This window comes from Rhizobium sp. CCGE 510 (genome assembly GCF_000292525.1).
GTDB lineage: Bacteria > Pseudomonadota > Alphaproteobacteria > Rhizobiales > Rhizobiaceae > Rhizobium.
Window position 1 is genome coordinate 226447 of record NZ_AEYF01000044.1, and the last position, 56355, is coordinate 282801.

51 protein-coding genes, 1 tRNA gene and 2 pseudogenes (2 of these 54 cut by a window edge) are annotated in these 56355 nt (G+C 60.2%); 25 read left to right on the forward strand and 29 right to left on the reverse strand.

Annotated features, from left to right (window positions below; all coding sequences use genetic code 11):
* Positions 1 to 201, reverse strand: the 5' portion of a protein-coding gene (locus tag RCCGE510_RS21185) for an STAS domain-containing protein (protein ID WP_007633356.1). Its footprint begins 96 nt before the window's first position; the window shows 201 of its 297 coding nt (coding positions 1–201); its start codon is at positions 199 to 201; its stop codon lies beyond the left edge, outside the window.
* 63 nt (positions 202 to 264) lie between these two features.
* The gene (locus RCCGE510_RS21190) at positions 265 to 1893 is read right to left on the reverse strand and encodes a globin-coupled sensor protein (protein WP_037079374.1); all 1629 of its coding nucleotides are present in this window, start codon (positions 1891 to 1893) and stop codon (positions 265 to 267) included.
* Between the two features lie 723 nt (positions 1894 to 2616).
* Between RCCGE510_RS21190 and RCCGE510_RS21195 the strand changes: the two genes are divergently transcribed.
* Positions 2617 to 4038 (forward strand): glycosyltransferase family 39 protein, encoded by a 1422-nt coding sequence (locus tag RCCGE510_RS21195; protein WP_007633361.1) that lies wholly within the window; start codon positions 2617 to 2619, stop codon positions 4036 to 4038.
* Positions 4039 to 4103: 65 nt separating this feature from the next.
* Here RCCGE510_RS21195 and RCCGE510_RS21200 read toward each other — a convergent pair whose 3' ends face one another.
* Complete coding sequence (locus RCCGE510_RS21200; protein ID WP_007633362.1) at positions 4104 to 4358, reverse strand: helix-turn-helix domain-containing protein; 255 nt, start codon at positions 4356 to 4358, stop codon at positions 4104 to 4106.
* Between the two features lie 79 nt (positions 4359 to 4437).
* On the opposite strand from RCCGE510_RS21200, the gene ybaL reads away from it, so the two are divergent.
* The 4 genes from ybaL to RCCGE510_RS21220 all read left to right on the forward strand — a co-directional run bounded on the left by ybaL (position 4438) and on the right by RCCGE510_RS21220 (position 10200).
* Entirely contained in the window at positions 4438 to 6255 is a 1818-nt protein-coding gene (gene ybaL / locus RCCGE510_RS21205; protein ID WP_007633363.1) for a YbaL family putative K(+) efflux transporter, read from the forward strand.
* Positions 6256 to 6309: 54 nt separating this feature from the next.
* Positions 6310 to 6690: a hypothetical protein gene (locus tag RCCGE510_RS21210; RefSeq protein WP_007633364.1), complete on the forward strand. Its 381-nt coding sequence runs from the start codon at positions 6310 to 6312 to the stop codon at positions 6688 to 6690.
* Between the two features lie 83 nt (positions 6691 to 6773).
* Positions 6774 to 9320 carry a protein translocase subunit SecD gene (secD, locus tag RCCGE510_RS21215; RefSeq protein WP_007633365.1) on the forward strand — a complete coding sequence of 849 codons (2547 nt, stop codon included), beginning with the start codon at positions 6774 to 6776 and terminating at the stop codon, positions 9318 to 9320.
* 169 nt (positions 9321 to 9489) lie between these two features.
* A complete protein-coding gene (locus RCCGE510_RS21220; protein WP_007633367.1) occupies positions 9490 to 10200 on the forward strand; it encodes an ATP-binding protein in 711 nt (236 codons plus the stop codon).
* Between the two features lie 19 nt (positions 10201 to 10219).
* Here RCCGE510_RS21220 and RCCGE510_RS21225 read toward each other — a convergent pair whose 3' ends face one another.
* The 3 genes from RCCGE510_RS21225 to RCCGE510_RS21235 form a co-directional block, all read right to left on the reverse strand.
* Entirely contained in the window at positions 10220 to 10657 is a 438-nt protein-coding gene (locus tag RCCGE510_RS21225; protein WP_007633368.1) for a response regulator, read from the reverse strand.
* 30 nt (positions 10658 to 10687) lie between these two features.
* Entirely contained in the window at positions 10688 to 11392 is a 705-nt protein-coding gene (locus RCCGE510_RS21230; protein ID WP_007633369.1) for a helix-turn-helix transcriptional regulator, read from the reverse strand.
* 479 nt (positions 11393 to 11871) lie between these two features.
* Positions 11872 to 12249 carry a response regulator gene (locus RCCGE510_RS21235; RefSeq protein WP_007633370.1) on the reverse strand — a complete coding sequence of 126 codons (378 nt, stop codon included), beginning with the start codon at positions 12247 to 12249 and terminating at the stop codon, positions 11872 to 11874.
* 194 nt (positions 12250 to 12443) lie between these two features.
* Between RCCGE510_RS21235 and RCCGE510_RS21240 the strand changes: the two genes are divergently transcribed.
* Genes RCCGE510_RS21240 through RCCGE510_RS21255 form a run of 4 tightly spaced genes read left to right on the forward strand, consistent with a single transcriptional unit; the run spans position 12444 to position 18238 of the window.
* Entirely contained in the window at positions 12444 to 14585 is a 2142-nt protein-coding gene (locus RCCGE510_RS21240) for a PAS domain-containing sensor histidine kinase (RefSeq protein WP_007633371.1), read from the forward strand.
* Positions 14572 to 14997 carry a response regulator gene (locus RCCGE510_RS21245; protein WP_007633372.1) on the forward strand — a complete coding sequence of 142 codons (426 nt, stop codon included), beginning with the start codon at positions 14572 to 14574 and terminating at the stop codon, positions 14995 to 14997. Before RCCGE510_RS21240 ends, RCCGE510_RS21245 begins: the two co-directional genes overlap by 14 nt.
* A 4-nt stretch (positions 14998 to 15001) precedes the next feature.
* Complete coding sequence (locus tag RCCGE510_RS21250) at positions 15002 to 16597, forward strand: response regulator (RefSeq protein ID WP_007633374.1); 1596 nt, start codon at positions 15002 to 15004, stop codon at positions 16595 to 16597.
* A gap of 21 nt (positions 16598 to 16618) precedes the next feature.
* Positions 16619 to 18238 carry a VOC family protein gene (locus RCCGE510_RS21255; protein ID WP_192815334.1) on the forward strand — a complete coding sequence of 540 codons (1620 nt, stop codon included), beginning with the start codon at positions 16619 to 16621 and terminating at the stop codon, positions 18236 to 18238.
* Between the two features lie 19 nt (positions 18239 to 18257).
* Here RCCGE510_RS21255 and RCCGE510_RS21260 read toward each other — a convergent pair.
* The 3 genes and pseudogenes from RCCGE510_RS21260 to RCCGE510_RS21270 all read right to left on the reverse strand — a co-directional run bounded on the left by RCCGE510_RS21260 (position 18258) and on the right by RCCGE510_RS21270 (position 21350).
* A pseudogene (locus RCCGE510_RS21260) lies at positions 18258 to 19159 on the reverse strand (DMT family transporter).
* Between the two features lie 113 nt (positions 19160 to 19272).
* The gene (locus tag RCCGE510_RS21265) at positions 19273 to 20709 is read right to left on the reverse strand and encodes an FAD/NAD(P)-binding protein (RefSeq protein WP_037079379.1); all 1437 of its coding nucleotides are present in this window, start codon (positions 20707 to 20709) and stop codon (positions 19273 to 19275) included.
* 212 nt (positions 20710 to 20921) lie between these two features.
* The gene (locus RCCGE510_RS21270; protein ID WP_007633380.1) at positions 20922 to 21350 is read right to left on the reverse strand and encodes an OsmC family protein; all 429 of its coding nucleotides are present in this window, start codon (positions 21348 to 21350) and stop codon (positions 20922 to 20924) included.
* 145 nt (positions 21351 to 21495) lie between these two features.
* Here RCCGE510_RS21270 and RCCGE510_RS21275 point away from each other — a divergent pair, with 145 nt between their 5' ends.
* From RCCGE510_RS21275 to RCCGE510_RS21285, 4 genes and pseudogenes are all read left to right on the forward strand, one after another.
* Complete coding sequence (locus RCCGE510_RS21275; RefSeq protein WP_007633382.1) at positions 21496 to 21756, forward strand: hypothetical protein; 261 nt, start codon at positions 21496 to 21498, stop codon at positions 21754 to 21756.
* Positions 21757 to 21828: 72 nt separating this feature from the next.
* A complete protein-coding gene (locus RCCGE510_RS21280) occupies positions 21829 to 22062 on the forward strand; it encodes a DUF2188 domain-containing protein (RefSeq protein ID WP_007633384.1) in 234 nt (77 codons plus the stop codon).
* A gap of 18 nt (positions 22063 to 22080) precedes the next feature.
* Positions 22081 to 22196 (forward strand): annotated as a pseudogene (locus tag RCCGE510_RS34845) (Ku protein); the annotation flags it as partial.
* Between the two features lie 390 nt (positions 22197 to 22586).
* Positions 22587 to 23921 (forward strand): O-antigen ligase family protein, encoded by a 1335-nt coding sequence (locus tag RCCGE510_RS21285; protein ID WP_037079381.1) that lies wholly within the window; start codon positions 22587 to 22589, stop codon positions 23919 to 23921.
* A 95-nt stretch (positions 23922 to 24016) separates the two neighbouring features.
* On the opposite strand, the gene RCCGE510_RS21290 is transcribed toward RCCGE510_RS21285, so the two are convergent.
* Both RCCGE510_RS21290 and RCCGE510_RS21295 read right to left on the reverse strand, forming a co-directional pair.
* On the reverse strand, positions 24017 to 25162 hold the full coding sequence (locus RCCGE510_RS21290; protein ID WP_007633388.1) for a right-handed parallel beta-helix repeat-containing protein: 1146 nt from the start codon (positions 25160 to 25162) through the stop codon (positions 24017 to 24019).
* A 100-nt stretch (positions 25163 to 25262) separates the two neighbouring features.
* Positions 25263 to 25913 (reverse strand): alpha/beta fold hydrolase, encoded by a 651-nt coding sequence (locus RCCGE510_RS21295; protein ID WP_007633390.1) that lies wholly within the window; start codon positions 25911 to 25913, stop codon positions 25263 to 25265.
* Positions 25914 to 26134: 221 nt separating this feature from the next.
* Between RCCGE510_RS21295 and RCCGE510_RS21300 the strand changes: the two genes are divergently transcribed.
* The gene (locus tag RCCGE510_RS21300; RefSeq protein WP_007633399.1) at positions 26135 to 27169 is read left to right on the forward strand and encodes a LacI family DNA-binding transcriptional regulator; all 1035 of its coding nucleotides are present in this window, start codon (positions 26135 to 26137) and stop codon (positions 27167 to 27169) included.
* Here RCCGE510_RS21300 and RCCGE510_RS21305 read toward each other — a convergent pair.
* From RCCGE510_RS21305 to RCCGE510_RS21360, 12 genes are all read right to left on the reverse strand, one after another.
* The gene (locus tag RCCGE510_RS21305) at positions 27153 to 28163 is read right to left on the reverse strand and encodes a zinc-dependent alcohol dehydrogenase family protein (protein WP_037079384.1); all 1011 of its coding nucleotides are present in this window, start codon (positions 28161 to 28163) and stop codon (positions 27153 to 27155) included. The genes RCCGE510_RS21300 and RCCGE510_RS21305 overlap by 17 nt on opposite strands.
* Positions 28164 to 28230: 67 nt before the next feature.
* Positions 28231 to 29019, reverse strand: a complete 789-nt coding sequence (locus tag RCCGE510_RS21310; RefSeq protein ID WP_007633402.1) for an L-iditol 2-dehydrogenase — start codon at positions 29017 to 29019, stop codon at positions 28231 to 28233.
* 130 nt (positions 29020 to 29149) lie between these two features.
* Entirely contained in the window at positions 29150 to 30202 is a 1053-nt protein-coding gene (locus RCCGE510_RS21315) for a carbohydrate kinase family protein (protein ID WP_007633403.1), read from the reverse strand.
* Positions 30202 to 30873: a D-lyxose/D-mannose family sugar isomerase gene (locus RCCGE510_RS21320; RefSeq protein ID WP_007633404.1), complete on the reverse strand. Its 672-nt coding sequence runs from the start codon at positions 30871 to 30873 to the stop codon at positions 30202 to 30204. Before RCCGE510_RS21320 ends, RCCGE510_RS21315 begins: the two co-directional genes overlap by 1 nt.
* A complete protein-coding gene (locus RCCGE510_RS21325; protein WP_007633405.1) occupies positions 30873 to 32027 on the reverse strand; it encodes a Gfo/Idh/MocA family oxidoreductase in 1155 nt (384 codons plus the stop codon). Before RCCGE510_RS21325 ends, RCCGE510_RS21320 begins: the two co-directional genes overlap by 1 nt.
* A gap of 21 nt (positions 32028 to 32048) precedes the next feature.
* Positions 32049 to 32873, reverse strand: a complete 825-nt coding sequence (locus RCCGE510_RS21330; RefSeq protein WP_007633406.1) for an aldolase — start codon at positions 32871 to 32873, stop codon at positions 32049 to 32051.
* A gap of 157 nt (positions 32874 to 33030) precedes the next feature.
* Complete coding sequence (locus RCCGE510_RS21335) at positions 33031 to 33804, reverse strand: SDR family oxidoreductase (RefSeq protein WP_007633413.1); 774 nt, start codon at positions 33802 to 33804, stop codon at positions 33031 to 33033.
* Between the two features lie 11 nt (positions 33805 to 33815).
* Positions 33816 to 34541, reverse strand: coding sequence for an SDR family oxidoreductase (locus RCCGE510_RS21340; RefSeq protein ID WP_007633414.1), 726 nt, complete (start codon positions 34539 to 34541; stop codon positions 33816 to 33818).
* A 29-nt stretch (positions 34542 to 34570) separates the two neighbouring features.
* The gene (locus RCCGE510_RS21345) at positions 34571 to 35848 is read right to left on the reverse strand and encodes a D-tagatose-bisphosphate aldolase, class II, non-catalytic subunit (RefSeq protein WP_007633415.1); all 1278 of its coding nucleotides are present in this window, start codon (positions 35846 to 35848) and stop codon (positions 34571 to 34573) included.
* On the reverse strand, positions 35848 to 36825 hold the full coding sequence (locus RCCGE510_RS21350; protein WP_007633416.1) for a sugar kinase: 978 nt from the start codon (positions 36823 to 36825) through the stop codon (positions 35848 to 35850). Before RCCGE510_RS21350 ends, RCCGE510_RS21345 begins: the two co-directional genes overlap by 1 nt.
* A 30-nt stretch (positions 36826 to 36855) precedes the next feature.
* Positions 36856 to 38070: an ROK family transcriptional regulator gene (locus tag RCCGE510_RS21355; RefSeq protein ID WP_007633417.1), complete on the reverse strand. Its 1215-nt coding sequence runs from the start codon at positions 38068 to 38070 to the stop codon at positions 36856 to 36858.
* A 61-nt stretch (positions 38071 to 38131) separates the two neighbouring features.
* Entirely contained in the window at positions 38132 to 39016 is an 885-nt protein-coding gene (locus RCCGE510_RS21360; RefSeq protein ID WP_007633418.1) for a sugar phosphate isomerase/epimerase, read from the reverse strand.
* Between the two features lie 296 nt (positions 39017 to 39312).
* Between RCCGE510_RS21360 and RCCGE510_RS21365 the strand changes: the two genes are divergently transcribed.
* The 6 genes from RCCGE510_RS21365 (at position 39313) to RCCGE510_RS21390 (ending at position 44626) form a co-directional block, all read left to right on the forward strand.
* A complete protein-coding gene (locus tag RCCGE510_RS21365) occupies positions 39313 to 40746 on the forward strand; it encodes an extracellular solute-binding protein (protein WP_007633419.1) in 1434 nt (477 codons plus the stop codon).
* A gap of 97 nt (positions 40747 to 40843) precedes the next feature.
* Positions 40844 to 41719 (forward strand): sugar ABC transporter permease, encoded by an 876-nt coding sequence (locus RCCGE510_RS21370; protein ID WP_007633420.1) that lies wholly within the window; start codon positions 40844 to 40846, stop codon positions 41717 to 41719.
* 4 nt (positions 41720 to 41723) lie between these two features.
* On the forward strand, positions 41724 to 42560 hold the full coding sequence (locus RCCGE510_RS21375) for a carbohydrate ABC transporter permease (RefSeq protein WP_007633431.1): 837 nt from the start codon (positions 41724 to 41726) through the stop codon (positions 42558 to 42560).
* A gap of 4 nt (positions 42561 to 42564) precedes the next feature.
* Positions 42565 to 42771, forward strand: a complete 207-nt coding sequence (locus tag RCCGE510_RS21380) for a DUF2160 family membrane protein (protein ID WP_007633432.1) — start codon at positions 42565 to 42567, stop codon at positions 42769 to 42771.
* Positions 42772 to 42827: 56 nt separating this feature from the next.
* A complete protein-coding gene (gene ugpC, locus RCCGE510_RS21385; RefSeq protein ID WP_007633433.1) occupies positions 42828 to 43889 on the forward strand; it encodes a sn-glycerol-3-phosphate ABC transporter ATP-binding protein UgpC in 1062 nt (353 codons plus the stop codon).
* Positions 43890 to 43900: 11 nt separating this feature from the next.
* Positions 43901 to 44626 carry an SDR family oxidoreductase gene (locus tag RCCGE510_RS21390; protein ID WP_007633434.1) on the forward strand — a complete coding sequence of 242 codons (726 nt, stop codon included), beginning with the start codon at positions 43901 to 43903 and terminating at the stop codon, positions 44624 to 44626.
* Positions 44627 to 44658: 32 nt separating this feature from the next.
* Here the strand turns inward: RCCGE510_RS21390 and RCCGE510_RS21395 are convergent, their stop codons facing one another.
* Entirely contained in the window at positions 44659 to 44859 is a 201-nt protein-coding gene (locus tag RCCGE510_RS21395; RefSeq protein ID WP_007633435.1) for a hypothetical protein, read from the reverse strand.
* Positions 44860 to 45577: 718 nt separating this feature from the next.
* Here RCCGE510_RS21395 and RCCGE510_RS21400 point away from each other — a divergent pair.
* On the forward strand, positions 45578 to 47545 hold the full coding sequence (locus tag RCCGE510_RS21400; RefSeq protein ID WP_240539676.1) for a diguanylate cyclase: 1968 nt from the start codon (positions 45578 to 45580) through the stop codon (positions 47543 to 47545).
* A 247-nt stretch (positions 47546 to 47792) separates the two neighbouring features.
* Here RCCGE510_RS21400 and RCCGE510_RS21405 read toward each other — a convergent pair whose 3' ends face one another.
* Both RCCGE510_RS21405 and RCCGE510_RS21410 read right to left on the reverse strand, forming a co-directional pair.
* The gene (locus tag RCCGE510_RS21405) at positions 47793 to 48530 is read right to left on the reverse strand and encodes a response regulator transcription factor (RefSeq protein ID WP_037079389.1); all 738 of its coding nucleotides are present in this window, start codon (positions 48528 to 48530) and stop codon (positions 47793 to 47795) included.
* Between the two features lie 907 nt (positions 48531 to 49437).
* On the reverse strand, positions 49438 to 50526 hold the full coding sequence (locus RCCGE510_RS21410) for a hypothetical protein (RefSeq protein WP_037079392.1): 1089 nt from the start codon (positions 50524 to 50526) through the stop codon (positions 49438 to 49440).
* Between the two features lie 597 nt (positions 50527 to 51123).
* On the opposite strand from RCCGE510_RS21410, the gene RCCGE510_RS21415 reads away from it, so the two are divergent.
* From RCCGE510_RS21415 to RCCGE510_RS21430, 4 genes are all read left to right on the forward strand, one after another.
* The gene (locus RCCGE510_RS21415; RefSeq protein ID WP_007633443.1) at positions 51124 to 51696 is read left to right on the forward strand and encodes a hypothetical protein; all 573 of its coding nucleotides are present in this window, start codon (positions 51124 to 51126) and stop codon (positions 51694 to 51696) included.
* Between the two features lie 104 nt (positions 51697 to 51800).
* On the forward strand, positions 51801 to 53528 hold the full coding sequence (locus RCCGE510_RS21420) for a type I secretion system permease/ATPase (RefSeq protein ID WP_007633445.1): 1728 nt from the start codon (positions 51801 to 51803) through the stop codon (positions 53526 to 53528).
* A 14-nt stretch (positions 53529 to 53542) separates the two neighbouring features.
* Positions 53543 to 54988 carry an HlyD family type I secretion periplasmic adaptor subunit gene (locus RCCGE510_RS21425; protein WP_007633446.1) on the forward strand — a complete coding sequence of 482 codons (1446 nt, stop codon included), beginning with the start codon at positions 53543 to 53545 and terminating at the stop codon, positions 54986 to 54988.
* Between the two features lie 7 nt (positions 54989 to 54995).
* The gene (locus RCCGE510_RS21430; RefSeq protein WP_007633448.1) at positions 54996 to 55274 is read left to right on the forward strand and encodes a transposase; all 279 of its coding nucleotides are present in this window, start codon (positions 54996 to 54998) and stop codon (positions 55272 to 55274) included.
* 79 nt (positions 55275 to 55353) lie between these two features.
* Here RCCGE510_RS21430 and RCCGE510_RS21435 read toward each other — a convergent pair.
* From RCCGE510_RS21435 to RCCGE510_RS21445, 3 genes are all read right to left on the reverse strand, one after another.
* A tRNA-Phe gene (locus RCCGE510_RS21435) sits at positions 55354 to 55429 on the reverse strand.
* A gap of 181 nt (positions 55430 to 55610) precedes the next feature.
* Positions 55611 to 55823, reverse strand: coding sequence for a DNA gyrase inhibitor YacG (gene yacG / locus RCCGE510_RS21440; protein ID WP_007633450.1), 213 nt, complete (start codon positions 55821 to 55823; stop codon positions 55611 to 55613).
* Between the two features lie 37 nt (positions 55824 to 55860).
* Positions 55861 to 56355, reverse strand: the 3' portion of a protein-coding gene (locus RCCGE510_RS21445; protein ID WP_007633452.1) for a Maf-like protein. The gene runs 126 nt beyond the window's last position; 495 of the gene's 621 nt are visible here — the last part of the coding sequence; its start codon lies beyond the right edge, outside the window; it ends in the stop codon at positions 55861 to 55863.

Consider the following 56355-nt stretch of genomic DNA (forward strand, 5'->3'; position numbering starts at 1 on the left):
TGGCTGTTTGTCCTGCTCCCAGGTCTTCTCGGCGGACATCAGAACCTGGGCGCAAAGAGCACCGATCCGTTCGACGCCGGAAGCGTCGATCGACAGACCACTGCCCCTGAGGGAGAGGAGTTTATCGCGCAAGGCGGACGCCTCGTTGAGGTCGAGCACCGCTGTCAAATCCAGCGTCTTGCCACTCTTCTTTGCTGCCATCAGCTTTTCCTTGTCCCCTTGTCGCCGGCCCGAGAAGACGAGCTGAGGCAATCATCCGATAGGTTAGTAAACATTCCGCCCACCTCCGACGCTTGCGAAGGCCTGCGAAAGGCTAAAATCATCATTTTCGTATTCGTCTTCGACCACAGCCGGGCGGGCAGCGATCTCAATGGCGCGCGTCGGCGTCACACGAACCGGTGCCGGGCGCCCGGCATTGGCGTTTTCCCGGGCGATGCGGAATTCGCGAATTGTCTGACCGAGTTCCAGAATGACTGTGTGGAGGTGGTCGGCGCCTTCGGCGGAGCGCTCCGCAAGGCCGGCGCTGTCCGCCACTTCGCCACCCAGGCCCTTGACGTCTGAAGTCACGCTGTCGAGACTTGCGGCATGTTCTCCGGTTCGGGTCGCGATGCCGGCGATGGCGGCATTGATGTCAGTGACCTGACGCACGATGCTGCCGATCGAATCCTGCGTGCGGCCGACCATCTGCACGCCGGCGTCGACCTGCGCCTTAGTCGTCGTCACCAGCGTCTTGATCTCGCGGGCGGCTTCGGCCGAGCGCTGGGCCAGCGCGCGGACCTCCTGGGCGACGACGGCAAAACCGCGGCCGGAATCGCCGGCGCGAGCGGCCTCGATGCCGGCGTTCAGCGCCAGAAGATTGGTCTGGAAGGCAATCTCGTCGATCGCGCCGATGATCTGGCCGATCTTTTCGGCCGACTGCTCGATATCGGCCATGGCGCTGATCGCGCGGCCGACGACCTCGCCGCTTTGCTCGACGGCAGCGCGCGTCGAGGCGGCGGCCTGTTCGGCAGTGCGGCTGTCGGCAGCGCCGTCGCGGACACTGCCGGCGATACCGGCAAGGGCAGCGGCAGAAAGCTGCAGCCGGTCGGCCTGGCCGGAAGCCGTGCCGGCGAACTGCCTGGACAGGCCGGCAAGCGCGCCTGTCGCCGCTTCGGCCTTGAGCGTGCGCTCGGTGATGGCGGTGAACTCGGCCTGGAGGCCATCCAATGCGCCGTTCAGTGCGGCGGCGATCGCGGCATGGGCTCCGTCGACGGGGGCGCGCCGCGTCAGGTCGCGGCCGGAAAGGCCTTCGACGACATCGCCGAAGACCCTGACGATCTCGGCCTCGTTGTCGGCGCGCTGATCGGCAAGCGCGCGGCTCTCAGCGGCGCGCTGCGCGTTGAAGCGGAGCGAGACGGCGATTTCCACATCGACCATGACGATGCGGATGATCGCCGTCATCAGATCGGAGATTTCGCGGGTGCGACGCTTGGCAGACGGCAGCAGCGGACGGCCGGCAATTTCCTCGGCGAGACCGGAAACGACATGCTCCAGCATGACGCCATGGCCGGCCACGTGCCAGCGCGGATCGAGGCCGATCTTGCTTTCGGTATCGGAGAGAACTTTGACGCGCTCGGCATAGAGGCTGTCGAACCGTGCATCCGTCAGCACCTCCCAATGCGAGGACTGCAGATCATGCAGCCGCTCGACCTGGCGTTCGCTCTCGAAATTGCGCGCGGCGTCGGGGAATGACTGGAACCTGTGGAAGAGATCTCTCAGACCTGCCTTCAAATGTGCTTCGAGGGCCGGCCGGTTGCGGCGCACCAGCTCGCACTGGTCGGCTTCCACACCGGCAAAGCGCAGGCGGTCGCGCAAGCTGCCTGCTTGCGCTCCACGAGCCTGATCTGATGGCATGTCCTGCCTCAACGCCTGTCCCCAACCCACTTTCCAGGCGAATGCCCGGTTCAAAACTTTCGCAGCATCCGGTGAACGCAAGTCTGGAGACGGTCCTCACCACCGGTCGCAACCGGCGGATCGAAGCCCCCTGATCAGCTATGTTTCGGAGCTGTCTGAAGAGATGGATACCGGATCAACCCGGTACGGCGGGACGGCGTCATGCCTGGTGGGAACGAGTGCATCTTCCCATTCCGACGTGTAAACCAATGTTTATGGTTAATTCCTTGCTTGAAGGTTAATAAGCCTTCCGCAGTGCCGGCTTTTGAAGCATTTCAAGGCCGCTCACAGAAAATACTGCTGCGGAGTTGCACGGCTGCTACAAGGCACACGCAAGCTCCATGTTATACGCCGGTCGATAACCAAGACATGACGTCGACAAGGACAGAGCAATGATTCTCGGATTGGGTTCCTGCTTAATTGCAATGACGCTGCTCGCCGCCGTTGCCCGCCTCGATTTTCTCGCCGCAAACCGCGATATCCGCGCGCTTCGGGTGTTCTAATGCGCGTCGCATCTTTACGATGCGGTCCCTGCGCTTTAGCCCTTTGATTTTACGCATGTCGTTATCGCAAAACCGCGGCACACTTCTGCGCGACATGCTTTGAACCCATCCTTCCCCGTTGGCAGTCCGGCACCTTTGGTGTATCGCACTCGCGCCTTTCATGTCAGCGGAACTCTCGCTTATGTCCCCCAGATCTGGTCTCCTCATCGTTGTTGGCTTCACGCTCTGGCGCGTCGTCACGCTGCATTTCGATCAGACGGACCTTTTCGTCGATGAGGCGCAGTACTGGTTCTGGGCGCAGAATCTCGATCTCGGCTATTATTCCAAGCCGCCGATGATTGCCTGGGTGATCCGGGCGATGACCGAGCTTTCCGGCTCCAACGCCATCTATTGGATCAGGCTGTCCGGGCCGCTGATCCACATGGCGGCGGCACTGGTTTTGATGAAGGTTGCAAAGCGTTTCGTCGGCCCGGAGATCGAAGGCTGGACGGGCGCTAGCTATATTACGCTCCCCGGCGTCGCACTTTCCTCGGTGTTCTTTTCGACCGACGTGATCCTGCTGTTCTTCATCGCGATCACCTTGCTTGCCTGTTTCGGCTTGACGCGGCGGCGCTCGGTGGGGCTGGCGCTCGTCATGGGCCTTAGCGTCGGCCTCGCCTTCCTGACGAAATATGCCGTGCTGTTCGTCGTTCCGGGCGGCGCGCTTGCTCTCCTCTTCATTCCGGCGGCGCGCATCGCCGTCCGGGATTTGATCATTGCGGTCGCGGTCGCGGCGGTCGTTGCCTTGCCAAACCTCTGGTGGAACCTGCAGCACAACAATACGACGGTGCGGCATACGCAGGACATCGCCCATTGGAGCGAACTCGGCATCAATCTCCGTCGCGGGCTTGAATTCTTCTCCGCCCAATTCGGCGTCGTCGGGCCGATCATCTTCTTTGCGATGCTCTGGGCGGTCTATCGCATGATCAAGGGCAGGAGCGACGATCGGGAAAAGATGCTGGTCTGGCTGTCGATGCCGGTGGTGCTGCTGATCACGCTGCAGGCAACGGTCGCCAAGGCCTATGCGAACTGGGCGGTGACCGCCTATGTCGCCGGGACCATCCTTGCCGTCTGGCTGCTTTATCGGATGTGGCCAAAGGGCCTGAGGCTGTCGCTCACCATCAACGGCATCGCCAGCCTGCTGTTTCCGCTGGCGACGATCTTTCCGCAGCAGTTGCTGCTGCCGAACGGCGACGCGCTGATGAAGCGCTATCTCGGCCGCGCCGAGGTCAGTCGCGAGGCCGCCGCACTCGCGGCTCAGGCCGGCACCGACATCATCGTCACCGACAATCGCGACATGGTCGCCGATCTTTTCTATACGCTGCGCGATGCATCCTACCGGATCTATGCGCGGGCGCCGGCCGGCCTTCCGGAGAGCTATTACGAGCAGGAATTCGCTCTGCCTGCCGACATCACCGGCAAGGTGCTTTTCCTGACGGACGGGTCCCTGACCTGCGCTACCGAGACACCCGAGGTTCTGAAGAACTGGCAGCCGAGCGAAGGCAACTACAAGGGCAAGGCGCTTTCCATCTACAAGGTCTCCGCCGCCTGCCTGGCGCCCTGAAGTACGCCACGATTTTTCAGATTCTCATGTCTCGCTTATCCTTAAATCGATTCCGATTTGAAGAATTATGCCGTGGACAGGCAGAGGCCGGTACCCGCCCCATCGACCTCGACGAATTTGACGCCGCCTTCCTCGAAGGCGAGGCGCAGTTGCGCCTCCGTCGCGCGGTGGATGTCGTGGTGGCGCCCCTCATAATCGCGGATGGTGCTGCGCGAGACCGCGGCCCTGTCGGCAAGATCAGTCTGGGTCCAATCAAGCAGACCGCGTGCCGCGCGGCAGAGTGCGGGAGTGAGAATTGTTTCTCTTGCGCCTTGACCCATAATGCTAATTTACCCATATTGGTCGATATAGACCATATATGTCATATTACGAACGGGATTTCCAGATCGGGAGACTGCAATGCCACACGATACGCCCTTGATTTCGACAATCGTCGGCGGCCTCGTGCTGGCTTTCATCTTCGGCGCGCTTGCCCATCGGCTGCGGATGCCGCCGCTGGTGGGCTATCTGATCGCCGGCGTGCTGGTAGGGCCACATACGCCGGGTTATGTGGCAGATCAAAGCTTGGCGCCTGAACTCGCCGAAATCGGCGTCATCCTGCTGATGTTCGGCGTCGGGTTGCATTTCTCGCTGAAAGACCTGCTGTCGGTGCGTGGCATCGCCGTGCCCGGCGCGATCGCGCAGATCGCCTTTGCAACATTGCTCGGCTGGGGGCTCGGCGCTTTCATGGGCTGGCCGACCGGCGGCAGTCTGGTCTTCGGCCTGGCGCTTTCGGTCGCTTCGACCGTGGTGCTGTTGAAAGCGCTGCAGGAGCGGCGCCTGGTCGAAACGGAGCGCGGCAGGATCGCCGTCGGCTGGCTGATCGTCGAAGATCTCGCCATGGTGCTGGCGCTGGTGCTTATCCCCGCCGCAGCCAGCATCGGCGGCGAGGGTCACGCGCCTGTCGAGCCGCTCTCGGCCGCGCTGAGCCGCCTATTCGGACTCGATCTCGGCATCGGCGGCATGATCGCCATGACGCTGGTGAAAGTGGCGCTGTTCGTGGCGCTGATGCTGGTCTTCGGCCGCAAGCTCATTCCATGGACGATGCACCGCATCGCCCATACCGGGTCTCGCGAACTGTTCCGGCTGGGAGTGCTGGCGATCGCGCTCGGCGTCGCTTTCGGAGCGGCAAAGCTCTTCGGCGTGTCGCTGGCGCTCGGCGCCTTCTTTGCCGGCATGGTGCTTGCCGAAAGCGAGCTCAGCCATCGCGCCGCACAGGAAAGCCTGCCGCTGCGCGACGCCTTCGCCGTGCTGTTCTTCGTCTCGGTCGGCATGCTGTTCGATCCGAACATCCTGATCGACAAGCCGCTGCCGATCCTTGCCACCGTCTTCATCATCGTTATCGGCAAATCCGTCGCCGCCCTGCTGATCGTGCTCGCCTTCAAGAAGCCGCTCAGCACGGCGCTGACGATTTCGGCCAGCCTCGGCCAGATCGGCGAATTCTCCTTCATCCTCGCCGCCCTCGGCGTTGAACTCGGGCTGCTGCCGGGGGAAGGCCGCGACCTGATCCTTGCCGGCGCCATCATCTCGATCATCCTCAATCCGCTGTTGTTCTTCCTCTGCGACCGCGCGCGGCCGCTCCTGGACGGTGCAAAGCGGGAAGAGGTGGCAGCGGCCCCTCTCGCTGCAGATGCGATCGCAGCGCAGGAGGAGGTGCTGCCCGAAGACGACGAGGTACACCCGACCGCTCTTAGCGGCCACGCCATTCTCGTCGGCTACGGGCGGGTTGGCAGCATCGTCGGGCAGAATCTCAAATCGTCAGGCACACCGTTCCTCGTCATCGAGGATTCCGATAAGCGCATCGGCGAGCTGAAAGCTCAGGGTATCGAAACCCTGATGGGCAATGCGGTGATGCGGGAAACGCTCGACCTCGCCAATTTTTCCGCCGCCCGCAGCATTGCCATCGCCATCCCGAACGCCTTCGAGGCCTGCCGCATCGCCGAGCAGGCGCGCAGTGTCAATCCCTCGATCCTCATCGTCGCCCGCGCCCATTCCGACGCCGAGGTCGATGAATTGAAGCACTATGGCGCCGACACCGTCATCATGGGCGAGCGTGAAATCGCGCTTGGTATGGTTGACCGGCTCGCCCAAGTGCATCATGAGAGTGTGCCCTATGAAGACGAGCGTGGGCCTGATACAATTATCCTGGCGGATGCCGCTCCGCCGCAAAGAGAATGAGAGATTGGCGCGCTTTTGAGCCGATACGGGAGTGACATAGCCGGGACGGAGCAGATGGAGCTGGACCAGCACCGTCTGACGAACCGTGTCGCCGCTTCTCTCCTCGTTGCCATCCTTGCCTATCTCGGCCTGCTTTTCGGCGGCAATCTGGTCATTTCGCCGGCCGCTGCCGTCAATACGCTTTCCTCCTCCGGCCGGGATCCGCAGCCGCCGCAGCTGACCGCGCGCGATGCCGTGCGCGGGTTGCTCGCCACCGAGCGCAAGCTTGCGCCGAAGCAGGCAGCCCATGATGCCGGATCGCCTGCCCTTGTCGCTGCACCGATTGTCGATTTTACCGGCTGGAACATATCGGCCGCTTTTCCGGCATCCGAGGCTCCGCTTCATGCCGCGGTCTCCAGGACCCATCAACCGCGCGCACCGCCGGCTGCTGCCTGACGTTTGCGCCGAGGCGCTTCCGACATCTGACGACATGCCGCCAGCGCCCGAGCGCCGGCCCCCGATTATCTAAGGAATACAACATGCGTACTTCACCATGGCTGGTGTTCACCTATACGGTGATCATCTTTCTCGGCCTATTGATCGCCCTGCCGAACGTCCTGCCGCAATCCGTCCTTCAGCGCGTTCCGGCATGGCTGCCGCATGAACAAGTGTCGCTCGGCCTCGACCTTCGTGGCGGCTCGCATCTCGTTCTGGAAGTCGACGAAGCGGACCTGACCAAGGAGCGGCTGCAATCGCTGCTTCAGGACGCGCGCCGTGTGCTGCGCGAAAAGGGCATCCAGCCGAAGGCCGTCGTCCGCAGCCAGAACCAGATCGTCGTGACGCTCGCCGATGCCACGCAAAGCGATGCCGCGGTCACCGACCTCAAGACGCTCGCCAATCCGATCAGCACCGGCATCAGCGCCGGCCAGACCGATCTTGATGTCATCGCCAACGGCGCCACGATCACCATCGGCTTCTCGCCGGCCGGCATCTCGACCAATGTCGACAATGCCGTCCAGCAGAGCCTTGAAGTCATCCGTCAGCGCGTCGACCAGGTCGGCGTCTCCGAGCCGACCATCCAGCGCATCGGCGCCAACCGCGTGCTCGTCCAGCTTCCGGGCGCGCAGGATCCGACGCGGCTGCGCCAACTTCTCGGCTCCACGGCGAAGATGTCGTTCCACATGGTGGCGCCGAACAATCAGCCCGGCCCGGGCGTCACCATGATGCAGGATGAGGAAGGCCGGTCCTATGCTGTCCTCGACCGCGTCGAACTCTCCGGCGACCGCCTTTCCGATGCCCGCGTCAGCTTCGACCCGAACACGCATGAGCCGGTTGTCAGCTTCCGCTTCGACAGCGCCGGCGCGACCCGCTTTGCCGAAATCACCCGTCAGAACGTCGGCAATCCCTTCGCCATCGTCCTCGACGACAAGGTGCTGAGCGCACCCAATATCCGCGAGCCGATCACCGGCGGTTCCGGCCAGATCTCCGGCAGCTTCTCGGCCGACAGCGCAACGACGCTTGCCGCCATGTTGCGCGCCGGCGCCCTGCCCGCCAAGCTGACGGTCATCGAGGAACGCACTGTCGGCGCCGACCTCGGCGCCGACGCCATCAAGATGGGCATTTACTCCGGCCTCGTCGGCTTTGCGCTCGTCGCACTGTTCATCTTCGTTCTCTATGGCAGCTGGGGTATTCTGGCGAATATCGCGTTGCTGATCCACACGATCCTGACCTTCTCGGCCCTGACGCTGGTGGGTGCGACGCTGACGCTGCCGGGCATTGCCGGTGTCGTGCTCGGCATCGGCCTTGCAGTCGACGCCAACGTTCTGATCAATGAACGCATCCGCGAGGAAACGCGCAAGGGCAAGAGCGCCTTCGCCGCCATCGACACCGGCTTCCGCCGTGCCTATTCGACCATCATCGACGGCAACATGACGGCCCTGATCGCCGCGGCCATCCTGTTTTATTTCGGCTCCGGGCCGGTTCGCGGCTTTGCCGTGACGATGGCGCTCGGCCTGATCATCTCGATGTTCACCTCGGTCGCCTTCGTGCGCGTCGCGATGATCGAGATCACCCGCCGCAGCAAGCTCAAGGTGCTGAACATCCGGCCGCTGATCCCGTTCAGCCCCTATGACAAGCACATTCAGTTCATGAAGGCGCGCTTCTTCGGCGTCACTGTTTCGGCGCTGCTTTCGATTGCCTCGGTTATCCTCTTCATTCATCCGGGTCTCAACTACGGCGTCGATTTCCGCGGCGGCATCCAGATGTCCGTCAGGACCAGCGGCCCGGCCGATCTCGGCACATTTCGCGACGGCCTGAACACCCTCGGCCTCGGCGAAATCACGTTGCAGTCCTTCGGCGACAAAAACAGCATTCTTGTGCGTGCCCAACGGCAGGAAGGCGGCGAAGAGGCGCAGACGGCGGCGGTGACCAAGCTGAAGGCCGAAGTCGCCAAGATCGATCCGGGCGCCACCGTCGAGGGCACCGATGTCATCGGTCCGAAGGTCAGCGGTGAGCTTGCCTGGGCCGGCATCCTGTCGGTGGTCATCGCCAGCTTTGCGATGCTCATCTACATCTGGGTGCGGTTCGAATGGCCGTTTGCCGTCGGCGCCATCGTCACGCTGGTGCTCGACGTCACCAAGGCGATCGGCTTTTTCGCGATCACCGGCCTCGACTTCAACCTGACGGCCATCGCCGCCATCCTGACGCTCGTCGGTTACTCGGTGAACGACAAGGTCGTCGTCTATGACCGCATGCGCGAAAACATGCGGCTCTACAAGTCGATGCCACTGCGCGAAATCATCGACAAGTCGATCAACGAGACCCTGGCACGAAGCCTCTACACCAATGCGACGGCCTTCCTCGCGCTGGTGCCGATGGCGATCTGGGGCGGCAGCGCCGTCTCGAGCTTCGCGATCCCGATGGTCTTCGGCATTCTCGTGGCCGGTGCCTCGTCGATCTTCATCGCGGCACCGATCCTGCTCTTCCTCGGCGACTGGCGCCGCCGCCACGCCAAGGCACCGGCAACCGATGGAGCAGTCGAAATCATCCCGCCGGAACAGGGTCGCCCGCGCAAGTCGGCGAGCTAAATCCGCCTGTAAACGCATCTTGAAGAGGGCGTCGGTTGCAGAACCGGCGCCCTCTTTCTATTGTCGGTGACTGCAAGAATAAAATCCTGCAGCGATTCAAAGGATTACAGTGTCCTTTGCGCGTCTGGAAAAGACGCGTGGCGCTGTAGCAGAGATCGGGGAACACCAGATGTCATCCAACCCGACGAACCCGCCGGAAACGGACGATAACAGCGAGGAGCGCATCAAGCGTTTTCTCGCAACCGCCTCACACGACCTGCAATCGCCGCTGCGCCATATCGCCATGTATGCCGAGCTGTTGCTCGACGATCTCGAGGAAACGCTTGATGGCGAACAGCTTCAAAGCCTCAGGATGATCATGGAAAAGGCGCACGTCGCGCAGCGCCTCACCAAGGCATTGATGAGTCTAGCCGGTGGAACACCTCAGGTGACGCCAGAGGAGGTCGATCTGCAGGCGCTGGCCGAAAATGTCTGGGGCGAATTGACCGACGAAACGGCGGTGCGCAATGCGAGGCTTGAATGCCAAGGCCTGCCCTCCATCCGGACCGACCCTGCCCTGCTCGGCCTGGTGCTGAGGCATCTGCTGACCAACGCCCTCACCTATCGCAGCGAAGCGCCGCCGCATGTGACCATTGCGGCCGAGCGAAAGGGGACCGATTGGTTTATCCTGATTTCCGACAATGGGACGGGCATCGAACCGGTTCATCAGGAGCGGATATTCGAGCCGTTCTGGAAATTGCCGAAGGCGGGAGTGGTCCAGGGCGCCGGCCTGGGGTTGACGACGGCGCAGGAGTTTCTCAAGGCGCTTGGCGGCGATCTCAGTCTCGAGCATTCGGATGCGAGCGGCAGCCGCTTCGTCATCCGCCTTCCGATCGCCTGAGATTACAGCGCGCATCTTTTCAGATGCTGTAATCGTCCTTCCAGAAATCCGGGACGTCGTAGTTCACATATTCGCGGATGATGTGCTGCAGCGTCTGGGCATCGATTTCATCCTTGCCGATGCGGAAATCGACGCCGTAATTCGGGAACTCCTGGAAATAGCCGCCCGATATATCGGTCGAGACGACGCCGATCGGGCCGGTGTAACCGATGCCGCGCAGTTCCGGCACCGTCTCACGGAAATCGGCGTTCGGCAGAAGGCGGTTGTCGAGCAGAATGAGATCGAAACGCGCCAAGCGGATCTTTTCCAGCGCGTCACCGATCGACGGCGAATATTCAACCTCGACGGCCGGCTCGGAGAGATCGGCGATCTTCTTCTTGAGCGCACGAAATTCGATAAATTCGTCGTCGACAAAGAGAACCTTTACGGCGTTCCTTCGGCCCGTTTCGGTGGTCATCGTCTCATTTCCTCAATCCCGAAACCAGCGTCACGAAACCAAACCATTCCTCAAGGCGATCGCCACCATGTGAACGCGGTTGACTGCGTCCAGTTTGCGCGCGGCCGCGGTGATGTGCGAATTGACCGTATGTTCGGAAAGACCGAGAATGATGGCGATCTCAGCCGACGTCTTGCCTTCGCTCGTCCATTTGACGATTTCCGATTCCCGCTGGGTCAGCCGGCCGGACATTTCCTGCGTCAAGATTTCCTCATAAAGCTTGTCGAAAATGCGCATGGTGTCGAGCAGCATATCGGCGACCTCGCTCTGATCCGGCTCCTGACGCTCGCCGCTGAGCACGAGGCAATAGCGCCGCCCTTCCGGCGTAAACAGCGGGATGAACAAAAAGACGCCACTCAGGAACTCGTTGAAAACGAGATCGGACCGATGGTCTTCCGGCTGCACGCTCCTGCCATGAACCGGCGTTGCCAGAAACTGGGCGGACTTTGCCCGGACGGTCCCCAGCGCTTCCTTCAACGTCGTGATGAAAAGGCCGACACGCCGCTCGGCGACATTGGTGATGACGACATCGCGTTCAGCGAAAGGGGCCGAAGCCTCGGAGATGCGGGCCAGTGCGAAATGATCGAAGTTGTAGTGCTGCGCGGCCGACTTCAGCAGCCGGAAAAAATCGGTGCGATTGATCGCCCGGCTCAGCTCCGGTCCGGCGTGAAAGGGAATTGCCGGGGCATTGTTCATTCCCACTCTTCCTCTCCTGCCGCCAATGCCTCCAATCCCGAAATCTTGGGATATACGTCTTTAACGCGAAGAGCTACAAAAATTGCGAGACGGTTGATGACGAATATCGAAAACGGGGGCTTTCGATATCTAAGGCGGAAATCATCAATTATCTCAACGACGAGTGATGCACGGGCAGATTTTACTGAGGGCAGTAGTTCTTACCTGGGTATCGTATTCCTCCTGCATTCAACATCCATGAATGCAAGAAGGCAGTGCCAGACGTAAGCGAGAGAGAGCCGACAGGCCCATTCAGCTAAGGGGTTGGCTGATGTTCGTGGCGGCGAACGCGGGTTGATCGGTTCTCTCAACGCTTATTTTGCCTACCATTTCCTTCACGTCGGTTGCATCTTGTGATGCGTCCTCGACCTTGTCAATTGCGGTTTGTCATATGGCCTGGACACAGAATGGAGTATGGGTTACAGGGCTTTCGCTTTTTCCTACATCTCCAGATTGAGAAGAATACTGGCGAGGTCAAGCGGCTTTTCCAGATAGACGTCGGCGCCGGCCTTAAGTGAACGCGCGCGGTCCTCGGCAGCATCCGAACCGCTGCAGACGGCAAGCCGCATCGCATTGAAACGATCGTCCCGACGCAGCCTGCTCACCAAGGCAATGCCGCTGTCGAGCGGCATGTAGAGATCGGCGACCAGCAGCTCCGGCAGGGCCCAACCTTCCACCGCGCGCTGCTCCAGCGCCGCCAACGCCGTCTCGGCGGTCGAAAAACAGAATAGATCAACCTCTATCTGCTGCTTCCTGCGGATATAGTCGAGATAGAAGAGATCATCCCTGCTGTCGTCGACGTAAATGATGGTAGGCATTCAGCACCGTGATTTGGATATTGTTCGGATGAACTTCGCTGTCCTTCAACGTCACGATATCGTGGTTTCACGAAAATTCGATCCATCTTATCGAAAAATCATTTCGCAAAAAGCGCAGCACCGCTCTCCCCTGCCTATTGAGTATTCCTCGATTTCGGAAAAAATGGCCGCGCGAACCGAGGAGGACACGACGAGTGCAGGATAAGGCCAACGTGGACCTGCAGGACCAGCAGAGGCGGTGGCGCTACCGTGGCTTCGCCATTGCGGTTGGCTGCCTGATGTTCTTTCTCGGAATGAGCGCTGTTGCCGGCTGGCTGCTGCAGATCACGGTGATCATTTCGCTCGTTCCCGGCTTTCCATCGATGGCCTTCAATACCGCGCTCTGCTTCGTGCTTTCCGGCGTGGGACTCGCCGCCTCCACGCTGGCTGCCCGTCGTTTTCGGGTCGCGGCAACGATCATGGCAGGGTTTGCGGCGGCAATCGCCGCGGCCCGGCTCGTGGAAATCGCGACGGTCGGCCGGACCTTCCACAATGTCGACCTGCTGATCACCCGCTTCGTCATTCCGCCCGATTTCATCGCGCAGGTCGGCGGCGGCATGGGGCCCAACACGGCGCTGGTCTTCCTGATCGCCAATCTATCGCTGCTGCTCTCTCTTCACGCGGTGAGGAAAAGCCAAGTGGTGCAGGAACTGACGAGCTACGTCGTCATCACCCTCGGCATGATCGCGCTGGCCAGCTATGTCACCGATGCCGAACAAGGCTACCGCTGGGGGCCTTACGCGGCAATGGCGGTGCATACGGCGGTCGGAATCGTGATCTTCGGCTCGGGGCTTCTCGCCCGCTCCTGGTGGTTGCTGCCGGCAAACCGAGCGCAGATCCCGCTCTGGATCCCAGCTGCGGTTTGCTTCACCGGCCTTCTCGTCGATCTTTATACGCCGCTCGGTGTTGCGAACGGCATTCTCTATGTGCCGTTGGTGCTGACGGCGCTCTGGTTCGGCAACCGGAACGCGCCGCTTTTCTTCGCCTTTGCCTGCACCGTGCTGCTGATGCTCGGCTTTTTCGCCGTCAAGCACGACGAGACAGCATTCTGGCAGGAGATCGCCAACCGCACGATCACGGCCGCGACGCTGTGGCTGATCGCGATGCTCATCTTTTATTTCATGCGCAACAATCACAACCTGGAAACCGAGCGGGTCCGTTTCGGCGCGCTGGTGCGCGGAACGCCTGATGCAGTCATCGTCATCGACGAGAGTGGAGCGATCAGAAGCTTCAACCCGGCGGCTGAAAGCATGTTCGGTTACTCTCCGGAGGAGACGATCGGCCAGAATATCAAGATGCTGATGCCCGAACCCTACCATTCCGAGCATGACGGCTATCTCTCCCATTACCGGCGGACCGGCGAGGAGCGTATTATCGGCAAGACGCGCATGGTCTCCGGACGACGCAAGAGCGGCATCGTCTTTCCGATCGACGTTTCCATCAGCGCCGTCGCCACCGCCGATACGAAGATCTTTGTCGGTATCGTGCGCGACATCAGCGAGCGCGCCCGGCAGGAAGAGCGGATGAAAATGACACTTGTCCAGCTCGAGGCCTATACGGCCGAACTCGAGCGCAGCAACCACGACCTAGACGAATTCGCCTATATTGCCTCGCATGATCTCAAGGAACCGCTACGCGGCCTGCACAACCACTCCCGGTTTCTCCTGGAGGACTATGAAGACAAGCTCGATGTCGACGGCGTGCGCCGGCTGAACCGGTTGGTGCGCCTCAGCCAGCGCATGGAAAAACTCGTCAACGACCTGCTTTATTTTTCCCGGCTCGGGCGGCAGCAGCTGGCGGTCAAACGCACCGATATCGGCCTGATCGTCAAGGATGTCGTCGCGACGATGGAACTCCTGCTGGAGGAGCGTCATGCCAAGGTCATCATCGACGGGCAGTTGCCGGATGTGGTTTGCGACGCACCGCGGTTGACGGAGGTGTTCCGCAATCTCATCACCAATGCGATCAAATACAATGACAAGTCGGCACCGCTCGTTTCGATCGGCTATCTCGATCGGTTCGTAGGCGAGGACGGTACTGTCGCCCGCAATGTGTTTTTCGTCCGGGATAACGGCAAGGGCATACCCCGGGAATTCCATGAGGACATTTTCCGCATTTTCAAACGGCTGGAAAAGTCGCAGGATTCCGACGACGGCACCGGAGCAGGCCTCACCTTCGTCCGCAAGATCATCGCGCGGCACAATGGCGATATCTGGCTGGAATCCGAGGTCGGCGCCGGCACGACATTCTATTTTACTCTGGGAAAAAAGCGCGAGGGGCAGAATGCAGCAGCGTGACACGCAACCCATCCTGATCGTCGAGGACAGCGAAGACGATTTCGAAGCGACGATGCGCGCCTTCAAACGCACCAATCTGCGCAACTCGATCCGCTGGGCGGCCTCCGGCCAGGAAGCGCTCGACATGCTCGGCGCGATGGTGCCGAAACCGGGGCTGATCCTGCTTGATCTCAACATGCCCGGGCTTGACGGCCGCAAGACGCTGGAGGCGATCAAGTCGAACGCCGGCTGGCGCAAGATACCGGTGGTAATCCTCACCACCTCCGACGACGAACGCGATATCGAAGGCTGTTATGCGCTCGGCGCCAATACCTATGTGCAGAAGCCGGTCGATCTCGATGGGCTCTTCGGTGCGATCCAGCGGCTGAAGGAATACTGGTTCGAAATCGCCATCCTGCCGCTCGAGGACTGACAGATTGGCGGAAAACTGCAGCATTCTCATCATCGACGACAGCATAGACGATCGCGAGGTCTATCGCCGCATATTGGGCCGCGTCTCCAGCACCGCCTATTCCGTCCTGGAGGCGGAAACGGGTGAGGAGGGCCTTGCGCTGAACGGCCGGAAACGGCCGAACTGCATCCTGCTCGACTATTCGCTGCCGGGGCGCAACGGGCTCGGCGTTCTTGCCGATATCCTGGAGAACGATCCCGCTGCCAACGTCATCATGCTGACCGGCCAAGGCAACGAAACCGTTGCCGTCGAGGTGATGAAGAGCGGGGCGCGCGACTATCTGACGAAGGATTCGCTGTCGCCCGAGACACTGCATCGCTGCATCCAGAACGCCATCATGCACGGCATGCTGGAAGCACGGCTGGAGCAGAAGCGGCAATCGCTGGAGATTTTCACACGCGCCATGGCCCATGATCTGAAGGAGCCGCTGCGGACGATCAAATCCTTCAGCCGCATCCTGCACGGTTCTGCAGCGTTACCGGCTGAAGACCGGGAACTGCTCGATTACGTGCTCAGCGCCGCCGACCATATGGAAGATCTGATCGTCAAGGTGTCGGGTTTCACCAGGCTGGAAGCCTCCGGCGGGCCGGTGCTGACGCCGGTCTCACTCTCTGATGTGCTCGATCAGGTGGAAGACAATCTGCGCCAGCAGACCGAAAGCCGCGGCGCCCTCATCATCCGCGGGGCGCTGCCGGAAGTCATGGGCGATGCGACGCTGCTGACCCAGCTGCTGCAGAACCTCGTCTCGAATGCCATCCGATATTGCGAGCAGAAGGTTCCGGAGGTCACGATCTCGGGCGAAGCACATGGCGTTTTCTGCCGCCTCACCCTGCGTGACAACGGGCCTGGCATCGATCCTCAGCATCGTGAACTGATCTTCCAGCCGTTCAAGCGCCTTGTCGGCCGCGGCATCGAGGGCACCGGCCTCGGCCTTGCCATCTGCCGCCGCATCGCGCAACTGCATGGTGGCTCGATCTGGTGCGAGGCGGAGAATGGGCCAGGCGCCACCTTCATTCTCGACGTGCCGCGCGCCGAGACCAGGCCCGCGCCGCCTGCTGCATCGGCCATTCCGCACGGCAGCAAGCCGGCCGAACCGCCAGGCGAAGGTTCCGCCAGGCTCGCCGAAGTGCTGTTGGTGGAGGACAGCCCGGCCGACATCCAGCTTCTGAAGATCAAGCTGATGCGGCGGGAAAAGGTGGATTTCCACCTGCATGTTGCCACCAACGGACGCGAGGCGATGCGGCTGCTCGAAGAACGCGCCGGTATCGCCGATGTGCCGCAAATCGACCTGATGCTGCTCGACATCAATATGCCGATCATGGATGGCTTCGAAGTGCTGCGTGCGCTTTCCGCCGATATCCGCCTCAACCAGATTCCCGTCTGCATTCTCAGCACGTCAAGCGATGAGAGCGACCGGCAGCGAGCCAGAAATCTCGGCGCGCGCGCCTATATGGTCAAGCCGCCGACCCTGCAGCAACTTGAAGAGGCACTCGAAGATGTCGAACATTTGGAGTTGCTGCAGCGCGGCGATTCGCTTGCGCTTTGTGCGGAACAAAACTAAGCGGTGGTCATTGGCAACGGTATGACCTTCGCAGCTCTCATACTCGCGCTCCTGACGACACCGCTTCAATCAGGACTGCTCCAGATGGTATCAGGCATACATCACGTGACGGCCGTCACCCGAAAGGTGCAGGCGAACGTGGACTTCTATGCAGGTTTTCTCGGCATGCGGCTCGTCAAGCAGACGGCCGGTTACGAGGATGTGACACAACTTCATCTCATCTATGGCGATGCAGCGGGAACGCCGGGTTCTCTCCTTACCTTCCTCGTCTGGGAAGATGGCGCGCCCGGCCGGGCAGGTTTCGGCCAGATCAGCGAAGTCTCGCTGTCGATCGACCCCGCCAGCATCGGCTACTGGCTGACGCGGGCCATGAGTTTCGGCCTGCGCTCGGAAGGGCCGGCCGATGAATTTGGCGAGCCTGTGCTGCGGCTGAAGGATCCGGACAACATCATCCTCAAGCTTGCGGGCGCAAAGACCCTCACATCGCCGACTGCCTGGGACGGCGCCTCGATCCCGGCCGAGCACGCCATTCAGCGCGTGCGCGGCGCAACCATGCTGACCGAGAAGCCGACTGAGAGCCGCAGCTTCATCGAGAGCCATTTCGGTTACCGCTTCCTGGCCAATCGCGGCACCATCGACAGGCTGATCTCGCAATCCGGCGACGTCATCGACGTGCGCGACGCACGTGGCTTCTGGTCCGGCGCGCCGGGCACCGGCACCGTCGATCACGTCGCCTTCCGCGCCGCGGACGAGGAGACGCTGCATTCCGTCCGCAAGGCACTCGAGGCGACCGATGCCTCGCCGACCAACATGCACGACCGCAAATATTTCCGCTCGCTTTATGCCCGCGAGCCCGGCGGCACGCTGATAGAACTGGCGACCGACAAGCCGGGCATGCTCGTTGACGAAGAGCAGGCCGCCCTTGGGACCAAGCTGTTCGCGCCGCCCGAAGCGATCACCAATCTCCACGACCTGAAGGTCATGCTGCCGCAATTTGCGATGCCCGGCCAGCCGCGCATCAATTATCGTGAATTGCCATTCGTCCATCGCTTCTATACGCCGCCGGACCCCGACGGCAGCGTTTTCGTGCTGCTGCACGGCTCCGGCGGCAATGAAACGACGTTAATGCCGCTGTTGAACAAGGCAGCCCCGCGTGCGACGCTGCTCGGCGTGCGTGGCCGCGCGACGGAGGAAGGATTTCCGCGCTGGTACAAGCGCCTTACCCCCTTCTCCTTCGATCAGAACGACATCAAGACCGAGGCGGAGGCCTTCGCGGCGTTTATCGAGGGTGCCGTCAAATCCTACGGGCTCGACCCTCAGAAAGTCGTCTATGTCGGCTATTCCAATGGCGCCAACCTGTTGAATTCGCTAATCTACCTGCACCCGAACCTGGTTCACAAGGCGGTGCTGCTGCGCTCCATGCCGGTTCTCAGCGACTATCCGCATGCCGATCTCAAAGGCACCGACCTGCTGGTCATCAGCGGCAAGACCGATGCCTACGGCAAATATGCGAGCGAGCTGGAAGCGCGGCTGAAGAGTTCGGGCGCCACCGTCGATTCCGACGTCATTCCCGGCGGTCACGATCTCGGCGATGCCGACGTGCCGATCATTCAGAAATGGCTGCTGCAGGAAAATCGCTGAGCGTCATTTCCGAAAACGATTAAACCTGAACGCGAGAAGCGCGGGCAACCATGATGCCGGCGAGCACCACGGCAGCGCCGAGCGCCTGCATCGCCCCGATCGCCTCGTTCAGCAGCGCCCAGGCAAGGATTGCCGCGACAACCGGCTGCAGCAGCAGCGTCAAAGAGGAAAAGGCCGGCGGCAGATAGGCCAGCGCATAGGTGATCGCCACCTGTCCGCCGGCATGGCTGATAAAGGCGAGGCCGAAGAGGATCGACCAGCCATAGACGGTCGCGGGCAGCATCTGACCTTCGTAAAAAAGCCGATCGGGAAGATGAAAATGGCAGCGGTCGCCGTGCTCCACAGCATGATTCTGATCGTGTCGAACCGGCTGCGCAGCCTGCCGATCGCCAGGATATAACAAGCGTAGAAGAAGGCAGCGATCATCGCGATGCCATCGCCGCTGAGATCGCCATTGCCGACGGCCGCCGGCCCGCCTTTCAGAACGACGACGCCTGCCAGCGCCAAGGCGAGCCCGAGCAAGAAAACGCCGCTGATCCTTGCTCCGAAAAAGACGAAGGCGATCACCGTGACGAAGACCGGTGCGAGGTTGGCCAGCAGCGTCGCATTGGCAACCGAGGTCATGGTCAGCGAAAGATGCCAGGCGGCGAGGTCGAGCGACAGCATGACGCCCGGAAGGATCAGCATGCCATAATCGGAAAGGCTCTGCGGCTTCGGGCCCGCATCCTTTTTCATAAGCGAAACGATGAAGATCGGGATCAGCGCCAGCGCCACGCGCCAGAAGGCCGTGGCCATCGGTCCGACCTCGGACAGCCGGACGAAGATCGGGGAGCCGCCGATTGCCGCCCCGCCCAGAATGAGGGCGGCGAGGGCGAGGCGATTGGAAGGCGAGGCTTCGGAAAGGGTGGTGGCCTGCGACATGATCTTGATGCTTCTTCTGAGCCACTGGGTGCCAGGCGGCGGGATAATACCCGCGAGGAACTATCAGAAGTCGGTTGTCGGCGACAGTCGAGGAACGACAGATCGATGGAAAATCAGACCGGATGGATATTTTCAGAGGTCGCGCGCAGCTTGCCGGCGATCTCGGACGCGACGAAGAAGGCATGTTCGGTCACCTGCGGCAGGCCCATCAATTCGCCGAATGTACCCCGCGCCAGCGGGCCGGAGATCAGCAGTGAAGGATCGGCCTTTCCCGACAGGCCGATTGCCTCGGAACGCTCGGTGCAGGCAAGGCCGAGGCCGGTCGGATCAAGCGACAGATGGCCGCTTGCCGCAAGAGCTGCAAGCCAAGGCTGGGTTTCGAGGATGCCGCCATGGGCCGGGCCGGTGGTGACGATGACGGCGTCATAGCTCCGCTCCAACGGCTGGCGCTGATGACGCGGCTGCAGGGCGCAATGAATGAACTCGCCTTCGATGCGCGCCTCGGCGACGGAGCCTGCCAATATTTCGAGGCGACCCGAGGCAATCGCAGTGTCCAGCACGGCCTCGACCTGCGGCGCGATGCGGAAACGATGCACATCCCAATAGGGACGCAGATGGCGAACGAGACGGCGTCGCTCAGCGACCGGCAGTGCCTGCCAGAGATCGCGTCCCTGCGCCCGCACCTGATCGATCACGCCGTGCCAACTAATGCCCTCAGCCTGCGCTGCTTTTATGGCGACGCGGATCTTTGCCAGCAGCGACCCGGCGGAATGCGCCGCATCCGCAACGAAATCGCCAAAGAACGGTTGCGGCACCGGCGCGTGCCCGCGCGAACGCAGACCGCGGCGCGAGATCGCGGTTACCGGACCGTCATGTCCGCGCTCAGCAAGCGAGGCGATGACATCGGCGGCCGTCAGGCCGTTGCCGATGACCAGTACCCGGTCATGCAGCCGGATCACCTCGAGCGCGCCCGGCTTCGTGGTATCGGCGACGAAACGGGGATGGGCCGCAAGCCGACTCGCCAACCGGCCTGGGGCGGCGGGAGGCGGATGGCTGGTGGCGATCGCGACGATATCGGCCTCGGTCACGCCGCCCTGATCGTCGCGGATCGTCCAACGGCCGGCACGACGCTCAACACCGGTCACCGCCGCCCGGCAATGCCGCACGCGACCGTCTTCCACGAGCGGCTTCAGCAGGGAGGCGACATAATCTCCGAACAGCCGGCGCCGCGGGAAGAGCGAGCCATCGGGCTGTTTGGCCTGAGGGTCGCCGGCGACGGCGTCGCGGGCTTCGATCCAAGCCTGGAATTCGCCCTGATCGCCAGGCTGCAGGCTCATCTTGGCGGCCGGGACATTGATGCGGTGGGCGGCATCGGCCGTGTCGTACGCCAGGCCGCGGCCGAGTTCGGCCCGCGGCTCGAAGACCAGGATGACGGGACGCTCGCCGCAGTTCGCCCGAGCGAGGTGATAGGCGACGCCGGCGCCGGAGACGCCGCCGCCGATGATGGCGACGACAGGCCGTTCGGACTTCGGGAAAGGCTTAGATTGCATGGTAGCCGGATGATCGCTTTCGATGCCCGAGCATAGAAGCCGGACATGGGTCGCGCAATCCTCCACCGGCAATTGTCTATAAATATTGTGTAGATTCAGTCTAGAACAGGATGATTTTAGGCCCGGTCGGCCTGAAATCTGAATCCTGTTCTACATTAAAGAGTTAGAGCACGATGTCATAAGAAAACCGCGCACACTTTTCGGCTCATACTCTATGCCGATACCGTCGTCGAAAAATCGGGGTTGCCGCGGATCGTGTTGCTCACCGTGCAGATTTCATCCTCGGCAGCGCGGACGATCTTCTGCCGGGTTTCCTCGTCGATATCGCCCTTGATCGAGAAGGCGATGTTGAACCTGGCAACACGTGAAAGACCTTCCGTCGCTTTCTCGCCGGTGACCTCGGCGGTGATCTCGCCGATCCTGTCGAGAACGCCCATCTGGCTGGCAGCCATGCGGGCGCTGAGCACGAGGCAGGCCGAGAGCGAGGCATAGAGCAGATCGAGCGGATTGAAGCCCGGCTGCGAGGGCGAGGTGACGATATCGATCTCGCCCCTGGTGGCGGAGGTGACATGCGGAAAACCGGTGCGACCGAGAACGGCGGTGGCACCGGTCGGGCGAGGGCGGGCCTTGAGATCGACCATGATGAAATCCTTTTGACGAACGTTCTGCAGATGGCAATTTCCGCCCGGCGCCGCAAGGGCAAGGACTGCCCGGCGGTTTCGGAACCTTTCCATTCCCTATCAGTTGATTACACCTGAACGAAATCAGCGACAAAGGTGAATTGCGATGGCTGATGTCCGCAGCGTGGACCGTCAAAGCGGGCGCCTGGATGCCCGCGATCGGCTGATCGTTGCGCTCTATGCACAGCTGAAAGCCGAGCGGGAAACACGCGAAACGCTGGAATGGGCGATCCGCAACGGCGCCGTCTCGCGGGAGGTGCTGGAAGCGATCGCTGCCGATCCGGTTCCTGTCGTCACCAGCGAAGATATCGCCTCGCTCGAAAAGATCATCGCCCTCGACGAGCGGCGCAAACCAAATCGGAACTAGGCGCAATTCCAGCAAAAGTGTGCAGCGGCTAGCATTCGGAATTGCCTGAAAACGAAAAAGAGGAGATCCGAAATGGCCGATATCACCTATCAGATCGTGCCGCACGACAATGGCTGGGCCTACAAGCTCGGCGACACGCTTTCGGAAACCTATGAAACGGCGGATGAAGCGATCGTCCATGCCAAGGACGCCGCGTCACGCCAGAAGATCGGCAATGGCGACGCGTTGCTCGCCTATCCCACACCCGATGGCGGCGGTTGGGCATTTGAGGAAGTCGAAACCGATAAGAGCAACAGTCGGCTCTGATTTGCAACGGAGGATGGAATGGCCGCACGGGAAAGCTGGAAAGGTCATCTGAAAGTGGCCGACCTTGCCTGCGCCGTCGGACTTTACACCGCCATTTCCTCCTCCGACCGCGTCCCTTCAACATCATCAACCGCACCCTCGATCAGCGTTTCCCTTAAACCCGGCGCGATACAGTTTTTCTTTGGCTGCTGAATGGACGGTCAAGCGGCGCGACATCATGACGTGATTTTATCGGCTGGATTCACGGAATGAGTTCGCTTAAAGTCTCCCAGCATAGCGAAGTGAGACGTGCCGCTTCAACACGCTTAGGGCCACTGGGCAGGTTTGCCCTGGCTGTATCGCCCGCCGGAACGGGCAGTTTGCGAAACTAGGACGCCGTTATCGAAACGCCTAAACGAATTCCTTATTCGCGAGCGGATGCCGAGGAATGCACAAATCAGTTCCTGCCGCCGTTCAATCGAACCGGCATGCCTTGATCGTGGCGAACAGCCGGAGTTCTCCAGATTGATCTATATGAGCCTTTGATGACGATAGAAGATGCAGCTTTAGCGAGACACCACTATCCGGCGGGCTATCACCGGCAGTCTGTGCCCCGGTGGCGCGTCAGACGCGATGTGGCAGCAAAACTTGTTCTTACGATAGCATTTTATGCTGCTCTTTGGCGAGCCACAAGCATGTGGTACGGCCTGCCCGCAAATTTCGAAGACGGTGCATTTGTCGACCCACTGCCGATGAAGCTATTGCTCTACAGCCTTATTCCTTTGTCAGGCTTGTATTTCCTGTTGGAGCAAAGGCAGTTCCTGCGGGTCTTTTCCAGGATTTCACCGTTTATCGTCGTTGTTGGCATTTCGTGCCTGACATCAATAGTCTTCTCCATCGACAAGGCCGCGTCCCTAAAAGGATTGGCCGCGGTCATCGTTCTCGCAATCCCACCTCTTCTGTACCGTGCGCGCTACGGCAACGTCGAAGCGTTCAGGATAATCGGGCGTTTTGCGATAGCGGCGGCATTTATCAACGTTCTCTACACAGTCGCTTTCCCACAATTCGCCATCATGCGTGGCAGCTACGCGGGCATGGTCAAAGGTGCCTTTTATCATAAGAACACGTTGGGGCAGTTTTGTTCGGTCAGCTTTGTCTGCCTGTTATCGACGGAGAAGCTCGGCCGGCTTCGTTACAGCACCCTGATCCGCTGGGCTGCGATGCTTTGCCTTCTCGCCTTGATTGTGGCAACGAAGTCCTCGACAGCAGTCGTCTTGACGATGTTCGGCAGTATGATGCTGTACGGCGTTCGCATCATTCACATCTACCCGAACCGTCTTTTTCGTTCCTTCGTCGTTTTCCTGTTGTTCGTGATCGTCGGTTTCGGCGCCAGCTTCGTTTATCTCGGGGTGGCCTCGGCCGTTGCAGAAGCATTCGGCAAAGACATTACTTTCTCAGGCCGCACCAACATCTGGGAACAGCTATTGCCATTGATATGGGATAAGCCCCTAACCGGTTATGGCTTTGCGATGTTTCGTCAGCCCGAGGTCATGGAGCAATATGTCAAGGTTACCTTCGATGCCCGTTCGACCCACAACACCTATCTTGAGCTAGCGCTTAATATCGGCATTCCAGGTATTGCCGCATGGACGTTGTTTTTGCTGACCCGCCTGTTCAGGAAAATGACCATCGTCGACACCGATCCGGCCGAATCCGGCGCCAGGCGAAAGGAGATTGCCATCATCATCCTCATCATGCTCGGAGCCATGACCGAGGCAGGCATGATGCTGGCACCTTTCATTCTCTGGCCACATATGGTCATGGCGCTCTCCGAACTGCGTCCCAGGTCGCGGACAAACCGGAATCTACACCAGACTTAAGGGGAAGGGTCCTCGACGTCTGTAGTAGACGCCTCCCGGATGGCCTGTGTGGCGTTGCACGCGCGCCAGCTCCGAGGTTGCAGCGACAGGTCGATCTAAATCGAGAGATAGCGCTTCTGCCAGGGCAGCCTATGTTCCTGCCATGCGCGCGGCGTGAAGTCGTTATAGGCGGTCTCGGCGACCGCCAGCATCCAATTCTGCGCTTTGCGAGCCAGCAGGACGCAGGACAACTCCATGCCGGGCGCAACGGTGATGGAAGGGCGGTTGGCGCCTGGAATATCGATCCCCTTGTCCCGCCACTGGATGCGGATCTCATCGGGCTCGGATGACCATTGGCCTGACGAAACGGATGCTTTTCCGTCGGGCTTGAAGGCAAGCGGCGGCGGGGTGACGTTTAGGAAGCTGCCGTCATTGAAATAATTGCCATCGATATCACCCGCAGTCGCTTTGCCCTTTCCCTTCAGAACGATATCCTGCTCGCAGCGCAGAAATATGTTGCGCCGGAAGCTGCCGGACCATGGCCGGTTGGCGAAGAATGCGATGTCGCATTGGCTGATGACGTTGTCGTGGATATCGATGTCTTTGCGGAATGCCTGTTCCTCATCCGAAAACCCGCTCAGGCTGACGCCGCGATTGGTGTTCTCGATCCAATTGTCATAGATGTGGTGGCCGGCGTGGTCGGCCTTGTCGCCGATGCCGTAGCCGAAGGAGTAATCATTCATCCTGCCGTCGCGCATGATGTTGCTGCGCACGACGGCATCATCGCCGATCGACGAAAAGGAAAAATTCTTGCCGCCGATGAAGTTGTATTCGACAAGGTAGCGTCTTGTTTTGTCGCAGACCAGCGCACCCTTGTTGGATGTGCTCGTCGCCGACTGAAGGAAGAGGTTGCCGCGGATCGTGACATCCGAGCTGATATTGTCGTCGCTGTTCTGGTAGGCGAACTGACAACAATCCGCGCCCTCGCCCGGCGCCTCGCCCATGCGGTTGTTCTCCAGCAACACATGCGCCGTCTTCGTGAGGTAGATGCCGTCGCCCCTGACGTTCTCGGTTTCGCAGCGCCTGACGGTGAGATTTTGGCCGTTGTGAAATTTGAAGCCGCGCGGTGAATTCTTGACGATCACGTCCTCCACCACCGTATCGGAAAACACCTGATAGGCGACGCCGATATCGTCAGCCCCGTCGATCACCTGTCCCCGTGTCGCGGCGCCGTGAACTTTCTTTCGCAGGATGGCGGGCATGGCATTTCCCTTCGATAGCGGTGCAGCGGGGATTTAAGCAGAGGCGGTGTGGCGGATGTTTGAATATTCGGAAATCATCTACTCCCGATCACATCCTGTGTCAGCTTACGAACCGCCCATCCCGCAGAAACGACAGGGCTTGGCTCCACATGGTCTTGTTGACGGGTAAGAACGTGTGGTTGGCGGGAATGACGATATGCGCCGCGGCGCCGTCGAGACGCGTGCTCTCCACCGAAACCTTTCCGTCATTCGGAACCCTCAGGCCGATGATCACGGAAGAGACCGGGTCGATGGTCCGATTGCCGGCGATAATGCCAAGTTCGTAATCGACGGTGCCGAACAGCTCGGTCATTGCGGTTTGATCCGTGATCAGCTGCTGCCCCGCCGGTCCATAGAATTTCCTGTATAGCGGCCATGCCTTGAGGAAATCGGCAATCTGACTGCCGTTGTTCGGCGTTCCCACCATGACCACTCTTCCAAGGTTGGGTGGACGATCGTTCCTGAGAAAAGCACGGATGAGCAGCCCACCCATCGAATAACCGACAAAATGAAGACGGCCGTCGCCTGCCTCCTTCGCAGCGGCGTCGATCTCCGGTCGAACGATATCGACGAGGTCGCCGATCGAAAACCTGGTGGAGGGATAACCGACATTCACAACGCGATAACCGTTGCCGGAGAGGAAGACGGCGAGCCTCTGCATGCTCTTCTTCGTCCGGGCAATCCCGTGAAAAAGGATGACTGTGTCGTTCATCATGTGTCCGCCAAACGGGCCGCTATCGATCAAGCACCTATCCTGTAGCTCTCAAGATGAGCCCTGTCGATCAATGCCGAATAGCCATAAATTCGAATGGCTTGGTTATGCCGTACGAATTCGTTAAATCGGAATCGATTTAAGGATAAGTTGTGCAGTATTCAAAGTGCTAGAGCATCTGAAAAGACGTTGGCGCTGTCGAGAAAGAGAAATGCGAGCACGTGACGACCAGCATCAGACATATCGCTAAACTCGCAGGAACGTCAGTCTCTTCGGTCTCGCGTGTGCTCAACAACAGCGGTTACGCCTCGCCCGAACTCAGGGACCGCGTCGAGGCGGCGATCCGAACGTTGAACTACACGCCCAGCAAGGGTGCGCGAATGCTGCGCGGCGCGCCAAGCCAGATGATCGGACTGATGCTGCCGTCGATTGACGTGCCGTTCTTCGGCATTCTCGCCCATGCGATCGAACAGGAATTGTTTCAGCACGGCTATCAGACGCTGATCTGCAGCACGGCGGAAAATATCAATCACGAGGCGCGCTATATCTCCATGCTGCTCGCCCAGCGCGTCGATGGCGTCATCGTCGCAAGCGCCTTCGGCAGCATCCAGCATTTCGGGGCACTGCGGGACGCTCACATTCCGATCATCGCCATCGACCGCGAGCTGAAGGGCATCGCCGACGATGCTGTGATGGCGGATCACGAGGACGGCGGACGGCTGATGGCCCGCCATCTGATCGGCCTCGGCCACCGGGTGATCGCCATCGTCGGGGCGCCGGCCCACAGCCAGCCTATCCAGTTGCGGCTCCAGGGCATCACGGTGGAAATGGCTGGAGATGGCATCGCGCCGGCGATCGTGGCGATGGCGCAAGAGCACAGCTTTGCAGAGACCTACCGGCTGGCGCGCGAATTGCTGGCGTCTCGGCCTGACGTCACCGCGATCATCGGCACCACCGATGTTTCGGCGATTGCGGCCATCCACGCCGTCCAGGATCGCGGATTTTCCGTTCCGAACGACTATTCGGTCGTCGGCTTCGACGACCTGCCGGAGGCAGCCTACGTCTTTCCGCGGCTGACAACGGTCGCGCAGCCGATCCGCAATGTCGGGCAGCAGGCAGCACGGCTGCTGGAGGCGCTGATCGAGGCGCAGCAAACGGGGGACGGATCTCGACAGGCTGCGGTCGTCAAAGTGCCGGTCACGCTGATCGCGCGCGATTCCACCGGCCCCGTCCGCAGCTTTAAGGCCGGACGATAACCTTGATCTCGCCCGGCAATGGCGCGTTGCCCACCACGTCGGCGACTTCCTCAAGACCTATGGTTTTGGTTATCAATGCGTCCAGTTCCAATGCGCCGTTTGCCACCAGTGCCGCAGCGCGCGAATGGGTGAAGGGGTTGAGGTAGGCTGGTCTTATGTCGACTTCGTTGACCAGCAGATCGAAGGGCAGAACCGGCACCTCGACACCCGCTGGCGTGACCCCGAAAAGCACAAAGGTGCCGCCGCGCCGCGCCATTCTCAGGCCGCTTTGCAGAGTGTCGCTCACGCCGGCGCACTCGATGACCACGTCGGCCCCGCCTTTGGTGACCTCTCGAACGGAAGCGATTGTATCTGAAGAGATCGGGTCGAAGGCATGCGTGGCTCCCAGGCGCAAAGCGGTTTGCCGTCTCGATTGCTGGCGCGTAATCAAAATGACCTCAGCTGCCCCAGCCAGGCGGGCCAGTTGCACCATGAGCAGGCCGATCACGCCCCCGCCGAGGATCGCGACGCTGTCGCCCGGACGGATCTTTGCCTTATCGATGGCGTGAATACAGCAGGCCAGGGGTTCACAAAAGGCGCCGTGAACGGGATCGAGGCCGGCCGGCAACACGAAGGCCTGCGCATGCGGCACCGCCACATATTCCGCAAAGCCGCCATCCCGTGTCACGCCGATGGCGGTCAAGCTCTCGCACAGATTCGGCCGCGCCTGCGCGCAAGCCCGACAGGTGCCGCAGGCAATATTCGGGTCGACCGTCACGATCTCGCCGCCGGTAAACCGTGTCACACCATCGCCGATCTCTTCGACGATGCCGCAGAATTCGTGGCCCAGCGTGACGGGGATCGCTGTCGGATATTCGCCCTTGTACATGTGGCGATCGGAACCGCAGATGCCGGCTGCTACCACCCGGACAAGCAGTTCGCCTGGACCTGCGACCGGTTTGTCAACACTGCGCATGGTCAAAGACCCGATCGACTCCAAGCGTACAGCCCTCATTCCACTCCTCCAGACCTCAACTTCGATTGCTTCGCCGTGGCCAAGCCATCCCCGGCACGGCAAGCGCTCAGCTCATGACATTGCCGCCATCGACATTGTAGCACTGCGCCACGATGTATGCTGCATCAGGCCCGGCCAGGAAGGCAGCCATGGCCGCCTGTTCCTCGGCGGCGCCAAATCGTCCGGCGGGTACGGCGGCGGCCACGCGGGCCTTCACCTCGCCAGGTTTCAAACCTTCCCGGCTGCCTAGTTTTGCATCGACGACGTCCCACATCGGCGTATCGACGACGCCGGGAGCGATGGCGTTGACGTTGATCCCGTAACGGATCAGCTCCAGAGCGCAGCTTTGCGTGATGCTGATGACGGCCGCCTTGGAAGCGCAGTAAGCCACAGCCGGTCCTTCGCCGCGACGTCCAGCCTGGGACGAGAAGTTGATGATGCGTCCCCCTGCTCCTCTCTCCACCATGTGCCGGGCAACGGCCTGCGTCATGAAGATCAGGCCTTCGATATTGACCTGAAATACCCTGGCGGTCCGCTCCCGGGATATCTCCAGAATAGACTCGACGTCGTAAATGCCGGCGGCGTTGACCAGGATGTCGATCTTGCCGGCGGCGGCGATGGAAAAACGCACGGCTTCTTCGATGCTGTCCTGGCTGGTCACATCAAGTGCTACACCCCAGGCATCAGTGCCGATCGCCTCCGCCACCCGCGCGCATCGTTCACCGTCGAGGTCCGCGACAACAACCTTGGCGCCGTCAGCGGCGAAGCGTTCGCAGACCGCTTTGCCAATGCCGCTCGCTCCTCCGGTGACCAATGCCACCTTGCCGGAGAGCCGCGCGCTTTCGGTATATGTCATCGCCCTCCCTCCCCGGTCGCACTTAAACCGGCAAGGGTGCCGTGCGCGGCTGCTATAATGAATAGCTTCATGTTTGCTCCTCCCTTTTGACTGGACGCTCGTCGGACCCGCCCTCTGCTGAGGCAATAGGCTAGGCCGGGTTCGTCTCCGTCGCCTCCCGAAGCAGAATAGACATGTCGGGGATGCCGTCGGTGGCCGTCGCACCCGTCAGGCAACGCGCAGCCGCAGCATGGGCCATGGTGCAGATATGCTCGACAGGCCAGTTCTCATGCAGGCCGTAGAGCACGGCGGCGCAGAAGGCGTCTCCGGCGCCGACCGTGCTGACGATGTCATGGGGATCGACCGGTCGTGAACGCGTCATGATCGGGGCAGCGCCGGGCGCGAACCACAGGCAGATCTCCGGCGCGTGGATGATCGCGCCTTTGGTGACGCCTGCGGCCAGCAGGCGCTCGCCGGCTGTCACAAGCTCCGCCTCGATCAAATCTCCCTTCGCATCGCGAACGACAATGCCGGTTGCCCGGCCCGCCTCCATTTCGTTGATGATCAGGAAATCGCAGAAGGGCAGCGCGACGCCGACCTTGGCCGCAAATTCCGGGTCTTCACTCGAGACGAAATCGACGCAAGTCGTAAGCCCTGCGCGGCGCGCGGCTTCCAGCAGGCGCGACGCTCCCGAACGGCCGTCGGGGTCGATGCGGTCGAGGCCCGGCAGCAGCATGAGATAACCGAGATAGAACAGCCGATAGCCGGCTTCGGCGAAGGCCGCCGGTGAGATGAGCTTGTCGGTGACGGCATCGTTGGCGCCGCCATGATAGAAGAAAGTGCGGTTCTGACCGGGCACATTCATGACATGTGTATGCGCCGTCACCCGGTCGGCAAGCGCGGTGAGACCGCCGACATCGACGCCGGCCACCGCAAGACGGGCCTTGACGATCTCTCCGTCTTGATCGGCGCCGATGCATCCCGCCGCCGCCAGCTTTCCGGGAAATCCAAGCGAGGCCAGATCGGTGACGACATTGGCGGCCCCGCCGCCGACGCCGAGATCCTGGTGCAGGATATGCGCGAGATTGCCCTGTTCGGGCCAATAGGACAGGGTGTGGACGCGGTCGACAATGAAATTTCCGGCGCAAACGATACCGCCCGGCTTGTGACTGTCGCGATGGTGAACCTCCTCCCCGGTTCGCATCAGCGGCCTCCCTCGTTCCATAGGGGCCTCAGCGGCGGCTCGTCCTCCTCGATCGCGGCAAAGCGGCCGATCAGCTCCAGAAAGAAATTATCGCTGTTGTCGTCGTTGACCTGGCTGACCTCGCCGACAAGGACAGCTCCGCCGCCTTTCCTGCCGTAAAAGCGGTGGTAAAGCCCGGTGCGGATGGTCACGCTCTGGCCGGGTCGGAGAACCAACGGTTCCCATGCAGCGAGCCGGCGCGGCAGTCCGTCGACCGGAACCGTCACATCATCCTTCAGCAGATGGCCATCGGCATCGGTTGCAGCGAATTCGATGACCAGATCGCCGCCGGCGCGATTGATGATGTCTTCCATCTTCGCCGCATGACGGTGTGTCGGCGTGACCTGCTCTTCCCCAACGAAGAGCAGCTTTTCGGCATAGGTCCGCTCACCCCAGACATCAACGATGCCATTGCGCAGGCAGAACAGCACGAGGCCGCATTCGGCAAAACGGTCCGAGCCGAAATCGGTGACATCCCAACCGAGCTGATGGGCGCGCAAATAGGCCGAGGCCTCGGGATGAGCGGCAAAATCCGCCGCCGTCCAATAGCCCCATGCCGGCAGAGACCAGTGCCAACGCTCAAGGGTCGTGATTGCTCGCTGCAATGCCACGTTGATCTCGGAGCGCTGCATCAGACGGAAGCCCCGTCATACTCGACCGGCACCACGACATCCTCGCGGCCGGATTTGAGGGCTGCCGTCAGGACGGCATGATGGGCCTGCGCTTCCGCCGGCGTCGCGCAGCCCAAGCCGTTCGCATTGCCGCCGGCAAGCTCATCGACGAAGGCCGCCCACATCTGCTGAATAGCGTCGGCAAAACCGAATTCGAAGATCTTGCCGGTTATGGCTGGAAACAGCGAGCCATAGCCGAGATCCTCGGTGCTCCAAGCCTGCGCGCCGCCATTATAATCCATCCACTGCCACTGGCGCGGCGACTTCGTGCTGAAGAAGGCGCTTTTCTTCATGCCGAGAACGCGGATGTACCAGGTGTTGGATTCGCCGGGCGCGATGCGCCAGGTTTTCAGCACCATCGGGAAATCCTGATCCCCGGCGCGCACGCGGCTGCTGATCGTGGCATTGTCCCAGGTGGTGCAGGGCAGCATGCCGCCCTTACCATCCGGACGTTCGGTGACCTTTTTGACCAATTGCGCATGCAGGGTCGTCGGGCGCCAGCCAAGACGCAATGGCACGTGCAGCACATGCATGCCGAGATCGCCCATGCAGCCATAGTCGCCGTTGATTTCGGCCATACGCTTCCAATTGATCGGCTTTTGCCGGTCGATATCCGACGAGTGCAGGAAACCTGCCTCGACTTCGAGGATCTCCCCCATCTCGCCGCTCTTCGCGAGCGCGATGACCTTCTGGGCACCGGGGAAGAACGGCATTTCCGACGAGCAGCGGACCAGAAGTTCGGGGTGCTCGGCAAGAACCGCCATGATCTCCCGGTTCTGAGCCGCGTCCATGCCGAAGGGCTTTTCGCCGAGAAGATGCTTTTTGGCTTTCAGCACGTCGACATAGAATTGCTGGTGCAGCACGTGCGGCACTGCGCAATAGACCGCATCAACCTCGGGATTGGCCAGAAGCTCCTTATAGTCGGCGGTGAACTGCCGAACGGTCGGCACATGATCCCTGAACCAGTCGAGCAGCGTCGCGTTGGTATCGCAGACGGCGACAATTTCCGGTCGCGCCTTCACATCGGCTAGATGCAGCCAGCGCGCCGCAGCACTGGCGAACTCGCGCCCCATCAGACCGCAGCCGATGACGCCGAAGCGGAATATTTTCGTCATGACATGTCCTCCCCAGGCGCGTCAGCCAATCTGCAGCGAGGCTTGCTCGACGGAAGCCTTGTCATGGACGATCGCCATCAAGGCCCGCGTCATGCCGCCGGGATTGTTGTGTTGAATGACGTTGCGGCCATAGACGATGCCACGGGCGCCCTGCTCCATCAACTGTTTGGTGCGGGACAGGATTTCCTGATCCGAAACGCGGCCGCCGCCGCGCACCAGCACCGGCAGGCCCTGGGCGATCTCGATCACGCGGTGATATTCTTCGACATTGTCGCAGGGGTCGGCCTTGATGATATCGGCGCCGAGTTCAGCCGCTTGACGCACAAGCGGCAGGATCTTATCGATCGCGCCGTCGACCATATAGGCGCCCTTGGAATTGTCCTGCATGACCAGCGGCTCGACCATCAGCGGCATGCCATAGATCTCGCATTGGCGCTTCAGGCTGTTCACATTGCGGACGCAGGCGCGGTAGACTTCCGGCTGGCCCGGCAGCATCAAAAGATTGACGACGACACAGGCGGCATCCAACGCAACGCCCTGCTCCACCGGTCTGTCGATCATTTCGGAAAACAACTGAGACGGCAGGGGATTGCCATAGATATTGGCGATGTCGGTGCGCAGCACCAGAGCCGGGCGATGTTTGCCGGGAATAGCCTGCAGAAACGGCGCGGTCCCCGGGGGAAGCTGAATGGCATCGGGTGCGGCTTGCGCGATCACCTCGATGGCCGTTTTCATGTTCTCGATGCCGGCGAGGAATGTTCGTTCATTGAACATGCCGTGATCGATGGCAACGTCAAAACAATTTCCGGACACACCGAAAAGTCGGTTCAACCGTGCGGATTTCATCAAGCTCCTCCCTGATATGGCAACGTTTCCACATTCAAATAAATCGGCGAGGAATGCGAGTCAACAACATGTGGTAACGTTTCCATACCCGCTGGCTTTTCGCGACAGGCAATTTTCCAATTCGGACGAGGCGCTGCTAGCGCCTCGTCCGAAAGCGCTACCAGCAGGTGAACCCCGCATCGACGTTGACGATTGCTCCGGTCATCAGGCTGGCGGCGCCCGATGCGAGGAAAAGGACCGCGCTTGCAACCTCCTCCGGTGTTCCCATCCTCCCCATCGGCGTGTCGGCGAGCCAGAGTGGAATCCGCTCGCGATTGGCTTCGACGGCCACCACCATCGGTGTCTCGATGTAGGTGGGTGCGACGGCGTTTACCCTGATGCCGTGCTGCGCCCATTCGGCAGCCAGCGAGCGGGTGAGGTGATGGACTGCCGCCTTGGAGACATTGTAGGCCGTCTGAGGCTGCGGCCGGTTGCAGATGTGCCCAGACATCGAGCCGAGGTTGACGATGGCGCCCCGTTTCATCGAGATCATGTGACGACCGAAGGCGCGCGAGCACCAGAAGACGCCGTTGAGATTGACGTCCATCATACGCAGCCAATCGGCGTCGGTGACATTCTCCGCCGGGATGCCGTTCTGGCCGATCCCGGCATTGTTGACGAGGATCGTCGCCGGCCGGGCTCCGCCGGCAAGCTCATTGGCGATCTCGTCCATGCGGGCCGCGTCGGTTACGTCGCCCACCCGGACTTCGATATCGTACCCCTTATCGCGTAGCGCAAGCGCTTGCTGGGCGTCGGCTTCGCTGCGTTCGATGACGACGACGGCGGCGCCCGCCTCCGCCAGCGCCTCGGTGCAGCACAGCCCGATCGCACGCCCTCCCCCCGTGACCACCGCACGTTCACCGTCGAGGCGAAATTTGTCCTGGTAGCTCATATCAGGCTCCTTCAGATGTCGAATGCGCTGGGCAGCACCACGATATCGCGGATGGTGACGTTGCGCGGCCGGGTCAGCATGAAGATGATCGCATCGGCGACCTCCTTGGGTTCGATCAAAGCTCCGGCCTCCTTGGCCTTGCGAAGATTTTCCTCCGGCCAATCTGCGAGCAAAGCGCTGATCACCGGCCCGGGAGACACCGATCCTACGCGAATGCCATTTTTCAGCAGCTGGCGCCGCATCGTCTGGACAAAACAGGTCATCGCCCACTTCGACGACGAATAGACCGGTTCCCACGGGATCGCCGAATGTCCGGCGACGGAGCTGGTAACGACAATGTCGCCAGTGCCACGCTCGATCATGTGCGGAATGACATTGTGAACGTTCTTGATGACGACGTTGACATTAAGATTGAGCATCCGATCGATGGTGTCGAGGTCGGTTTCCGTCAGGTCGCCGCCGATATAGGTCCCTGCATTGGCATGCAGGATATCGAGTTTGCCGGTCTTCGACAGGACGCCCTCGAGCAGTCCCGCGCACTGGCCCGGATCCAGCAAGTTGATCACCAGCGGAATAGCGCGCTCGCCAAGCCGGCTGCAAACCGTTTCAAGGGCCTTCTGATCCCGGTCCACCAGCACGACCGTCGCGCCAGCGGCGAGCATCGCCTCCGTCGAGGCCAATCCTATGCCGGACGCTGCGCCCGTGACCGCCGCGATCTTCCCGTTCAATTCCTGCATCGATTTCTCCTCCTGCTTGATTCTGATTGCTAATTCTTCCCGACGCCGCAGGCGGCGTGATAGTCGGCGAGACTGTTCATCACTCTCCAGATCAAAACCTCATCCGGATCGAGCGGCGCGTCTGCAAAATCCTGCGCGGCCGGCATATGCTGCCAAAACAATGGCAGCGGGACGGGTTGCCCGCGAAGCGCCTCGCACAGGCGCCGGACGGCCTCTTGCGCTTCAGCCGACGCCCAATAATAGCGGATGCGGTCAGACAGCGAGTAATGCCGCAGCCAACGCATCTCGGCCTCTGTCCCGTGGTAGTGGCGGCGCCAATTGCCCGGCTGATCAAGCATCAGCGCTTCCATCGCCGCATAGAGCGGCCGCTGGCCGTAATCGGGCAAGAGGTCCGAGGCGATCGCATCCAGCGCGTAGAGCGCCTCGCGCAAAACGAAGGTCAGTTCGGGGCCGACCTTCAAAATGGGGAACCCGTCCTCCACCAGCGCGGTCAACGGCCTGGTGCCCTGATAATCCGTCGAGTGAGCCTCGAACACGAATTGCGGCTCGTCGATGAGCACCGATTTCAGACCGTCTATCTTGCTGCGGTCGTAGAAGATGACATTCTGATTGCCGAACTCGACGCCCGGCTGAACGACGAGACCGATCGCCCGTCCAAACGCTTGCCCGAGGCCGGCCTCCGCAAAGATCCGGCGGTGGACGTCGATCGTTTTCAGCGCCGCCGCGGCAGCCGTCGGCTCGATGGTCGTCAGGGCATGATCGGCCCCGCCTGGCGGCGGCACTTCGGTGCCGATGACGTAAACCGGCATTGCGCCGCCGCTCTTCTTGGCCGAGGCCTCGGCGACCGCGGCAAGCCGGGCGGCGCGATGGGCGGTGGTTTCGTCGTCGAGCGCCATCGGCTCGCCCTTGCAGCCCATCGAGGCGTCGAGGTGGATTTTGCGGAATCCGGCGTCGACATAGGCGGCAACCATCTTCTCCGCCTCGGCCATGGCCTCTTCCGCCGGGTGGTCACGCCAAGGATTGGGGCCGAGGTGGTCGCCACCGAGAACGATCAGTTCCTCGGGGCACTCCTCCTCCGCCGCGATCCTCATCACGAGGGACGCGAAGTCGCTTGGCGTCATCCCAGTGTAGCCGCCGAGGTGGTTGACCTGGTTGCAAGTCGCCTCGATCAGTACGGTGCTTTGCTGTTGCCGCCCGTGCCGAAGTGCTGCTCGAAGCACGATCGGATGGGCGGAGCACACCGAGGTCACGCCTTTCGGGCGGCCTTCGATCCTCAGCCTGGCCAGTTGGTTGAGATGCACCTGCATCACGGCCGCCTTTCCGTTGAAGCGATGAACGCATCGAGTTCTTGCCGAGTGCCGGCACCTTCCATCGGACCCAATACCGTGACGTTGCGGGCGCCGGCGGCTGAGGCATAGGTCAGAGCCTGCTGCGGAGACATTCCGAGCCGCCGACAGGTGAGATAGGCACCGCCGAAGCAGTCGCCGGCACCCGTAGGGTCGACCTCCTGAACGACAAAGGCCCGGGCGTCGATGCGGTCTCCCTGGCTGCCGAAGTAGGTCGCGCCGTCGGCTCCGCGCTTCAGCACGATCTCCTTGACGCCGATCTCGAACAGGCGCCGAATCGCTTCTGCCTCGCCTTCGACACCTGCGGCCCGCTCAAGCTCCTCTCCGGAAGGCAGAAGGAGATCGGCGGCGGCGACAAGCCTGGAAAACCGGCGCTCGGTGTCCTCGTCCAGCTTCAATTCCTTGCGGAGGTTCGGATCCACCGACAGCGTTCCGCCGCGTGCCTTGACGATGTCGACCGCCCTGTCGATCACCGCGCGCGCACTCGGAACCGACAGAGCGGAGCCCATCACGTGAAGATGTCCGCTCCGGTCGATGAGATTGCCGACCAATTCAGACCAGCCGAAGCGTGCAGCTGCTGAGGTGGCGATGTTATAGACGAAATCTCTCGAGCCATCCTTCCGGTAGCGAACGAAGGCGCTTCCCGTCGGATAATCCGGATCGATCGAGATCGCCGATACATCGACGCCGTCGCGTTTGAGGCGATCGGTATTGACCCGGCCGAAATCGTCATCGCCGACGGCGCCGACCATTGCCGCCTTGCCGCCGAGGCGGCCGCACTGCGAGATGAAGATCGCCGGCGCTCCGCTTGCAAACGGACCGACGAGCGGCTGGGCTTCGAGGAACCCGTCTCCAACCGTCGTTGCGACGATCTCAACAAGGATCTCCCCTACGCAAACCGTGGGACCAAGCCCGTCCGGAGCCAGTATTGAAGCCATTTCCGATCCTGCTTTCGATCCCTGTTGTCGTTAACTCATCGCCGATGGGACCGGCGCACCATCCTCGCTGCCGAACTCCTCGCTTTCCAGCGACAGAAAGCGCTGATGCAACATGCACGCCGCCCCGAAGGCCGAACGAAACTCGGCATCATCGTCCACGACGATCTCCGGCGTGGGGAAAGCTATGTTCTGGCCTTCCGACATGTGGACCGCCACGCGGGCGGCCACCATCGGGTAGAGGGATGCCACGGAGCCGCCGAGGACGATCCTGTCCGGATCGAGCAGACGACAGGCCTGCAGCAATGCATAGGCGAGATGGCGCGACCAGGTTTCGGCGATATTGACCGCGGCCGGGACGCGATCACGAACGCCACCAAGGAAATCCTGCAGATCCACGTCCTCGCGTCCAACAGCCTCGCGATACTGCCTGATGAGCACTTCGCGACCGATCAGTTGCTCGAGCTTCTGACCGCCGCTTCCCGGCACCAGGGTGTGGCCGATTTCTCCCGCCAGACCGTGGCCGCCACGAAACAGCTTGCCATCGATCATGATGCCGCCGCCGACGCCGGTTTCCATCAGCAGGAACAGGGTCACCCCTGCGACGCCGTGACGATAGCTGTCGCCGATCGCAAACGCGTTGGCATCGTTTTCGACCGCGATCGGGACGGCGGCCGGGAAGGCTGACCGTGCGATCTCCTTCAACGGCACGTCTCGCCAGCCGATGATCGGCGCCAGCGTGACAAATCCATCCGGGCGGACGTGGGACGGCGTCGATAGGCCCAAGCCTTTGCACCTGTCGATCATCCTCTTCGCCATGGCGCCGATAATCAGTTCGATCCCCTGCGCCACGGCCTCCTCCACCGTCGAAGACGGTGTGTCGAACGCCATTTTCCGGCATGCTCGAACCTCGGCGGAGAGATCGACAACCACAGCCGATATATGTTCAACGCCGATCTCGATCCCGACGAAGAATGCAGCATCGGGAACCAGTTCGAGCATGATGCCGGGACGACCGGCGCGGGAATGCTCCAGGCGCTGTTTGCCGCTCTCCTCCGACTCCTGAACGAATCCGCCCTCCGTCAGTTCGGCGACGATCTCTCCCGAGGATGAGCGGTTCATGCCGAGCTTGCGGGCGAGATCGGCCCGGCTGAGGCTTCGGTGGGCGTAGATCGTCTGCAAGGCGGCGACGATATTGTTCTGCCGGATCCTGCGCGGCGAACTTCCGATGGAGACGGTGTCGTTCATATTTCAATTCCCTCCAAGTCGCCCAACCCTTACACGACCGGAACAGGCTGTCAGAAGGATATCAGGGCCGCGCGCTTGTGGCGCGGCGACGCTTGGCCTCATCATATTTCAGCTCGATGTAGCGCTTCGCATGCGCCGCAAGCAAATCATTATCCTCCCAGGTATCGCGCCAGATCGCGCAGGCAAGAGACAGGCCTTCATCGACAACCGTCGTCGAGAAGCTCTCGAACACGATGTCTCTGTTGTAGCCGATGTCGAGCAGAGCGTCGAAGATCAGATCGAAGTTGATGACGCCGTCACCGAGATAGCCGCGATTGCTTTCGCCGATGTGGAAGTAACCGATCTTGTCGCCGGCAAGACGGATGGCGGCGGCCGGATTGGCTTCTTCGATGTTCATGTGGAACGTGTCGAGATGGAGACGAATATGCTGAGATCCCGTCTCGGAGATGAATTTGAGCCCTTGCGCCGTGGTATTCAGCAAGTTCGTCTCGAACCGGTTGACAACCTCGAGCACCAGGTTGACGTTCGCCTGCCTGGCGACTTCACCGGTCGCGGCGATCGCGGCGACGCTGTTGTCCCAGCCCTTCTTCGTCGGCTGGCGATTGTACTTGGTGTGCGCGGAATAGAGAATCCCGCCGAGCTTGTTGCCGCCGATATCACGGACCGCGCGAACGGCGTCGGCCAACGTCTGCTTGCCGGCGGACACCGCAGAAACGTCCTCGCTCGATACGTCCTTGACGAGTGGCAGGCCCATGGTCACGCCAATCTCCAGATCGAGAGACTGCGCAAGCTTTGCCAGTCGATCGAGATTGAATTTCTCGGGGCGCAGATAGGCAAATTCGATGGTGCGATATCCATGTTCGGCCGTCTTGTTGAGGGCCATTTCCAGGCCTTCCTGCGTTTGGCCGCCTGTCCATACAAATGAATGGATACCCAATCGACGCATAGGTTTTTCCTCCACGATATGCCGGTGATTTCGCCCAGTGCTATGCCATTTAGTTTGGCAAGACAACAAATAAATTTGGACACTCTTCTTTTGTTGCTTTGCAAAATCACCTTGCGATGCAGCATTTTATGCCCATGGCCATCGTCTCCACATCGCTGTGGAAATTTGTTCCTGCGAAAATCAATGAGATAGGCCATCTATTTGCATGTTTAAACAACAAATGTTGCGCTGTTGGTTTTTTTCGCCTACACAAAACACCGGCGAAATGATCTCGCTGCACTCTGGGAGGATTGGAAATGCACTTTGCTTTGAAGGCTAGCGCGCTTGCGCTGACGCTCGGCCTCGCGACGACCGCTTCGCCGGCCTGGGCTGACTTCTGGTCCGATGCTGGCGCTAAATTCAAGGGCGTGACACTGCACGGCGTCACCGAAAGCACCCCGCCATCGAACTACATCAAGAACGTGCTCGCTCCGGAATTTGAAAAGAAGACCGGCATCAAGGTCGAAATCGAGACGACGTCCTGGGACCAGATGTACGACAAGGCCATCAAGGACATGGAAGCCAAGACCGGCATCTATGACATGGTCTATATCGAGCAGGATATCATCTATTCCTATCTGGCCAGGAATTTCCTCGTCGACATCACCAAGACCCTGAAGGATCAGCCGGATCTGAAGGCGCCGACCTACGACGACTCGAATTTCACCAGCTTCGCGGATTACTTCAAGGACGCGAGCGGCGATCTCTTCGGCACTCCGATGGAAGCCTTCCTGAAGACCTATCTCTATCGCAAGGACCTCTTCGACGATCCGAAGATCAAGGAGGCCTTCAAGAAGGAAACCGGCAAAGACCTGAAGCCGGCAACCACCCACGAGGAATACACTCAGATCGCCGAATTCTTCACGAAGTACGGCAAGGACAATGGCATGGAGCTCTGGGGCACGACCGCTCAGGCCCATACGGGCCATCCGGCCTCCTGGTATGAATTCTTCGAGTCCATCGTGCCGACGTTCGGCGTCTACAATTGGGGCATCGACGCCAAGAACAACTATGCGGCGACGGTCGAACACGGCGGCACGATGAACGGCGACAAGGCGAAGGCTGCGTTGAAGTACTGGCTGCACCTGCGCGACATCGCTCCGCCTGAATCGACGCAGTCGACCTGGACGGAAACCGCAACGACGTTCGCCGCCGGCCGTGTCGCCCAAGGGCTGATCTATGGTGAGAACGCGGCGTGGATCGCCAGCGATCCCGCGCAGTCGAAGGTTGTGGGACAGGTCGGATTCGCGCTGCCGCCGCTCGAGCCGGGCGTGCTGGACGACGCGAAAGCCGGAAAGGGCTATATCGGCTACTATGACGGCGGCGCCTTCGGCGTGCCGATCACCTCGAAGAACAAGGAAGCGTCGCTGCTATTCCTCGAATTCATCGGCCAGAACGAAGTGCAGCCCGACTGGGCCATCGCCGCACCGCGCATCACCAATAAGGCGACGTTCGACGATCCCAAGGTGAAGGAGATGGATACCAAGCTCGGCGGTTTCTACACGATGCTGAAGGACGAGGGCAAACTGTTTGCCGGCGCTCCTCCCTACCCCTTCCATGCGCAGGTGCGTGAAGCGACCGCTCCGATCTTCTACGACATCCTGACCGGTAAGATCGCTCCCGATGAAGGCCTCGACCAGATGGCGGCCAAGGCCGAAGAGGAACTGACATCGCTCGGCTATCGCAAATAAACATCCTCCCCAACTGACGGGTCGTATCCTACGACCCGTCATCTTTCGCTCCCAAGATGGGGCGGACGTCGACACAACGTTCAATGGGGGATAGGCGATGCATTCGCAGAAGCTCGGGTGGCTGTTGCTGTCACCGACCATCGTGATCCTGGGGCTGTTCGGGATCTTTCCGTTCATCTACGTTCTCTGGGTCTCGTTCCATGCATGGAACCCGTTTGCGGCCAACCCGGGCATGGTCTTCAACTGGGCTGACAATTATCGGCGGCTCGTCTTCGATCCCCAATTCCTGGCATCGCTCGGCATCACCCTCACATTCGTGTTCTTTGCAGTCGTGTCGGAGCTGGTCCTTGGCTACATCCTCGCCCAGGCGCTGCTGAAGGACTTTCCTGGGAAAGCGGTGTTTCGCACGATCCACACACTGCCGCTGATCATGGCGCCGATCATCGTCGGCTCCGTCTGGAAGCTGATGACCACACCGTCGATCGGCATCATTCCCTATCTTCTCAGGAGTTGGTTCGGCTACGATCTGAACATCGGCCAGAGTGCTGCCGCAGCTTTCACCGTGACGGTGATCATGGACATCTGGCACTGGACGCCGCTGGTCACCCTCTCGCTGATCGCCGCACTCGTCTCGCTTCCGTCAGACCCGTTCGAGCAGGCGCAGATCGACGGCGCGGGCAAGAGCCAGATCTTCTGGCACATAACGCTCCCCTTGATCCGCCCGGCCCTGCTCGCCACGGTGTTCATCAGGCTGATGGACGCGCTGCGCACCGTCGACGAAGTGCTGATGCTGACCGGAGGCGGCCCGGGTTCATCGACCCGCTACATCGGTGTGCATATCTTCAAGGAAGTCTTCCCCAAGACGAATTACGGCTACGGTTCGGCGATCTCCGTCATCGTCCTATACCTCACCATCGTCGTCTGCTGGCTGCTCTACGTCGGCTTGATTGCGCCCCGCGTGAAGAGAGGTTGACGCGATGAAGACCCAGACCCCCTGGCTTCCGGTCGTGCTTTGGACCTTGATCAGCCTCGCAACGCTTTTCCCGATCTACTGGCTGTTCGTCATATCGGTGAAACAGCCCTTCGATCTGTTCTCGACGCCTGATGTCGTTCTCCGCAGCTTCTTCTGGAAGAACTACCAGGATGTGCTCACCAATCCGACCTTGCGCGGATACATGCTCAACTCGATGATCATTTCGTCAGGCAACGCGCTGCTGGTCACGACGCTCGGCTTTTTTGCTTGCTACGCGCTGACACGCTTCGACCTCGCGGGCAAGGAAAGCATCTTCTTCTGGACGATCACCAACCGGATGGCGCCGCCGGCGGTCTTCCTGCTGCCGCTTTTCCTGCTGCTGACGCAGGTCTACAAGATCGGCGACTTCTCGCTCGCCGATTCCAAGCTGGGCATGATCCTGGTCTACTGCTCCTTCAACCTTCCCTTCGCCATCTGGACGTTGCGTCCGACCGTGGAAGGCATTCCGAAGGAATTGGACGAGGCGGCCTACATGGACGGCGCCAGCCCATGGACCGTCCTCTATGACATCGTCTTTCCCCTGGCACGGCCCGGACTTGCGGTGACGCTGATCCTGACCTGGGTGTTTGCGTGGAACGAATACCTGCTGGCAGCGACGCTCACCAACTTCCATGCGCGGACTCTCACCACCGGCCTGTCGGAATACGTGACGACCACGGGGACGGCCTGGGGCATCATGGCCGCAATCTCCATGCTGACACTGGTTCCGGCGCTCATCGTCTTTTCAGTGGTGCAACGTCATATCGTTGCCGGTCTGACCTTCGGCGCCGTGAAAGGATGAAGCCATGACCTCTCAATCAGGAAATAACGAACGCAAGCCGGGATTTCTGCCGATCGAAACGAATTGGTTCGACCGGCTGTTCATCTCGGTGGTGCTCTGGGTCGCGCTCTCGCTGTTCTGGATGCGGTTCATCGAGCCGTTCGGGCCTTCGGTATGGTTTGCAGCGGCAATCTCGGCAGTCCTCGGCATCTACGTGGTCTGGAAGGGGTGAGCCGATGAGTAACACCACAAAGACACGAAGCCGCGCTGTTTTAGGGAGGAACGACATTGGCAAACGTACAGGTTAGCGACGTCACCAAAAAGTATGGCGCGCTTCAGGTCATGCACGGCGTCAGCGTCGACATCGAGGACGGCGAATTCGTCGTGCTGGTTGGGCCGTCTGGATGCGGCAAGTCTACCCTGCTGCGGATGATCGCCGGTCTCGAGACTGTCAGCAGCGGCGACATCCGGATCGGCGGCCGTGTCGTCACCAACGCGCCTCCGAAGGAGCGCGACATCGCGATGGTCTTCCAGAGCTACGCGCTCTACCCCCACAAGACCGTCGCCGAGAACATGGGCTTTCCGCTGAAGATGGCCAAGCGGCCGAAGACGGAGATCGCCGAGAAGGTCGGCAGGGCGGCCGAGATCCTCGACCTGACGCGCTATCTCGACCGCTATCCGAAGCAATTGTCGGGCGGGCAGCGTCAACGCGTGGCGATGGGTCGTGCCATCGTCCGCGATCCGAAGGTCTTCCTGTTCGACGAGCCATTGTCGAACCTCGACGCCAAACTTCGCGTTACCATGCGCGTCGAGATCAAGGAGCTTCACCAGCGGCTGAAGACCACGACGGTCTACGTCACCCATGATCAGATCGAGGCGATGACGATGGCCAACAAGATCGTGGTGATGCGCGACGGCAGGGTCGAGCAGATCGGCAAGCCTCTCGATCTTTACGACTTCCCGGTCAACCTCTTCGTCGCCGGCTTCATCGGCAGCCCATCGATGAATCTTCTTCAAGGCCGCGTCGCCACCCGCGACGGCAGGAAGTTTGTCGTCACCGACCAGGGCGTTGCCCTTCCCATGGAAAACACCAACGTGAATGAAGGAAGGGCGGTTACCTACGGCATCCGACCGGAGCACATCACGATTGGCGACGACGGCGTTCCGGTGGAGGTATCAGTGTTCGAGCCCACGGGTTCGGAAACATTGATCTTCGGTCGGGCGGGAGGCGTGCCGATCGACGCGCTGATCCGCGAGCGTATCGAGGCAGATCCCGGACGGACGATGTACTTCCACATCGATCCCCGACGTGCACATATCTTCGATCGGGAAACGGGCCAGAGACTGTGAGGGACACCACAATGGACTTCAATGGAAAGACGATCATCGTTACCGGTGCCGGAAAAGGCATCGGACGCGAAATTGCGAGGATGCTGGTCGAGCGGGGTGCGCAGGTCGTCGCTCTGACCCGCAGTGCGAGCGACGTCGACCTGCTGCAAGCGGAACCCGGCTGCCGCGCCATACAGGTCGATCTCGCTGACGCCAACGCGACCAGGGAAGCGGCGATTTCGGCCCTTCCCGCTGATTTCCTCGTCAACTGCGCCGGAACAACCGAACTGCAGCCGTTCCTGGATACGACTGTCGAAGCATTCGACCGTCTTGTTGCAGTCAACACGCGTGCTCCGATGATCGTGGCGCAGGAATATGCCCGTTTCCTGATCAAGGAGGGTCGCAAGGGCGCCATCGTCAACGTCTCGTCGGTCGCGTCATTTATCGGCATCCCCGATCACGCCGCATATTGTGCATCGAAGGGTGGATTGGACGGCTTGACGCGAGTCATGGCAAAGGAACTTGGGCCTCAAGGCATCCGCGCGAACGGCGTCCACCCCACGGTGACGTTGACGCCAATGGCGGTGAAGGCATGGAGCGATCCCGACAAGGCCGCCGGGATGAAGCAGCGCATTCCCGTCGGTCGTTTCGCTGAGCCGAGTGACATTGCCGACGTTGTTCTTTTCCTGCTCTCAGATCAGGCTGCGATGGTGAACGGGATATCGATGCCGGTGGACGGCGGCTTCATGATTGCGTGAAGTCGACGGCGCCGCGCGTCGTTTCAGAGGATCTATTGCACCAATCGGCGCAACTGATCCTGATCGACAAAATGATCCGTCACGCCGGCCTCTTTGTCAGGGTGACTGAAAACAAGACCGTCGGAATCCTCAAGCTGCAGGGCTTGCTCCGTATTCATGATCCCCAGCGGCTGGCGCTCATACTCGGACTCGAGCGCCGCCTCGACAATGGCTTTCTTCTTGCGCATGTCCATGTCCTCCGTTCGTCCATGGGTAACGGACGGCCGGACTCGCGGTTCCCATCAGAGATTCACGATATAAGACCAGCTGACACGAACACCCGAGAGGTTGACACATCCAGGCCGCCTTGAACGGGCGGAAGGTCTTTCCGTTCGCAAGCGGAAAGCCAAGCGGCGTGCTGTCGGTACATATGCACCGATCTTAATCAGCCGTCTCCTTTGCCGGTTACGTCATGATCAGCCTCAGCGCCGCAACGGCTATTCGGTTCGGCTGGCGATCACAACGGGCATCGATACTTGCCGGCGGCGGCTTCTGACGTGAGCAGCCTGCCGCCGAGCCACGTGGCCGACAGAGCAACCGTTTGATCCGTTTTGCGAACTTTATCCGAATCGCGCAGGCAATTTCGGCCGCGCTTCGACGCAAGCATCCTTTGTTAACTTCTCGCCGCGCCTTAATCGCTCCAGTCCATCGAGCAATGTCTCGATGCGCTGAATGAGCTTCGGGGCCGCTACCGAACTCGTCACGCCACGAATGAATTGTGGCGCTTCCCGCAATGCCCATAATTGCACGACGTCTTGATGCTGCTCTCGAGAAGCAGCCGGACAGGCTTGCTCCCAACGACTGAGGTAAATGCATGATCTCGAGCGGTCTGCTGGTTATGGGCATGCGAGCGGTCGACGCAATCGAGTTGTCGATCCCGCAGGCCGGGTCGTCGAAATGAGCGGCACCGGGATGAGCGCGTTGTTGAGGATCGTCTTCAAACCAAGGGTGAAGCGGAAAACACGCCCTACTCTGGCGTCGCGGGCATTGCGGCTTGCGACACTGCGCATTGCGCTGGTCTGCGCCTGTGCGGGCGGCGTATCTTATTTTATCAATCATTCCGCGCTTGAGCGGTCGGTGCGCTCGCAGCTCTCTCTTTCGACGGAACAGGCTCTGCAGCGCGAGTCTCTGCCATTCCGCGAAGTGAAGGACCTCGAAAAGAATTTCCTTGCCGAATTCCGCAGGATCTACGCGATACCGGAAGCCCGGCAATCATTGGCACGGAATTTCGATGATATTTTCTATCGCCATGAGGATGGATCCTACACCCAGCGTCCGGGATTGTTTGAAGGCGAGCCTTTGCCTGATGGGCGCAGATTTCCCGACATGTCGGCAACCTACGCGCCTGACGTGACGCCGGATGAGGACGTGAAGACACGGTTTGCACTGTCGTACCTGCTCTCTTACCAATTCGGTTCTGCCACCAAGGGCCGCCTCTTCAATTTCTACGGCGTGGTTCCGGAAAAAGGCTTCCCGATCTATCAGGCTGCCGACATCGCCAAGGTTTTCAAATATGAAGGCCCGGATGCGCTGAAGCTCGAGACCTTCGAATTTTTCTCCCGCGGGTTCGGTGGGCCTCAAAACGATACTTTTTTCACGCGCATCTATTGGGATCCGTCCAACAACGCGTGGATGACCACGATCGCGACGCCCGATGCACCTGATGCTTCGGGCAAACATCGCATCATGGCCTGTGTCGACGTATTGCTCGACGATCTGATGAAGCGAACCGCAAATCCGACGCTGCCGGGCGCACGCGCGACGATCTTTGCGGCCGATGATCAGGGAACGCTGATCTTCGACGGCAAATACACCGATGCGATCACGACCAGCGCCGGCGAAGCCTCGATTTCCTCGCTGGCACTCGCCGACTACCAGCCATTGCTGAAGGCAAGCCAGTCGATCGGAGCGGGTTCGGTGTCGCTCATCGACAGCACCAGCGAAATCACCGCCGTCGGCCGGATCCCGGATACGCCCTGGGTGCTTGCCGTCCACTATCCGAAATCTCTGATGCGGCCCGCCATCCTCACCAATCTCGGGATCGTCGTCGCGGTCGGGCTGCTCACCCTGTTCGTCGAACTCTTCATCCTCCGTTCGATCCTGCAAAAGCAGGTCGCCGAACCTCTGGTGAGATTGATCCACGCCACGCAGCTGGTCGGCCGTTCCGGCGTTACTGTTGCCAACGACGCCCTGCCCACGCACTCAGACGACGAGATCGGCGAGCTTGCCCGCGATTTTGCGTCGATGGCCGCGCGCGTTCACGCAGCCCATGAAGCGCTTGAGGGAAAGATACGGGATCGAACGTCCGAGCTGGAGCGGCTCAATCAGAAGCTCCTGACGATCAGCCAGACGGACGAGATGACAGGCGTGGCCAACCGCCGTCGCTTCGACGAGGTTCTCGCAAGCGAGCTCGCCGGGCTTGGGCAAGGTCAGGACCTGCTGATGCTTGCCATGGTGGATGCCGATTGGTTCAAAGGCTACAACGACCGATACGGCCATCCGGCGGGAGACGCCTGCCTGAAGGAAATCGCCGGGGTGCTGGAACGCAATACGCGGAGCCAGCAGGACCTTGTTGCCCGCTACGGCGGAGAGGAATTCACCATCATTGCGCGGATCGCCTCAGCCAGCAACGCGTCCGTCATCGGACAGGCCCTGTGTTCGGCAATGGCGACCGTCAAGCTGCCGCATGAGGGATCGCCTTTCGGGCACGTGACGCTCAGCGTCGGCATTGCGCTGGCGGCGCCGGATCAAAATATCTCTCCGGAAGCGCTATTGCTCGAAGCCGATCGCGCGCTTTATCGCGCCAAGCAGGCAGGGCGAAATCAAACCGTCGTTGCCGAGCCCTCTGCTGACACGCAGTTACAGCAGATAGGCGCCTAGAAACCCCAGAGCTCGAACTCAGCAGGGCAGCAGATCATATCTCCTGCTGCTTATTCGGCTGGCTGCCGCCCAGGCGCGCAGATAGAGATCGACGAGAGGCCTGAAGCGCTCGAAGTGGCCGCCGCTGGAATGACGCAAATGTGTGTCGCTTCTTCGAAGTGAATTTCATCCTATGATGAAGCCTGACCACAGGCAGTCTAGAGGTTGCGCCCCACGTCGAGACAGCTCGCGATACCGGCGACACTGCCTAATTCGGCAAGGCGTCGCGGCCGTCGGCGGCTCTTTGAACCAAGCGGGCAACCACTTCCGTGCGGTTCTGCGCCTGCAGCTTGCGCATGATGTGTTGCACATGCATCTTTACCGTATGCCCCGACAAATTGAGTTTTCCGGCGATGACCTTATTTGAGCATCCGCATTGCAACTCTGCGAGGACATCCGCTTCCCGGGGCGTGAAATCAGCAATCGCCAAGTGCTGCGTCCTATCATCCAATCTTTTTTCAGCCTCGTTTCTGGCCGGACTATCCTCGTTTGAGCCTGGTGTCACCGCTCCCAGAAGCTGCGGGAAAAATGTTCCTCCTGCCAGCACGAGACCAAGGCCGGCAAGGGCAATGTCAATGGGAAGTGAAGTCGAGAAAAAGCCGCGGATGCCCACTTTGAGCGCCTGACGCGCTATGATGGCGTCATCCGTACCTGAGAGCAACGTGATAGGAGCCTCAGGAAAACGTGCAGTGATCGCCGCGAGGTCATCACGCAGGCTCGAACTCTCAACACTTCTGCCGGCCAGATCCAATGCAATCAAACGCACCTCAGATCCAAGAACTCGATCGAGACTCTCGGTGGAGATCAAATCGATAATGTTCCAACCGGCGAGTTCACGCTCAAGAAGCTTCACCACGGTCGTGCGCGCCAATGTAGAATGCCCAACGATGATCACAGTTGGTGCATTGCGCCCCATGCGGCGCTTCGTTCCAGCACTGTCGGACACTTACGTGCTCCCCAGAATATTGCAACCCAACAGCCATTCATACTATGCCTGTTCTCACTACATGTCATGATAAAAAGAGAGTCTATTGTGGATATCCGCAGTCCGATCTCTCATGATAATTCTTATAGCTAAGATTTCATCGAGAGATAACTATGACTGCAGAGCACATTGAAACGCTTGTTCATGACGGCATGCCAGTTCGACTTGTTGCCGCATACTCTCCAGTCTTCTCCGATCTTACGTACGGAAAGCGGGTCAGCAAATCTTTGAAAGGCACTGAAAAAGCAAATAATCTACTATAGATCGATTTTGCGAAAATCTGTTGGATATAGCGAGCCGCCGATCGGATCTATTTTGTTACCATTTCTCAATTCAAAGCCGCCGCAGACCCGACAGCAAAATGACAATCGCGAAAAGCAACAAAAGCAACAAAAGCAAGAGATCGCTGATCTACCCTTTATGATTACTAAGTAACTCGGCTTTATCGATGCATTATCCCAGTTGGATCGTTTTCAGTCAGGCAGCACTGCGCCGGCACCGCCAGATGCCGGGCAGAGGTCACGGCGTCTAACGGCCGAATCGGCGACAATGCGGATGAGATCATGGTGGAATGTTCGGCGAGAACAGGACGTCGTCGGAAAACCGCTCACACTTTTCGGCATCATGCTCTGGTGAGCCGGCCGTTCGGTGTCATGCCGGCCAAGAGACGAAATCCGGGCGGAGGAAGCGATCCACATATGGCGTGAAAAAATGACACGAAGAACGGTTTCGTGCAGTTCAATCTCCGCAATAGAGGTGGGAGTCTATCCGCCATGTCGCGCAACTGTGCAGCGGTTTGACGATAACGACATGCGTCAAAACAGGGACCTAAAGCGCGAAGAGCGAATCTGAAAGACCGCGACGCGCTTTAGCTATGCATGAAGCTCAGAATGTCGTCTACGAGAGCGGAATGGGCGTCGGTGAGGTTACCGTCTCCGCCGTGGCCTGCGATGCCGGCCAGTTGAAGCGCATGCTGATCATAGAGAACATGATCGATCTGTTGTGCGTCCGCCGTCCCACCGGCGGGAACGGCAATGTTGATGGGATGGAAATAGCCGACATTGACGTCGACCATGCTGCCGGTTGACGATCCGTCGCCGCCACCGCCACCGGCATGGTTGCCGGTAAAAATCGTGTCCGACGACAGGTTGAAGCCACCGCCGTTGCCGCCGATGCCGGCGATCTGCACAGTACCCTGATCGAAAATGACATTGTTTGTTTGATGAGCCTCCGCCGAGCCGCCAGCGGCACCGATGGCGATGTTGATCGGCGAGAAGATGGCGATACTCACGTCGACCATGCTGCCGACGAAATATCCATCGCCGCCATGGCCCGCATAAAAGTCGCCGGTCAATGTCAGCGCAGTTCCCGGGCTCATCGACGAGCCATGGCTCGCGACGTTATGGTCTCCGCCCGAGCCGCCCATGCCGCCGATCTGGGTTGCGCCCTGCAGGAACATTGCGTTGTTCGATTGATCGGCGTGAGCCTCGGCGCCGGGGCCTGCAGCCACGGCGGTATTCACGGGGGCAAACAGCGCGACTTCGGTGCTTACGAGTCCACCGTAGAATACGCCATCCCCCCCAGTTCCGGCATGATTGGCGCCATCGCCGCTGCCAATGGCAACATTGCCGCTTCCGCCATTCCCGCCTATCCCAGCCATTTCGGTGGGATGCTGATTGATGAGTGCATCGTTGCCCTGGAAAGCATCGGCGCTCGAATGAGGTCCCGCGATAGCGGCATTGGACGGCATGAAGACGGCCAGTGCATTGCTGCTGATCACGCCTTGGCTTATTCCATCACCGCCGCTGCCGGCTGAATTTGAGCTGGGACCGGAAGCAAGGCCCAATGGAAGCCAGGTCGGCACCAGCGCCAGATGCCCCGCGGCCAGACTGGAGGCGAGGTTTTGATCGGTGCCCGTTTTGGGCGAATCTTCCAAGAAGGGACGAATTTCCGTCATTGCCGTCTCCATCCGCGGTCAACCGCACGTCCGCCAAGCGTGTCGCGCATGTAGCCTGAATTATTCAGCCATTGTGCCTCTGAAGTTAAGAAAAGCAGAGCCTGCAATTCGTCTACATCCCGTCGGCTAGGTCTGTAGCCATTTGGCTGTCATGGCCGTAATGCCCCGTTGTTCGAGTTTGACGGCACCAAAGACCAGACTCCCGCATCTTGCCCCCGTTCTCGCAGCGGGTCATGACTTTCCGCCCCAAACAATCTCCTCAGCCAAGCACAGCCTGGTCAGGACCTGGAATACGGCCGGTTGGCTTCGGCGGCCGTTGCTTTGGGAAAAACGGCGTCGCTTCGACGAGGTTGCAGACATGATCCTGCGCATACCATCCGGCGCAAAATCAGCAAATGCCAATCCAAAACTACGCTCCGCCATCGCCAAGCATACGCCCGAAGGAATGTCGCCGAATATCTAGATAGTGCGCAGATTGAATCGCGGGCAATATTCCCCTGCGGCTGTATTGTCTGGCGGTGACATACTAATACCCACGCCGTAGGGGGAACGCCGTAGAATTAACTCGGACGAAACGAAGTAAAAGGAGTGACTGAAATGCCTATCCCACAGATATCTGACACGATTCACCTCAATCACCCAGATGCAGGTGACGCGAATGCCGGCAACGGCGGTGATGGCCACAATGATGGGAACATCAACTACAACCCGGTTGCCTATGTAGACCCTGTGCAAACGGTCTACGGGGCAGATACCCATCTGCACAACGGCGATCACGTTTGGCAGACGGCAGATTGGGACGCCGGCGGCGGCGGATCCGGTGGCTTCAGCCAGGCCCAGAACGGCTTCCTGGCATCGCTCACCAGCGGCGCCGGCGGCGCGGGGGGAGATTCCACCTCCAATGGCAGTCAAGGAAACTCAAGCGGCCACGATACGGCTGCAGTGGCTGCGGCTACGACCGCGACACAATATACGCAGCTCGTGGCCGATCAGCATGCCACCATTCTCGCAGGCGTCGGCGGTAACGGCGGCAACGGGAACAACGCTCTGGGCGGCGACATCTCGTCAGCATTGGTTCACACCAATCCCGAAACGACGACGGTGAACAATGATCTCGATCATTTCATAAACGCCTTCGGTCATATCGATGTCAGCCATCTTGGCTCATGAACTCATTTCCCTTGAGGGTCGCCCGTTTCGACTGGCGACCCTCAGGGTTACTGAACCTGCCCGCAGCCTCTTCTTGTCAGTATCCAGTGCAGCGAGATCTGACGATGACAACGATTTCGATAAAGCCATCGATAAAGCCATCGCGGCCGCAGACACACCTCGTTGCTGCGCTCCGGGCTTGTGCCGGAGCCTTCGGGTTGGTCTTCCTCTATAGCTGCGGCTATAATCTCTTTCTTCTGACACCTTCCATCTATCTCCTGCAGATCTACGACAGGGTCATGTCGAGCCGAAGTGCCGACACGTTGCTGATGCTGACGATGATCATCGCCGTCGCCGTGTTGGTCGGGTCGATGTTGGACATCGTGCGTAGGGCAGCTCTTTCGCGCATCGGCAGCTGGCTGGATCACAGGCTACGGCCCATGGTGCTGACGGCATCATTCGAATATGCCTCTCTGGCGGATACGGGAGCCGCCACGGAGTGCTACAGGGACCTGGCCACACTACGCCAATTCCTCGATTCACCGGCTAGCGCCCTTTTTTTTGACGTTCCCTGGGCGCCGATATTTCTGCTGCTGCTCTTTCTTGTTCACCCGCTGCTTGGGACGATCGGTCTTCTATGCGCAATTGCTCTTCTGCTGTTCGCGTTCCTGACGGAACTGGCGACGCGAGAGCCGCTTGCCCACGCCAACCTTGCCCTTTCGAGGAGCTATTTCCGATTTGCGACCGCCCTCAAAAACATCGAGGTGATCCGGGCAATGGGCATGCAGGATGGCGCAGCGATGATGGTCTATCGCGATGCGGAGATGGCAAGAAGAACGCAGGACATCGCGATGCATCGCACGGAGATCATTCTTGGATTCTCCAAATCGATCCGCACACTCGCGCAGATCCTCATGATGGGATCCGCTACATGGCTGGTGCTCGAAAACAACGGCAGTCCGGGTATCATCTTCGTTTCGAGCTTGCTGCTCGGGCGCGGGCTTGCACCGATCGAGGGTGCAATAGGTGCATGGCGGTCCTTTACCTTTGCGCGTAGTGCCTTCAGTCGCTTGAACAGAATGCTAATCGCCGTTGCATCGGAACAGGAGGCGCGAATGGTGCCGGTACCGGAACGCAATGGCCTCGTTCTCGATGATGTCAGCTATATCAAGCCATTCGCCGATCGGGCGATATTGACAGGCGTCACGTTGCGCCTCGCGCCCGGCGACTGCATAGCGCTCATCGGTCCGTCGGGATCGGGGAAATCAACTCTCGGTCGCGTCATGGCAGGCGTTGTGCAAGCAACGAGCGGCTGTGCTCTTCTCGGCGGGGTCGATATCTCAGCTCTGCGTCTTTGCGGGGGGACCCGCCACGTCGGATATCTGCCGCAAGACATCGAACTTTTCGGCGGAGCGATCAAGGATGTGATCGGCCGGCTGGACGGAGGAGACCCCGGCAAAGCAATCGACGCCGCGAAGCTGGTTGGATTGCACGACGCGATCATGCGGCTGCCACTGGGCTACGAGACCGATATCGGTGAAGGTGGAAACCTGCTCCTGCGAGCTCAGCGTCAACAGCTGGGACTGGCACGGGCGGCCTATGGGAATCCATCTCTGATCGTTCTCGACGATCCGAATTCGAGCCTGGACTATGACGGCGAACGGATGCTGTTTGCGGCAATCGAGCGCATGAAATCCCGGGGGATGACCGTCGTCATCATAACGCACCGGATGGGGATCCTGCCAGTCACCAACAAGATTGCCATCATGCGTAACGGGACTGTGGCTGCCATCGGCGACAGTGAGCGGATTTATGAAACCTATCTTCAACCACCGTCTCGAACAGGAACGTAGGGAGGGACGCCGCCATGACCCTTGTTCAACTGGACGCAACGCCGGCGAGGCTTTCAAATTCGGCAAGGACGGACCAGCGGTTCGCTCAAAGATCGACAGCGACAGCCAGGCAAAAGACGGTCTATTCGCCGGTGATCGAACAGAAACAGCGCGGACCGGCCCCCTCTTCGCCCATGCCGGGGCTCAGAGGCGTTGTCTGGACGGGTAACCTGTTGATCCTGGTCTTCATCGTCGGATTGGGCATCTGGTCGGTTCTGGCGCCGCTGAAAAGCGCTGCGATCGCATCGGGCGTCATCGAACCGGAGTCCAGCCGCAAGACCATTCAGCATCTGGAAGGCGGAATTGTGCGGCGGATCCTCGTCAGAAATGGCGATGCGGTCATGGCCGGGCAAATCGTGATAGAACTCGACGACACGAAGTCTCGCTCGGAGCGCGACAGCATCCAAGGGCAACTTTGGGACGCCGAAGGAAGCCGCGCCCGCCTGCTTGCGGAGCAGACGGGCGACGACCATGTCGCCTATCCTGAGGATCTCAGGGCAGCAATCGAGAAATATCCTTCGGTCAGCGCGATTCTGATCGGGCAGCAGAAAATCTTCGAAGCCCGTCGCCGGGTCATGCAGGCGGAAATTCAGATCGCCAATGAAAAAATTGCGCAGGTGCGGCAGGAAATCGTCGGACTTGGCGCGCAGAAGACAGCACTGGCCGACAGAGCCGCAATCTCGAGCCAAGAACTGGATCAGGTTACGGTCCTCAACGCCAAGGGACTGGAAACAAGGAGCAGGCTTCTCAACCTCCAGCGCGAAAAAGCAGACCTCGATGGCCAGCAGGGTCAAGTAGAGGCACAGATCTCTCGCGCCTACCAGGTGATCAGCGAGTCACAGGCCGATCTCGCAAAGCTTGAGAGCGACCGGTTGAGCGAAGTCGCCCAGGGCATGCGCGCCACGGAAAGCCAGATCATGCAATTGCGCGAGCGCTTGCGAGCGATCGACGACCAGCTTTCCAGGACCGATATCCGCGCTCCCGAAGACGGAACAATCATGAACCTGCGGATCCACACAGCCGGTGGGGTCGTCGGCGCGGGTGAACCGCTCGTCGATCTTCTGCCGCGCTCCGATCGCCTTATCGTGTCTGTCCACGTCAGGCCGGAAGATATGAATCTCGTTCGTGCGGGGCTCGACGCACAGGTTCACCTCCTTCCATACAATCAGCGGCGCGTTCCACTCCTGAAAGGTCGGGTCGAGTATGTATCGGCGGACCGTCTCACCGATGCGGCGAGCGGCCAGCCCTACTATGCCGCGACAATCCGCGTAACGGACGAGCGGTTGGCGAAAATGAAAGATGTCGAAATGGTCGCCGGCATGCCCGCACAGACACTGATCGAGACCGGCAAAAGCAGTGTGGCACTCTATGCAGTCAGACCTCTTCTCGACAGTTTCAACAGAGCATTTCGTGAGGACTAAAGCGGTGATGGGCAAGAGAAAATTCGACGACAACCAGATTACGGTCATTCTGAAGGAGCACCAGTCCGGAGTGACGGTGGCAGATGTTTGCCACAAGCACGGCATCAGCGAGCCGACCTTCTATCGATGGCAATCCCTGCAGTTCGGAAATATCGGTCTCGATGCCAGAAGGGTGAGAGCGCTGGAGGAAGAGAACCAGAAGCTCAAGAAGCTTTTGGCCGGAGCCATGCTCTCGGCGGCAACGCTGAGCGAGATGCTGGCGAAGACATCGAAAGGGCGGCACTAAGCTGTCAGCAGAGGTGGTTTGTTGACTGCCTACTGGCCCGCTATCCAATGCTGTGCATGGAGATTTCTAGCGGATTGAGTGGTGCCCAGGACCGGAATCGAACCAGTGACACGCGGATTTTCAATCCGCTGCTCTACCAACTGAGCTACCTGGGCTAACCAGCTTCCGATGGACCTTTTTTAGAAAAAGAACCGCGGGGCCTTGGTTCACCCCGGAAGCGAGCGGGGTTATAGCATCTTGTTCGGCCATGGCAAGCGGTCAAATGACTCTTTTTTGACGGTCTTGCCGGTTTTGCCGATTCATGAGGAAAAATAAGAGCTTCGCCGACGGAATTCCCTAGTTTTCCTCATCGGGATAATCGGCCTTGGACTCGTCATCGGCAACGGGAATGGCATAGGCGCCGGTCAGCCAGCGGGAAAGATCGACCTCGCGGCAGCGATTGGAGCAGAAGGGGTAATGTTCGCGGTGGGAGGGTTTGCCGCATTCGGGGCAAGGGCGCGCCTTGCGCAGCGGTTCGACCTTGGCGGCGGCTTTGTTGTCTTCGGGCATGATCGGTCCGTCCTAATTCAGGAATTGGCCGCGGGCTTTAGCCCTCGGGCCACCGGCTATGCACATCGAAGCCTTCGCCGGTCAGAAGCACAATGGTTTCATAAAGCGGCAGGCCGACGACATTGGTGTAGGAGCCCACCATCTTCTGCACGAAAGTGCCGGCAAGGCCCTGGATGCCGTAGGCGCCTGCCTTGCCGCGCCACTGGCCGGAGGCCAGGTAGTTCTCGATCTCGAAACCGGAGAGACGCTTGAAACGCACCTTGGTCTCGACGATCTTCTGACGGATCTTGCGATCCGGCGTCACCAGGCAAACGCCGGTATAGACGAGATGGTTGCGTCCCGACAAGAGATGCAGCGAACTCAACGCCTCGTCGGCAAACTCGGCCTTGCCGAGAATGCGCCGGCCGACGGCGACTACCGTATCGGCAGCGAGGATATAGCTGCCCTTCCAGGTGATATCGCCCTTGATGGCGGCGAGTGCTGCCTCGGCCTTCTCGGCCGAAAGCCTACGGGCGAGCGAACGCGGATGCTC

What these genes read in the sequence shown, in the direction of transcription:
- RCCGE510_RS21190 (WP_037079374.1), bottom strand. Translation starts at nt 1,893, where the DNA reads ATGCCATCAGATCAGGCTCGTGGAGCGCAAGCAGGCAGCTTGCGCGAC.
- RCCGE510_RS21195 (WP_007633361.1), top strand. Translation starts at nt 2,617, where the DNA reads ATGTCCCCCAGATCTGGTCTCCTCATCGTTGTTGGCTTCACGCTCTGG.
- RCCGE510_RS21200 (WP_007633362.1), bottom strand. Translation starts at nt 4,358, where the DNA reads ATGGGTCAAGGCGCAAGAGAAACAATTCTCACTCCCGCACTCTGCCGC.
- ybaL (WP_007633363.1), top strand. Translation starts at nt 4,438, where the DNA reads ATGCCACACGATACGCCCTTGATTTCGACAATCGTCGGCGGCCTCGTG.
- RCCGE510_RS21210 (WP_007633364.1), top strand. Translation starts at nt 6,310, where the DNA reads ATGGAGCTGGACCAGCACCGTCTGACGAACCGTGTCGCCGCTTCTCTC.
- secD (WP_007633365.1), top strand. Translation starts at nt 6,774, where the DNA reads ATGCGTACTTCACCATGGCTGGTGTTCACCTATACGGTGATCATCTTT.
- RCCGE510_RS21220 (WP_007633367.1), top strand. Translation starts at nt 9,490, where the DNA reads ATGTCATCCAACCCGACGAACCCGCCGGAAACGGACGATAACAGCGAG.
- RCCGE510_RS21225 (WP_007633368.1), bottom strand. Translation starts at nt 10,657, where the DNA reads ATGACCACCGAAACGGGCCGAAGGAACGCCGTAAAGGTTCTCTTTGTC.
- RCCGE510_RS21230 (WP_007633369.1), bottom strand. Translation starts at nt 11,392, where the DNA reads ATGAACAATGCCCCGGCAATTCCCTTTCACGCCGGACCGGAGCTGAGC.
- RCCGE510_RS21235 (WP_007633370.1), bottom strand. Translation starts at nt 12,249, where the DNA reads ATGCCTACCATCATTTACGTCGACGACAGCAGGGATGATCTCTTCTAT.
- RCCGE510_RS21245 (WP_007633372.1), top strand. Translation starts at nt 14,572, where the DNA reads ATGCAGCAGCGTGACACGCAACCCATCCTGATCGTCGAGGACAGCGAA.
- RCCGE510_RS21255 (WP_192815334.1), top strand. Translation starts at nt 16,619, where the DNA reads ATGACCTTCGCAGCTCTCATACTCGCGCTCCTGACGACACCGCTTCAA.
- RCCGE510_RS21265 (WP_037079379.1), bottom strand. Translation starts at nt 20,709, where the DNA reads ATGCAATCTAAGCCTTTCCCGAAGTCCGAACGGCCTGTCGTCGCCATC.
- RCCGE510_RS21270 (WP_007633380.1), bottom strand. Translation starts at nt 21,350, where the DNA reads ATGGTCGATCTCAAGGCCCGCCCTCGCCCGACCGGTGCCACCGCCGTT.
- RCCGE510_RS21275 (WP_007633382.1), top strand. Translation starts at nt 21,496, where the DNA reads ATGGCTGATGTCCGCAGCGTGGACCGTCAAAGCGGGCGCCTGGATGCC.
- RCCGE510_RS21280 (WP_007633384.1), top strand. Translation starts at nt 21,829, where the DNA reads ATGGCCGATATCACCTATCAGATCGTGCCGCACGACAATGGCTGGGCC.
- RCCGE510_RS21285 (WP_037079381.1), top strand. Translation starts at nt 22,587, where the DNA reads ATGACGATAGAAGATGCAGCTTTAGCGAGACACCACTATCCGGCGGGC.
- RCCGE510_RS21290 (WP_007633388.1), bottom strand. Translation starts at nt 25,162, where the DNA reads ATGCCCGCCATCCTGCGAAAGAAAGTTCACGGCGCCGCGACACGGGGA.
- RCCGE510_RS21295 (WP_007633390.1), bottom strand. Translation starts at nt 25,913, where the DNA reads ATGAACGACACAGTCATCCTTTTTCACGGGATTGCCCGGACGAAGAAG.
- RCCGE510_RS21305 (WP_037079384.1), bottom strand. Translation starts at nt 28,163, where the DNA reads ATGAGGGCTGTACGCTTGGAGTCGATCGGGTCTTTGACCATGCGCAGT.
- RCCGE510_RS21310 (WP_007633402.1), bottom strand. Translation starts at nt 29,019, where the DNA reads ATGACATATACCGAAAGCGCGCGGCTCTCCGGCAAGGTGGCATTGGTC.
- RCCGE510_RS21315 (WP_007633403.1), bottom strand. Translation starts at nt 30,202, where the DNA reads ATGCGAACCGGGGAGGAGGTTCACCATCGCGACAGTCACAAGCCGGGC.
- RCCGE510_RS21320 (WP_007633404.1), bottom strand. Translation starts at nt 30,873, where the DNA reads ATGCAGCGCTCCGAGATCAACGTGGCATTGCAGCGAGCAATCACGACC.
- RCCGE510_RS21325 (WP_007633405.1), bottom strand. Translation starts at nt 32,027, where the DNA reads ATGACGAAAATATTCCGCTTCGGCGTCATCGGCTGCGGTCTGATGGGG.
- RCCGE510_RS21330 (WP_007633406.1), bottom strand. Translation starts at nt 32,873, where the DNA reads ATGAAATCCGCACGGTTGAACCGACTTTTCGGTGTGTCCGGAAATTGT.
- RCCGE510_RS21335 (WP_007633413.1), bottom strand. Translation starts at nt 33,804, where the DNA reads ATGAGCTACCAGGACAAATTTCGCCTCGACGGTGAACGTGCGGTGGTC.
- RCCGE510_RS21340 (WP_007633414.1), bottom strand. Translation starts at nt 34,541, where the DNA reads ATGCAGGAATTGAACGGGAAGATCGCGGCGGTCACGGGCGCAGCGTCC.
- RCCGE510_RS21345 (WP_007633415.1), bottom strand. Translation starts at nt 35,848, where the DNA reads ATGCAGGTGCATCTCAACCAACTGGCCAGGCTGAGGATCGAAGGCCGC.
- RCCGE510_RS21350 (WP_007633416.1), bottom strand. Translation starts at nt 36,825, where the DNA reads ATGGCTTCAATACTGGCTCCGGACGGGCTTGGTCCCACGGTTTGCGTA.
- RCCGE510_RS21355 (WP_007633417.1), bottom strand. Translation starts at nt 38,070, where the DNA reads ATGAACGACACCGTCTCCATCGGAAGTTCGCCGCGCAGGATCCGGCAG.
- RCCGE510_RS21360 (WP_007633418.1), bottom strand. Translation starts at nt 39,016, where the DNA reads ATGCGTCGATTGGGTATCCATTCATTTGTATGGACAGGCGGCCAAACG.
- RCCGE510_RS21365 (WP_007633419.1), top strand. Translation starts at nt 39,313, where the DNA reads ATGCACTTTGCTTTGAAGGCTAGCGCGCTTGCGCTGACGCTCGGCCTC.
- RCCGE510_RS21370 (WP_007633420.1), top strand. Translation starts at nt 40,844, where the DNA reads ATGCATTCGCAGAAGCTCGGGTGGCTGTTGCTGTCACCGACCATCGTG.
- RCCGE510_RS21375 (WP_007633431.1), top strand. Translation starts at nt 41,724, where the DNA reads ATGAAGACCCAGACCCCCTGGCTTCCGGTCGTGCTTTGGACCTTGATC.
- RCCGE510_RS21380 (WP_007633432.1), top strand. Translation starts at nt 42,565, where the DNA reads ATGACCTCTCAATCAGGAAATAACGAACGCAAGCCGGGATTTCTGCCG.
- RCCGE510_RS21390 (WP_007633434.1), top strand. Translation starts at nt 43,901, where the DNA reads ATGGACTTCAATGGAAAGACGATCATCGTTACCGGTGCCGGAAAAGGC.
- RCCGE510_RS21395 (WP_007633435.1), bottom strand. Translation starts at nt 44,859, where the DNA reads ATGGACATGCGCAAGAAGAAAGCCATTGTCGAGGCGGCGCTCGAGTCC.
- RCCGE510_RS21400 (WP_240539676.1), top strand. Translation starts at nt 45,578, where the DNA reads ATGAGCGCGTTGTTGAGGATCGTCTTCAAACCAAGGGTGAAGCGGAAA.
- RCCGE510_RS21410 (WP_037079392.1), bottom strand. Translation starts at nt 50,526, where the DNA reads ATGACGGAAATTCGTCCCTTCTTGGAAGATTCGCCCAAAACGGGCACC.
- RCCGE510_RS21415 (WP_007633443.1), top strand. Translation starts at nt 51,124, where the DNA reads ATGCCTATCCCACAGATATCTGACACGATTCACCTCAATCACCCAGAT.
- RCCGE510_RS21420 (WP_007633445.1), top strand. Translation starts at nt 51,801, where the DNA reads ATGACAACGATTTCGATAAAGCCATCGATAAAGCCATCGCGGCCGCAG.
- RCCGE510_RS21425 (WP_007633446.1), top strand. Translation starts at nt 53,543, where the DNA reads ATGACCCTTGTTCAACTGGACGCAACGCCGGCGAGGCTTTCAAATTCG.
- RCCGE510_RS21430 (WP_007633448.1), top strand. Translation starts at nt 54,996, where the DNA reads ATGGGCAAGAGAAAATTCGACGACAACCAGATTACGGTCATTCTGAAG.
- yacG (WP_007633450.1), bottom strand. Translation starts at nt 55,823, where the DNA reads ATGCCCGAAGACAACAAAGCCGCCGCCAAGGTCGAACCGCTGCGCAAG.